The 57671-nt window shown below is 58.4% G+C and carries 49 protein-coding genes, 2 tRNA genes and 3 pseudogenes (2 of these 54 running past the window's edge); 25 read left to right on the forward strand and 29 right to left on the reverse strand.

Annotated elements, in window-relative coordinates; genetic code table 11:
- From SH664x_RS08045 to SH664x_RS08095, 11 genes are all read right to left on the reverse strand, one after another.
- A protein-coding gene (locus SH664x_RS08045) for a DUF1559 domain-containing protein (protein ID WP_437206544.1) crosses the window boundary here: on the reverse strand, window positions 1-144 show its beginning. Its footprint begins 993 nt before the window's first position; only the first 144 of its 1137 coding nucleotides appear in the window; its start codon is at window positions 142-144; its stop codon lies beyond the left edge, outside the window.
- Window positions 145-281: 137 nt separating this feature from the next.
- Window positions 282-1982, reverse strand: coding sequence for a LamG-like jellyroll fold domain-containing protein (locus tag SH664x_RS08050; protein ID WP_437206545.1), 1701 nt, complete (start codon window positions 1980-1982; stop codon window positions 282-284).
- 244 nt (window positions 1983-2226) lie between these two features.
- The gene (locus SH664x_RS08055; RefSeq protein WP_437206546.1) at window positions 2227-2790 is read right to left on the reverse strand and encodes a sigma-70 family RNA polymerase sigma factor; all 564 of its coding nucleotides are present in this window, start codon (window positions 2788-2790) and stop codon (window positions 2227-2229) included.
- Window positions 2791-3023: 233 nt separating this feature from the next.
- Entirely contained in the window at window positions 3024-4142 is a 1119-nt protein-coding gene (locus SH664x_RS08060) for a hypothetical protein (RefSeq protein WP_437206548.1), read from the reverse strand.
- Window positions 4139-5521, reverse strand: coding sequence for a DUF1552 domain-containing protein (locus tag SH664x_RS08065; RefSeq protein WP_437206550.1), 1383 nt, complete (start codon window positions 5519-5521; stop codon window positions 4139-4141). The genes SH664x_RS08060 and SH664x_RS08065 overlap by 4 nt, the downstream gene beginning before the upstream one ends.
- 101 nt (window positions 5522-5622) lie before the next feature.
- Window positions 5623-8181 carry a DUF1592 domain-containing protein gene (locus tag SH664x_RS08070; RefSeq protein ID WP_437206551.1) on the reverse strand — a complete coding sequence of 853 codons (2559 nt, stop codon included), beginning with the start codon at window positions 8179-8181 and terminating at the stop codon, window positions 5623-5625.
- Window positions 8182-8532: 351 nt separating this feature from the next.
- Window positions 8533-9654 (reverse strand): slipin family protein, encoded by a 1122-nt coding sequence (locus tag SH664x_RS08075; RefSeq protein ID WP_437206553.1) that lies wholly within the window; start codon window positions 9652-9654, stop codon window positions 8533-8535.
- 478 nt (window positions 9655-10132) lie between these two features.
- A tRNA-Met gene (locus SH664x_RS08080) sits at window positions 10133-10207 on the reverse strand.
- A 108-nt stretch (window positions 10208-10315) separates the two neighbouring features.
- Window positions 10316-10386: transfer RNA gene (locus SH664x_RS08085), tRNA-Cys, on the reverse strand.
- A 430-nt stretch (window positions 10387-10816) separates the two neighbouring features.
- Entirely contained in the window at window positions 10817-13759 is a 2943-nt protein-coding gene (locus SH664x_RS08090; RefSeq protein ID WP_437206555.1) for a hypothetical protein, read from the reverse strand.
- A gap of 43 nt (window positions 13760-13802) precedes the next feature.
- Window positions 13803-14822, reverse strand: coding sequence for a KpsF/GutQ family sugar-phosphate isomerase (locus SH664x_RS08095; protein ID WP_437206556.1), 1020 nt, complete (start codon window positions 14820-14822; stop codon window positions 13803-13805).
- A 272-nt stretch (window positions 14823-15094) separates the two neighbouring features.
- Here SH664x_RS08095 and SH664x_RS08100 point away from each other — a divergent pair, with 272 nt between their 5' ends.
- Window positions 15095-15370, forward strand: coding sequence for a hypothetical protein (locus SH664x_RS08100; protein WP_437206558.1), 276 nt, complete (start codon window positions 15095-15097; stop codon window positions 15368-15370).
- A 69-nt stretch (window positions 15371-15439) separates the two neighbouring features.
- On the opposite strand, the gene SH664x_RS08105 is transcribed toward SH664x_RS08100, so the two are convergent.
- From SH664x_RS08105 to folB, 4 genes are all read right to left on the reverse strand, one after another.
- Window positions 15440-16378: an alpha/beta hydrolase gene (locus SH664x_RS08105; RefSeq protein WP_437206559.1), complete on the reverse strand. Its 939-nt coding sequence runs from the start codon at window positions 16376-16378 to the stop codon at window positions 15440-15442.
- A 128-nt stretch (window positions 16379-16506) separates the two neighbouring features.
- Complete coding sequence (locus SH664x_RS08110; protein WP_437206561.1) at window positions 16507-17073, reverse strand: hypothetical protein; 567 nt, start codon at window positions 17071-17073, stop codon at window positions 16507-16509.
- Between the two features lie 77 nt (window positions 17074-17150).
- On the reverse strand, window positions 17151-17687 hold the full coding sequence (folK, locus tag SH664x_RS08115) for a 2-amino-4-hydroxy-6-hydroxymethyldihydropteridine diphosphokinase (RefSeq protein WP_437206563.1): 537 nt from the start codon (window positions 17685-17687) through the stop codon (window positions 17151-17153).
- Entirely contained in the window at window positions 17680-18039 is a 360-nt protein-coding gene (gene folB / locus SH664x_RS08120; protein ID WP_437206564.1) for a dihydroneopterin aldolase, read from the reverse strand. Before folB ends, folK begins: the two co-directional genes overlap by 8 nt.
- 210 nt (window positions 18040-18249) lie before the next feature.
- On the opposite strand from folB, the gene SH664x_RS08125 reads away from it, so the two are divergent.
- From SH664x_RS08125 to arfB, 5 genes are all read left to right on the forward strand, one after another.
- The gene (locus SH664x_RS08125; RefSeq protein WP_437206566.1) at window positions 18250-18696 is read left to right on the forward strand and encodes a YkgJ family cysteine cluster protein; all 447 of its coding nucleotides are present in this window, start codon (window positions 18250-18252) and stop codon (window positions 18694-18696) included.
- A gap of 99 nt (window positions 18697-18795) precedes the next feature.
- Window positions 18796-20112 carry a histidine--tRNA ligase gene (gene hisS, locus SH664x_RS08130; protein ID WP_437207196.1) on the forward strand — a complete coding sequence of 439 codons (1317 nt, stop codon included), beginning with the start codon at window positions 18796-18798 and terminating at the stop codon, window positions 20110-20112.
- 63 nt (window positions 20113-20175) lie between these two features.
- Entirely contained in the window at window positions 20176-20571 is a 396-nt protein-coding gene (locus SH664x_RS08135; protein ID WP_437206567.1) for a hypothetical protein, read from the forward strand.
- A gap of 312 nt (window positions 20572-20883) precedes the next feature.
- Entirely contained in the window at window positions 20884-21189 is a 306-nt protein-coding gene (locus tag SH664x_RS08140; RefSeq protein WP_437206568.1) for a hypothetical protein, read from the forward strand.
- A gap of 104 nt (window positions 21190-21293) precedes the next feature.
- The gene (gene arfB, locus SH664x_RS08145) at window positions 21294-21749 is read left to right on the forward strand and encodes an alternative ribosome rescue aminoacyl-tRNA hydrolase ArfB (RefSeq protein WP_437206569.1); all 456 of its coding nucleotides are present in this window, start codon (window positions 21294-21296) and stop codon (window positions 21747-21749) included.
- A 139-nt stretch (window positions 21750-21888) separates the two neighbouring features.
- Here arfB and SH664x_RS08150 read toward each other — a convergent pair whose 3' ends face one another.
- Window positions 21889-22803 (reverse strand): sugar phosphate isomerase/epimerase family protein, encoded by a 915-nt coding sequence (locus SH664x_RS08150; RefSeq protein ID WP_437206571.1) that lies wholly within the window; start codon window positions 22801-22803, stop codon window positions 21889-21891.
- 73 nt (window positions 22804-22876) lie between these two features.
- Window positions 22877-24079, reverse strand: coding sequence for a substrate-binding domain-containing protein (locus SH664x_RS08155; protein ID WP_437206572.1), 1203 nt, complete (start codon window positions 24077-24079; stop codon window positions 22877-22879).
- A gap of 588 nt (window positions 24080-24667) precedes the next feature.
- Between SH664x_RS08155 and SH664x_RS08160 the strand changes: the two genes are divergently transcribed.
- The 3 genes from SH664x_RS08160 to SH664x_RS08170 all read left to right on the forward strand — a co-directional run bounded on the left by SH664x_RS08160 (window position 24668) and on the right by SH664x_RS08170 (window position 27526).
- Window positions 24668-25093 carry a hypothetical protein gene (locus SH664x_RS08160; RefSeq protein ID WP_437206573.1) on the forward strand — a complete coding sequence of 142 codons (426 nt, stop codon included), beginning with the start codon at window positions 24668-24670 and terminating at the stop codon, window positions 25091-25093.
- 48 nt (window positions 25094-25141) lie between these two features.
- Window positions 25142-25729 (forward strand): DJ-1/PfpI family protein, encoded by a 588-nt coding sequence (locus SH664x_RS08165; RefSeq protein WP_437206575.1) that lies wholly within the window; start codon window positions 25142-25144, stop codon window positions 25727-25729.
- Between the two features lie 471 nt (window positions 25730-26200).
- Window positions 26201-27526 (forward strand): Gfo/Idh/MocA family protein, encoded by a 1326-nt coding sequence (locus SH664x_RS08170; protein ID WP_437206576.1) that lies wholly within the window; start codon window positions 26201-26203, stop codon window positions 27524-27526.
- 166 nt (window positions 27527-27692) lie between these two features.
- Here SH664x_RS08170 and SH664x_RS08175 read toward each other — a convergent pair whose 3' ends face one another.
- Window positions 27693-30785 (reverse strand): discoidin domain-containing protein, encoded by a 3093-nt coding sequence (locus tag SH664x_RS08175; RefSeq protein WP_437206578.1) that lies wholly within the window; start codon window positions 30783-30785, stop codon window positions 27693-27695.
- Window positions 30786-30970: 185 nt separating this feature from the next.
- Here SH664x_RS08175 and SH664x_RS08180 point away from each other — a divergent pair, with 185 nt between their 5' ends.
- From SH664x_RS08180 to SH664x_RS08190, 3 genes are all read left to right on the forward strand, one after another.
- On the forward strand, window positions 30971-31768 hold the full coding sequence (locus SH664x_RS08180; RefSeq protein WP_437206580.1) for a TatD family hydrolase: 798 nt from the start codon (window positions 30971-30973) through the stop codon (window positions 31766-31768).
- A 156-nt stretch (window positions 31769-31924) separates the two neighbouring features.
- Complete coding sequence (locus tag SH664x_RS08185) at window positions 31925-32119, forward strand: transposase (RefSeq protein ID WP_437206582.1); 195 nt, start codon at window positions 31925-31927, stop codon at window positions 32117-32119.
- Window positions 32120-33594: 1475 nt separating this feature from the next.
- Window positions 33595-33987: a transposase gene (locus SH664x_RS08190; RefSeq protein ID WP_437206584.1), complete on the forward strand. Its 393-nt coding sequence runs from the start codon at window positions 33595-33597 to the stop codon at window positions 33985-33987.
- Between the two features lie 142 nt (window positions 33988-34129).
- Here SH664x_RS08190 and SH664x_RS08195 read toward each other — a convergent pair whose 3' ends face one another.
- The 3 genes from SH664x_RS08195 to SH664x_RS08205 form a co-directional block, all read right to left on the reverse strand.
- The gene (locus tag SH664x_RS08195; RefSeq protein WP_437206585.1) at window positions 34130-34939 is read right to left on the reverse strand and encodes a TatD family hydrolase; all 810 of its coding nucleotides are present in this window, start codon (window positions 34937-34939) and stop codon (window positions 34130-34132) included.
- A gap of 420 nt (window positions 34940-35359) precedes the next feature.
- Window positions 35360-35599, reverse strand: a complete 240-nt coding sequence (locus tag SH664x_RS08200; RefSeq protein ID WP_437206587.1) for a hypothetical protein — start codon at window positions 35597-35599, stop codon at window positions 35360-35362.
- A gap of 582 nt (window positions 35600-36181) precedes the next feature.
- Window positions 36182-36727, reverse strand: a complete 546-nt coding sequence (locus tag SH664x_RS08205; RefSeq protein ID WP_437206589.1) for a DUF2617 family protein — start codon at window positions 36725-36727, stop codon at window positions 36182-36184.
- A 363-nt stretch (window positions 36728-37090) separates the two neighbouring features.
- On the opposite strand from SH664x_RS08205, the gene SH664x_RS08210 reads away from it, so the two are divergent.
- Complete coding sequence (locus SH664x_RS08210; RefSeq protein ID WP_437206590.1) at window positions 37091-37921, forward strand: hypothetical protein; 831 nt, start codon at window positions 37091-37093, stop codon at window positions 37919-37921.
- Window positions 37922-38251: 330 nt separating this feature from the next.
- On the forward strand, window positions 38252-39499 hold the full coding sequence (locus SH664x_RS08215) for a glycosyltransferase (RefSeq protein WP_437206592.1): 1248 nt from the start codon (window positions 38252-38254) through the stop codon (window positions 39497-39499).
- Between the two features lie 157 nt (window positions 39500-39656).
- Here SH664x_RS08215 and SH664x_RS08220 read toward each other — a convergent pair.
- Window positions 39657-40498: pseudogene (locus SH664x_RS08220) on the reverse strand (IS5 family transposase).
- 16 nt (window positions 40499-40514) lie between these two features.
- Here SH664x_RS08220 and SH664x_RS08225 point away from each other — a divergent pair.
- Entirely contained in the window at window positions 40515-40871 is a 357-nt protein-coding gene (locus tag SH664x_RS08225; protein WP_437206594.1) for a hypothetical protein, read from the forward strand.
- Window positions 40872-41448: 577 nt separating this feature from the next.
- Here SH664x_RS08225 and SH664x_RS08230 read toward each other — a convergent pair.
- The gene (locus SH664x_RS08230) at window positions 41449-42261 is read right to left on the reverse strand and encodes an ExeA family protein (RefSeq protein ID WP_437206596.1); all 813 of its coding nucleotides are present in this window, start codon (window positions 42259-42261) and stop codon (window positions 41449-41451) included.
- Window positions 42262-42322: 61 nt separating this feature from the next.
- The gene (locus tag SH664x_RS08235) at window positions 42323-42727 is read right to left on the reverse strand and encodes a hypothetical protein (RefSeq protein WP_437206598.1); all 405 of its coding nucleotides are present in this window, start codon (window positions 42725-42727) and stop codon (window positions 42323-42325) included.
- A gap of 300 nt (window positions 42728-43027) precedes the next feature.
- On the opposite strand from SH664x_RS08235, the gene SH664x_RS08240 reads away from it, so the two are divergent.
- From SH664x_RS08240 to SH664x_RS08270, 7 genes and pseudogenes are all read left to right on the forward strand, one after another.
- The gene (locus tag SH664x_RS08240; protein ID WP_437206600.1) at window positions 43028-44542 is read left to right on the forward strand and encodes a family 16 glycoside hydrolase; all 1515 of its coding nucleotides are present in this window, start codon (window positions 43028-43030) and stop codon (window positions 44540-44542) included.
- Between the two features lie 183 nt (window positions 44543-44725).
- Window positions 44726-45529, forward strand: a complete 804-nt coding sequence (locus tag SH664x_RS08245) for a uracil-DNA glycosylase (protein WP_437206601.1) — start codon at window positions 44726-44728, stop codon at window positions 45527-45529.
- Window positions 45530-45592: 63 nt separating this feature from the next.
- On the forward strand, window positions 45593-46234 hold the full coding sequence (locus SH664x_RS08250; protein ID WP_437206603.1) for a phosphopantothenoylcysteine decarboxylase domain-containing protein: 642 nt from the start codon (window positions 45593-45595) through the stop codon (window positions 46232-46234).
- 202 nt (window positions 46235-46436) lie between these two features.
- Window positions 46437-46727 carry a 2TM domain-containing protein gene (locus SH664x_RS08255; RefSeq protein ID WP_437206604.1) on the forward strand — a complete coding sequence of 97 codons (291 nt, stop codon included), beginning with the start codon at window positions 46437-46439 and terminating at the stop codon, window positions 46725-46727.
- Window positions 46728-47112: 385 nt separating this feature from the next.
- A pseudogene (locus SH664x_RS08260) lies at window positions 47113-47382 on the forward strand (RtcB family protein); the annotation flags it as partial.
- A gap of 209 nt (window positions 47383-47591) precedes the next feature.
- Entirely contained in the window at window positions 47592-47912 is a 321-nt protein-coding gene (locus tag SH664x_RS08265; RefSeq protein ID WP_437203707.1) for a transposase, read from the forward strand.
- Complete coding sequence (locus SH664x_RS08270; RefSeq protein WP_437202032.1) at window positions 47867-48301, forward strand: IS5 family transposase; 435 nt, start codon at window positions 47867-47869, stop codon at window positions 48299-48301. Before SH664x_RS08265 ends, SH664x_RS08270 begins: the two co-directional genes overlap by 46 nt.
- Here the strand turns inward: SH664x_RS08270 and SH664x_RS08275 are convergent.
- A complete protein-coding gene (locus SH664x_RS08275) occupies window positions 48266-52417 on the reverse strand; it encodes an FG-GAP-like repeat-containing protein (RefSeq protein ID WP_437207197.1) in 4152 nt (1383 codons plus the stop codon). The two genes, SH664x_RS08270 and SH664x_RS08275, sit on opposite strands and share 36 nt — an antisense overlap.
- Before the next feature lie 111 nt (window positions 52418-52528).
- Window positions 52529-52819: pseudogene (locus SH664x_RS08280) on the reverse strand (FG-GAP repeat domain-containing protein); the annotation flags it as partial.
- 355 nt (window positions 52820-53174) lie between these two features.
- On the opposite strand from SH664x_RS08280, the gene SH664x_RS08285 reads away from it, so the two are divergent.
- Together SH664x_RS08285 and SH664x_RS08290 are read left to right on the forward strand one after the other, a co-directional pair.
- Window positions 53175-53399, forward strand: a complete 225-nt coding sequence (locus SH664x_RS08285) for a hypothetical protein (protein WP_437206605.1) — start codon at window positions 53175-53177, stop codon at window positions 53397-53399.
- Window positions 53400-53470: 71 nt separating this feature from the next.
- Window positions 53471-54034: a transposase gene (locus SH664x_RS08290; protein WP_437206606.1), complete on the forward strand. Its 564-nt coding sequence runs from the start codon at window positions 53471-53473 to the stop codon at window positions 54032-54034.
- Between the two features lie 44 nt (window positions 54035-54078).
- Here the strand turns inward: SH664x_RS08290 and SH664x_RS08295 are convergent, their stop codons facing one another.
- Together SH664x_RS08295 and SH664x_RS08300 are read right to left on the reverse strand one after the other, a co-directional pair.
- A complete protein-coding gene (locus tag SH664x_RS08295; RefSeq protein ID WP_437206608.1) occupies window positions 54079-54387 on the reverse strand; it encodes a transposase in 309 nt (102 codons plus the stop codon).
- A 131-nt stretch (window positions 54388-54518) separates the two neighbouring features.
- Window positions 54519-54872 (reverse strand): transposase, encoded by a 354-nt coding sequence (locus SH664x_RS08300; protein WP_437206610.1) that lies wholly within the window; start codon window positions 54870-54872, stop codon window positions 54519-54521.
- Window positions 54873-55044: 172 nt separating this feature from the next.
- Between SH664x_RS08300 and SH664x_RS08305 the strand changes: the two genes are divergently transcribed.
- Entirely contained in the window at window positions 55045-55857 is an 813-nt protein-coding gene (locus SH664x_RS08305) for an IS5 family transposase (protein WP_437206612.1), read from the forward strand.
- A gap of 691 nt (window positions 55858-56548) precedes the next feature.
- Here SH664x_RS08305 and SH664x_RS08310 read toward each other — a convergent pair.
- Window positions 56549-57671, reverse strand: the final stretch of a protein-coding gene (locus tag SH664x_RS08310; protein ID WP_437206614.1) for a hypothetical protein. Its footprint extends 1730 nt past the window's final position; 1123 of the gene's 2853 nt are visible here — the last part of the coding sequence; its start codon lies off the right edge, out of view; the stop codon is at window positions 56549-56551.

Consider the following 57671-nt stretch of genomic DNA (forward strand, 5'->3'; position numbering starts at 1 on the left):
GCGGGCCGCCTCGCGCGCCTGCTGGACTGCGGGGAGCAGCAGAGCCACCAGCACGGCAATAATCGCGATCACCACCAGCAGCTCAATGAGGGTAAATGCCGGCCTGACATGTCTTCGTCGATCGTTCCGACCATTGACAATCATAATCCCTCTCCTGCAACCGGAATTGATAATGAAGTGAGAAAGAAGCTTCTCGTTGAGTCGATGAAGCCGAGTGAAATGGTCCGCTGTCTGCTCTGCATGCTCCTCGAAGCCGGCTGAGGCGCCATCACCCGGCCGCCTCAACGATAGGGTGTCGTCATCTGAAAATACGTTTCGATTTCAGCCCCACTGAGGGCACGACCGAGCATGACAAATTCATCCATTCTGCCGCTGAATCGGCGAGGGGAATACTTGGGATAGCCTTTCCAGTTTCCGATCTGGGCCGGGCCCAGCAGCACGGGAATCGGCTCTGGAATGTGAGTTTCGTTGTCGCAACGGCCATTGATATAGAGCCGCGCCAGCTGACTGTCGGCATCGTAAACGACTGCCAGATGAATCCAGCGTCCCAGGTCGCCCGACAGTGAGGAGCGTGCAGAAGCCAGTCGTGCCTCGCTGCGCCGTGTCTCGTCCTCGACCGGTGCCCCGTTGATGGCGAAGCGCATCAGGTCGTGAAGGTGTTCGTTGTTATAGATCAGCCAGTGGATCTGCCCGCGCGCATCCCATCCGTCCGCGGAATAGATCGAGTTCCCCCGTTCCAGGACGTGGTTGAGACGAACCCACGTCATCAACGTCAATTGCTGCACCCGCTTTTCAACGTTCAGTTTGACATGGTCGTTGAACTCGATGAACTCGACCGCTGTTCTGCCGGGGAAGCGTCCCTGGACGAGTCGTGCGCCCACGATCTCCCCGCCGCTCTCGGCGAAGTGAGCATCGTTCCCCGGCTCAAAATCGGCAAACACCAGCAGCTTCGGGTCCTGTTTCAGTGTCGCCACCGCGTGGAGGGAACGGTTTACCTGACCTGCCCGCAGAGCTGCGGAGAGAGATGTGACCTCTTCAGGCTGAACAAAAGTGGCATTGCGCGGGCTGCAGGTCTCTGTCGTCCCGGCGCGCCCAAATCGCAATGATTCGGTGGCGAACAGTTTCCGTCGTTCTCCTGATTTAATGGCCCCGGCCGCGACCTTCCCTTCCAGAACATGCACTTCCGACCGCAGTTCCTTTGTCACGTCGATGGCGAAGCGGGTCCCCAGATCGAGGACGTCCATGTCCGGTGTGATCACCCGCAGCCCCTGAACTCCATCGCGAACGTGGGCCGTAATCCGTCCATAGACCACACATAATGTTTTGGAATCCCGAATCTCAAATCGCGCGGGAGCTTCCACCACCACATTGGCCGAGGCCCTGTGAAAGCGGAGTTCCACGAGCCCGCGCGTCAACTCATATCGGTGTCCGATCAGGTTCTGACGGGAGAACAACTCGACAGACGCTTCCTCCTCACTCGAGGCGGGAAACAATGGTTTTTCAGATTCCGAGGCTTCCTGTGACGTGAGATCGGAGAGTTCCGCAAGCTGCTGACCAACACCCCGCACAAACTCGACCTGGGGACGGCTCATCCACCAGAGCCCGGCGATCAGGAGTGCGAGTGTAATTGCCGCACAACCTCCCAGCACTGTCCGTCGACTCGGACGGTTGCTCCGACCCTCCACTGGCCCCGAGGGATTTCGCGCTCGCAGAAGGGCCCTGTCCGCAGGGATCGCCGCGTCAGCTGGGGTGTGGTCGATGGCATCGGGGATTGCAGCGGATGAGGCACGTTCCACTGCGGCCGGTTCACAGTCTGCCAGGCCGAGTTCCGCATGGATCTCTGCAAATCTCAGAAAACGTCGACGGCTGGAGGAGTTGACCAACAGCTCCTGCTCGAGCCGCTCGACTTCTTCGCGAGTCGCTTCGCCGTCGAAAAGCCGTTCGGCAATTTCGAGGATCCAGTTGGAGTCTTCGCGATGCATGTTTCGGAACTTTCGATACGCGGACAGTCCGAACGGTCTTATCGATCAGGTCATGCTCGAGGAAGTTGCTCTTTTCAGTCCCCACGCAGCCAGCGTTTCATATCGTGAAATGTGGACTTCCGCGTGGCCATGACTGGGTATTCAAAATCACAAGGCTCCAACAGGTCACTCCCAGGCGGTCTTACATGGCAGGGGATACTTCACTCCGTATAACAGCAAGGGATCGATCAAAGGTCACAGTGTTCTAGCACTCCTCGGGTAATTTCGATTCCACACATTGCAGCAGTGCTCGACGCATCACTTTCAGCGCCTTATGCACGGCATGGATCGACCGGTTCCAGCGTGCTGCAATGGAGGCATACGAGCAGCCTTCACCATAAAACAGGCGAATCAATTCGTGCTGTCGCACCGTCAACCGCCTCAGGCACTCTTCGAACGCGGTCTGCTGGCTTGTCGATTCACTGACAAGTTCGCCGGCATCGTTGGCCAGACTCTCCAGCAGCGACTCACTGAACGTCAGCCGTTCTTTTTTTCTGGTTCGCCAATACTTCAACAGCTGGCGGCGGGCGATACCGATCGCCCAGTTCGAAAAGTCTCCTCCCTGGCGAAATGACGGGAACCGCCGCCACAGCACCAGACTCGTCTCCTGGAACAGGTCTCCGGCGTCAGCCCGGTCATAGACCATGATGCGGATGTATTTCAGGAGCTTCAGCTGCACAGGCACGTAGAGCTTGAGGAACGCTTCGTACTTCGCGTCGGTCTGCAAGGTGAGCGTGGCCTGTGTTGGCGACCGGGAGAAGGCTGGCATAAGGGACGCTCCGCGGATCGAAAGCCAGACGAACCCAAAGCATTCATATTATCTTGTACTGATATATTGCTCCGTCCAGCCAAAACCGGTACCAATCCCGACGGTGAACCTGACGAAATTCGTCAAATTCCTGCTGCGACGACATTTCCACCCGCCTCTCGTCGCAGATTTCATGCGGATCCGCTGAGGAGAGACTGAAGTCTCCTCCTCAAACTCGCGGTGCGCCTCCCCGCTTAATTTCGAAAGAGAGCTTCCTCCCGCGGGAGATTGCCCACATTCCAGGTATTCTTGAAACCGGGGTCCCGCGGCCAGAGCCGGACGATTTTCCCGGGACGAAATCCTTCCAGCAGCAGTGAAGGCTGGAAAGTGACGCGGACACCACTCGCTCCGGGATGCTCCGCTGCCACGCGCACGGCGGTCCCGGGACCTTCTTTGCTGTCGTTAACCTGGTCATAAGTGCGCAGAGAATCGTCCGCGACGGCTGCTCGAAACAAACTGGCGGCCAGGAAATCTTCGTACAAGACGGGGTCCATGCCTCCGAACAGCATGACCGAAACCTTGCCGGCTTGATTGTCGACTCCATCGACCAGTCCCACCAGTCCGTGCTGCCGCATTTGGTACCGGTGCCTGGCGAACTGCTGCCGAGTCGCCACGGCCCGGCTCTCGTCATCAATCCAGATATCGGTACATCGGCCGGGCCCCGTCAGCGTGCAGGCAGTCAGATTCAAGACGACAGTCTGCCCGGGCTGCAGGGCGTCGAGTGTGCAAACAGAGCGCCCCTTCCAGATGTGGGCGTCTTCGCCCAGTTCAAACTTCGTCGGCCTGGCATCGATTGTCCCATCGGCACCGACCGCGACGACCATCAATGTTTCGCTATCAGGCTGAACAGCTTCGATGCGCCACAGTCGTCCTGTGCGGGATGCGTAGCTGAAATCATCTTCCAGTCGGCTGACACGAGTGAATGCCAGGTAGGGGCTGGTTTTGCGCGGGCCGAGATGATGCGAGTACATCGGCTCGTAGCGCGAAACCGGTTCTCCTTCGAAAAATTCGGCGCGCAGGTGAGTCCCCAGCGGAATGTCGCGCAGGTCAGCGGGAGCACCGTGGGAACTCACCGTGCCGAAGGGGAACAATGCAAAGGGGAGCGGCCGGTCCCACTGTCCTCGCGTCTGGTCGTCGCCACGGTCTACGCGCAGCACTCCCTGTCGATTGACGTGATCGACTTCGATCAGTTCCCCCCAGATCACCCGTTCGGCGCCTGCTGGGAGAGCGCCGTCCGGAGTCTGTTCTCCCGCCTGGTTCGGGACCGGATGGGTCAGCAGTGCGAGCAAAAGGCAAACGCGGAGAGCGGTCATCCTCCCACCTCCGAGACCGGGCCCAGACTGTCAACGAATTTTTCGACAGGAACTTCCATCTTCTGCACCATCGTCAGCAGCAGATTGCTGAGACGGGCCTTGTCGTCCAGCGGCCGTGAGCAGATCCGGTAATGACTGGTGGCGTCTGCCAACTGGTACTGCTTGACGACAGGCAGGTTGTAATCGATGTGCTGCCCGTGCCTGAGCCCCAGACCGCTGCCGCCAGCCAGGATTGTCGGGAGGTTGGCGTTGCCATGGCTGTGGCCATAGCTCATGCCGCTGCCGAGCAGGACCATCGTCCTGTCGAGCAGCATTCCGTCACCATCCGCAACCCCCTGCAAGCGGTCAAGAAAGTAAGCGAACTGGTCCACAATGAAGGCATCTGCCTGGCTCAGCCGCCGCATTTGCTCGGGATCACCGTTGTGATGCGAGAGGCCGTGGCGGTCCTGCGGGATGCCGATCTCAGGCAGCGCCAATCCATTGGCTTCGTTCCCGCTCTGGAAAGTGACCACGCGTGTCATGTCCGTCTGCAGGGCCAGAACGATCAGATCGTACATGGTCCGGTAATAGTCCCCGGCGTCCGTCTTCGGGACGTTTCGCTGGAGTCGGGCTTTCGTGGCGGCATCGACTTTCGGTTTGGGAACATTCAGCCAGGCCTCCAGTCGTTCGGTGCGGACTTCGACTTCACGGACCGATTCCAGGTATTCGTTAAGCTTCGTCCGATCGTCGCGGCCGATCCGGCGTCGCAGGCCATCGGCGTTTTCGCGGACGAGATCGAGCACACTCAATCGTCGTTCCAGTTGGTTCCGTCTCGCGGCAACTCCCCCGTGCTCCACTTCGAACAGCCGGTCGAAGATCTGCCGGGGGTTGTCTTCGGCAGGGAGCGCGATCCCATCGCGGGACCAGGCGAGCGTCCGTTGATTTCCGCTGACGTTCGCCAGCTCGAGCGAAGGAATTCGCGTATGCCGAGATGTACTCTCCGAGATGAGCTGATCACAGGAAATAGTGTTGCGGAAGCCTCCGACTTTCTGGTTGATGCGGGCCGCGGTGAGCCAGACTTTTTCACACTCGTGAGCACTTCCGATCGCGTTCGGGTGATGCAGTCCACTGATCGGAGTAATCTTGGAGCGGTGCCGCTCCAGCGATTTGAGTGGTTCGCTCAACTCATAGTCGCGGCCGGCCTTGGTAATCTGCCACGTCAGGACGTTGACCCCATTGGGAATATAAACGAACACGCTGCGGCGAGGCTTTTCCGAAGTCGGCGTGGCCCCCAACAGGGGCCGCATGCAGTCGAGCAGCGGGAGCGCAACGGCCGCCCCCAGCCCGCGGAGAAGATGTCGGCGATTGAGAAGCCATTTGTGAGTAATGATGTTGCTCATATGGTTCCGGGATCGGGGTTGTGGATCGGGGCTTTCGGAACGATGACGAATCGTCGGCCTTCCCGGCCTTCTTCTCACGGGCTGGAACGTTCAGTCCGACATCAACGCTTTTGGAACAGGTCCGATAAAACGAGGGCCTCGATCAGTGCCGGGAGGCGATAGTCCGCTTCTGCGCCTTGCCGGGCGATTTCTTCGAGGGTGGCGCGGTCGTCGTAAGTCATTGGCCGCCGGAGTGCATACACGGCCAGTTTTTCAGTCAAGGTTGCGGTAAACTGTTCGAGATCATCCCGCAGCAAATGCTTGAACTCGGTGGCGTCGGCAAACGTCCGCCCGTCCGGTAGTTCGCCACTGGGGTCGACGGGGGGATTGTCTCCCAGTCCATCGCCGACGATTTCATGCGTGCGCCAACGACCGATGGCATCGTAATTTTCGAAGGCCAGACCGAGGGGATCGATTTGACGATGACACGCCGCACAACTGGCGTTCTGCGTATGGGCCCTCAGTTTTTCTCGCAGCGTCGCCTTGGGGCGATCGGACGGGGTGGGCTCGATGGCATCAACACTCGCCGGTGGAGGAGGAGGAGATTTGCCGAAGATCGACTCGAGCACCCATTTGCCGCGATGAACGGGCCGGTGCCTGACTCCGTCCGACGTCAGCGTGAGGACGGAGGCCTGAGTCAGCACTCCCCCGCGGCGATCATTCGGACCCAGAGGAACACGGACAAACCGGTCCGGGTTCGCGCCAGGAGTCAATTCAAAGTCAGCGATGTCATAGTGCGTCGCCAGTCGCAGATTGAGCATGGTCCAGTCGGAATCCAGAAATTCCTGCAGACTCAGATTCTCACGCAAGACCTCCCCAAAGAAGCTGGTGGTCTCGCCGATCATGCTCTTTTCCAGATAAGCGTCGTAGTCCGGATAGAGTTTCCTGTCGGGGGGAAACATTCCGAGCAACTGCAATTGCAACCATTGCCGGGGGAAGCTTTCAACAAACCGCTGTGATTTCGGATCGGCCAGCATCCTCGCCACCTGCGAGCGGAGCACCTCCGGCCTGTGCAGAATTCCCTGTTCTGCCGCCTCAAACAGCACGCCATCCGGCATGCTGCTCCACAGGAAATACGACAGACGAGAAGCCAACTCCCAATCGTTGATCTGCAGTGAGTCGCTGCGGGCCTCCCCTTCGACGAGATAGCAGAAGTCACTGGAACAGAGGATCGCCATCCGCGCCGAGTTCAGGGCGTCTGCGAATGGCTCTCCGCGGGCCAGCCCGGTGTGGACGAGTTGAACCAGCGGATCAATTTCAACGGACCGGGCGGGGCGTCGGTATGCGAGGCTCGCAAAGCGGGTCAGGTAGCGCTGCAGCTGGGAGAGTTCGTTCGCATCTACGGGAGAGTCAATCGCCAGATCTGTCGGGACGCGGGGGGCCAGCGGCCCTTCCCATTCGATCCAGTCGAGAATCAGAAACGGGTACAGCGGCTTCCCTTCTTCGTCGGTCAGCTTGATCTGCCACGGATCGCGACCTTCCTTGACGGTCAGGAACGGCAGGCTCGTCCGGGATGTTGCCGGAGAAACCGAAGGGCCGGGGACGGCATTGCTCACCAGGATGTCATGGCTTCCCGCTGGAAGGTGTGTCTCAAACTCGAGGATGACCGGCTGGTCTTCTGCAGTGACCACATCCTGCTCGAAGAGCACCCGATCCAGTTCAATCGCATAGAAGCGAAGATGCGGGGCGAGGCCGCGTGTCGGCTTGAGACCGCTCAACTGCACTCGCACGCGATAAACACCGGCCGCTGGCAGTGACTGCCCGGGGCCTCCGCGACCGAGAATTTGGGCACCCGGCCACAGCTCGACCCGCACTCTGTCAGCGACGCCCCGGCGGGTGGACTCCGTGCGTTCCGCATCCGTCCCCCGCAAGGTGAAGGCATCACGATGGCGTTGAAGAGTCGTGGGGCGCTGGGAGGGAAATGCCTCTGCCAGAATTCGATCGGCAACTGCGTAGTACTTCTCAACATGCGCCGGCGACAGGGAGAGCACGGAGCCGATCCGCTCAACTCCATGCCATGTGTCGTCGGGCAGCAGCCCGTTGGGATCGGCCACATCGACGTGCACACCCAGCAGATCATAGATCGTGTGGGCATATTCCTCGCGAGTCAGGCGATGCAGACTCACCGGGTCTCGCCGAGCATGCCTGGCACCTTCGGCCTGGGTGAACTTTGTCGCAATCCAGTCGATCACAGCCAGCAACTCGACCGGATCTGGTTGTGGTTCGTCCGCCGGAGGCATCGCCCCCGAGTTGAGGCGGTTGCGAATATCTTCCCAATGCGTCACGTTCATCGGTTCGACGAAATCGTGCGGCAGCGTGTCCAGCCGCAGTTCTCCCTCCTGCAGCTTGTCGCTGTGACACTTGTGGCAGTGCTTTTTGAAAAAACGCTCCACGTGATGATCAGACGGAGCTTCCGCCGCTGAGAGTCCAGCGATGGAGCGAATCCCGGTGAACGAGACTGCCAGCAGGAGGGCGAGATACAACGGGCGACGGAGACCGGCGGTCAGTCTCTTGCTCCCGTCACGAAGGAACGGCCTGGCTGAGAGTGATGAGCGGGGGGGCTCGCAGAGAGCGTTCGTCGACCGGGAGCGATGATCATCCAGTTGAAGTAAACTGTTCATCGGTCACTTCTTGGGAGGGATCTCGGCGTCCGCGGAAGGCCGGTGGCAGGCAGACGAACGTCCCTATGTATTGCGCACGCGGTAGCAATCGGGTACCGCGAATCGGTTCCTGCGCACGATTTTCGACCGGTTGGTCTGTCTGAGCCTACCGTCGCGAAGAAGTCACACCGCATCCGTGCGACATCCCGACGGCTCGTCGCGTATGTCTTTGAAGAGACCAGAGAGCACGGGCCAGCAATGGGCTTCGTCGGTGAGGCGCCGTTGAGACCGCTGAAGAGAGAATGGTCAGCGCGAATGCCGCTCATAAACAAAAAAATCCCCGGCCTGAGGGTTCAGACCGGGGACGCCGATTTACAGGAGATTGACCACCTTATCGGCCAGCCCCTTCTCGCCGAGTGATTTCTCACCCAGAACGATGCTGAGCTTACCGTTTGAGGCGATCTTCTCCAGGACTTCCAGTTCACGCAGACGCATGAGGACCGGATTGTCCGCCAGCAGCTTGGCCGTGTTGGCCTGGGACCGCATGGCGGCAGTTTCCTCGCGTCGCGAGATCAGGTTGGCTTCGGACGCCTTTCGGGCTTCCGTGACCTTGTTCATCAGGTCTTTCATTTCGCCTGGCAGAATCACATCCCGGATTCCGACCGAAGCGATTTCCAGACCCAGTTCGCCCGCCCGACGACGGACGTTCTCCTCGATCTCCTTCGCGACCCGATCCTTGTCGGTCAGGAAGTTATCGAGTTCGCAGGCCCCGACCACTCCTCGCAGGACGAGCTGCGTTTCGCGGTAAAGTGCCTGTCGTACATCGTCAGTCTGGCTGACCGCCTTGCGGGGATCGACCACCTTGTAGGTTGCAACGGCATTCAGCCGCAGCGTGACCTTGTCGGCGGTCATGATCTCCTGACCTCCGATGTCGACCATCGATTCCCGCAGGTCGACTTCGACCACTTTGGCTTCTGATTGTCCCTTCCAGAAGGCGTACAGGCCCGGGCCCAACGTCTCCACGTACCGACCGTCGATGAACAACACTCCGGCCTTGTCCCGTTCCACCGTGCAGACGTCCAGCACCCGCGCAGACAACGGCGAACGGGTCACGACCTTCAGTTCCTCATGCAGAAACCGCACAGTCCGCGCATCGACCACCTCGACTCGGACAGCCTTCTGTCCCGTCCAGTAGGCATACAGGCCGGCAGGCAGGACATGGCTGAATCGGCCTTCGATCCAGACCAGTGCCCGCTCATGATCTTTCAGATCCAGAACGATAGCCCGGTCCTTCAAGACACCCGACTTGACAATCAGATCGAGTTTTTCGTGAGTCAGCCACGGATCCCGCTGCGAGACAGTGTCCATCCGGATCTTGCCGAATGGGTCGAAGAACCAGTGGACACCGGATGTCCGCAATCCCTGGAAGTCGTCTTCCCGGAACAGGAGTCCCATCTCGTAGCTGCGGATTTTGTAACGCTTGAGCAGAAACATGGTTGACCTCCCCGGCGGAGCCGGATTGTGCCGAGAGTTGTTTTGCCGGGCACAGACGGCAGTGGTGCGGCATCAATGCCACGTTGAATTCAGAATTGACACCATCCGAAGGCAGAGCGTTCGCCGATCACACGGACGAATCGCGGAGTGCGTTTGCGTGAACGTCTTCAAGTCCTTCGGAGTGTTTCGGCTTTGAATCGCCCGCCGCAGTCTCCCGTGGGATTCTGCTTCGGAAGCAATCCATCGCGTGGACACCCTTCGGATGCTGAGGAACAAACACGACCTTCACGCACTACAGGGCGTCGTGACGTGTTGCCGGGGACTGAACCGATCGCAGCGCCGAAGCGTCGCGAAGCGGTGCGCAGGCACCCGGTCCAGAATCGTCCGCCGGCTGATCCAACAAACGTCTGCCTCCTTCAGGCTTCATGGTCGGAAAGATTTGTCACCTTTCCGTGGAGTCGGTTACCAGCCGACAGGTTGGTGATCGGTACAGGAGTCGAACCTGTGACTTCCAGATGATGAGTCTGGTGCTCTGACCGTCTGAGCTAACCGTTTCTGACGTCGCCGTTTCAGAACCCATTACGGAACAGGCAGTCCCGAACTCTTCCGAGTGGGCTGCATGCCGCTGGACGAACGACATCAAGGAACCTTGCTTACAAAGAGACACTGGTGGGAGTCGAACCCACTTGAACCGGTTTGCAGCCGGTCGCCTCGCCGTCTGGCTCCGGCGTCGAAAACGAAATATGCCCTTGCGAGGAGTCGAACCTCGTCTACGACCTTCGCAAAGTCGCGTGCGCTTCCCTCACACTCCAAGGACTGATCAATGAACTGCCCCGTCGAGAAATCGAATCCCGTCTCGCAATTCCGAAGACCGCGGTTGAATTCCATAGAATTCGTGCCTGCGTCCTCAAGAGATCGAACTGGAGAGCCCTGCCTGTCAGACCGATGTTGAGAGACCACGACACCCCGTGACACCGTCTCCAGACGGAAGGTTCTCACCTTTCCGCGAAATTTCGGCCGGAACTCTTGGCCAGCCGTCGTCAACACCGGGGCACAAAGCAGAAGAAGACGTTAAGTGCCAGCAATTCGAGCCCGCAGGTTGATCATCTTGCTCAGCGAACGATGGCGTGAGCCTTCGCTCAGACTCTCGCTGCAACCTGCTCTAAAAACCGCCCCCCACACCGGATGAGCGATTGAAGTCGACGTAGTTCTTCGACGGGATGAAGGTAATCATCCGCGCATCGGTCTGGCTGGCCGGTTCACCCGGTTGCCGCTGGAACCAGAGGTGGGCATCTTTTCCCAGCCCCCGCATCACCAGTTTGTCGTTCATCTGATCGTATTCCGTAATGTCTGCCACGGCGCGGAAGAATCGCCCTTCGATTTCGGTCCCTTCTGAGGCGATCATTTTGAACATCGGAGTCGGGTCCTGACGAACCTGCTCGATGGTCAGCTTAGGGCATTTCAGTAGAACTCCGTTTTCCGCTTCGGTTGTCTTCTCCGACAACTGATCCGCCTTGAATGTGCTGAAGGCTTCCGCCACGGGCCCGGACAGAACCTCCACTCGATCGAACAGTTCGATCAGATTCTGTTTTTGGTTCCCCGACATCCGGTCGAAGCGGACGCGGGTGTGCCGCCAACGGGGAGTATTTCGAACAGCGGGCTGATTGGCTTCAGCCCCCTGTGTACGAGCGAAGCGGGCGGTGTCAGCGCTCCAGATGTTGAACTCTCCCGGGCCTGCTCCTCCCATGTCTCCCGTGGCGTAGTCGAACTGAAACTGCGACAGACTTCCCTGACTGACGGTACTCAGACGGGTTCCCTCATATTGCAGCGTCTGGAACCGGACCTGGTGTTTGGCGAGGAGGCGTTCGAGAGTGGGAGGGGGAGCGTCTCGCTGGGGATCAATGAACGAGATTTTCTGATTGAGACGGGCGGAGAGACTTTCGCATTCGACCACCGCGGTGTTTCCGGCGGTGCCGTTCATGGTGCATTTCACCTGACCAAAGCAGCTGGCGGTCTGGCCATCGAAATCCATTCGCTCCCACCAGTAGACAGTGACTTCGGACGGCGTGCTGAGCAGCCGACCTTCGAGGTCGGTCGACAGGGGCATCCTGCAACTGCCGGGACCGAGAATCTCCACGCAGTTGTCGGCCCGTTTGAGGATCATCTGCCGATCCGCACTGATCCGGGCGGCTCCGAGTTGAACGGTGGCAGGCGTGATGGTTTCGCCACGCTCGTTGATGGAACCGAACAGCGTCACCGTCTGCTGGACGTTCCCCTCATTCACCAGATCAACGGCAGCCCCTTTGAAATCGAGGGGGCCATCGACCTTCATTTCGCCAATGGAAGAGGCCGTTTTCTGCTGCTGGGAGAGGTTGATATTTCCTTCGCCAATCCCACGACGCAGGTCAATGCGTCCTTCCAGCGGATCATGAATCACGACCAGCTTGACCTGATCCCCCTCCATGACCCAAGGAGGATCTTTCTCGGAAGAATCGCTCCGATTGCCACGTCGATTCCGCTCCCGTTCCGTCTCCGGAGCGAGCGTCCCCGGTTGAATCAGGATATCGATCAGATTCGCCCGGTGAACTTCGAGCTGCGAGGAAATCAGCCCGATGTCTCCGCGAGCAAGCACACGGTGGAGGGGAAGCGGGCGGTTGAGAAAATTCGTGTTGGCCTGTTTCTCAAAAAGGCGTTTGAGGTCGATCCACGCCTGCAGATCTCCCGCTTCCACTCCGCAGACTTCGGGGACGAGCACACGAATCTTGGAAGGAATCCAGAGTCGATGCAGTCCAGTGGCGGGATCGGGTTCCAGCTTGAGCCCGCCGGCCCAGATCCCTTGTGTGGGAGCGGTCTCCGGGCTGGTGGGATCCTGGAAGTCGAACTGGCCATTGCCGCGGCACTCCAGGCGTGCGAGCTGCTGGTCCTCCGTGTGGGTGATTTCGATATACGGAGAATAGACGTTGGCGCTCTCCCGTTTGACGTGCACCAGTTCATCATCCTGAAGGGTGATGGTGCGACGGGGAAGATCGTAGATCAAATCCTGTGACTCGATCTGCAGCTGGTTCTCTTCGCTGAAGACCTTCACACGGGAGTTCCGCGAACGGTTTTGACTGGGGGTCGCCCGCAGCTTGCGGAACGTCAGCCCTTCGAACAGCGATTTCATCTGCTGCTGAGGTTGACGATCCATGTTTTCGGATGTTGCCTGATCGAACTCCAGCCCCAGCCAGCCGCAGTTGAGACGATCGGTGAGTGTCGACTTCTCTTTGGGGTAGGTGCGGGTAATCTCCACCTGTGAGGCGAACTCCGCGACATGTCGCGCGGTGTCGTAGGAGAGCGATCCACTGACGACATGGACGTGAAACGGTGTCTGATTCTGTTTGTACTGCAGGTCGAGCACGACATCACGCCGCAGCAACATACCGGCGACTCCCGACACCCGCGGAAGCGTATCACCCAGTGATCCGGTCGGGTCCGGGATCAGAGAGACATCCAGGCCGACGGCTGTCCCCGCCAGCTGGAGCTCGCTTTTCTCACTCGGGCCATATCGGAATTTCACGGGACCGTCGCTGTAGAGGTGCGCCGGGTCCTCGGTAAAGATGAAGTTCTCTCCGGCAATCGCCAGATTGTCAGGTCCGTCGATCGTCACCGCGCCGTCGAGCTTGATTCCCAGAATGCGGCCCGCTTTGTCGCCGGCGAGGCTAATCGCCTGACCGAAGAACGGGTTTTCAAAAGTGATTCGACCCGTCTGGGCAATCATCCGGTAGGGAGCAGCATCGGGGCGTTTGGGGTCGTGCCAGAGGAGAGCGATGGGGGTCAGCTGGACGCTACGGCGGTCTGCCTGATGGCGGTCATACTTCTGTGTGAAGAAGAACAGAGACTCCTTCTGCATCACCTGCACGTCCTGAGACTGTGTCCAGGGTGCATCGGCAAAGTGCCGCGAAGCGACTTCGGTAATGATCGCCGGACGAGAGGTCGACTCGGGCAGCACAGCAGGAGGAGCCTGAGTGACCGCTTCGCCAATCTGGGCCACCACCGTCACTTTGTAGAGCTGATACGCGCCGATCAGCCCCAGCAGTGCGACTGTGGTGATGACCCAACGGCTCATGACAAGCTCCTTCTGACTCGCAGCGCTGACGTGGGTGGGCGGATTAATCGCCGGAGTCGGTCGGGAGCCAACCGATCACGTCGGTGATGTCGATCAGGCCAACGATTCTGCGCTGATCATCCACCACCGGCAGTTCGCTGATCTTTCGCTCTGCCAGCAGGTCGATCACATCCGAGAAGATGGCGTTGTCGCGGACGGCGAGGGGGTTTTTGGTCATCACGGTGGCAATCGGCTGGTCGAGGACGCTGTCCTGCCGGGTTTCCAGCAGTCGGGCCAGATCGCTGTCGGTGAAAATGCCGGTGAGAGACTGATCGACGGCCATTAACAGCACCGCGCCGCTCCGCCGACCGGGACGGGCTGCCTGGGTAATGACTTCCCGCACCGTGGCGGAATCAGTGGCGATTCGCAATTGGTCGCGCGGCCGCATGATCTGCGTGACCGGCTTCAGTTTTTGCCCCAGACTCCCGCCGGGATGAAACTTCGCAAAGTTCTGCGGGGAGAATCCGCGTGCTTCGCTGGCAACGAGTGCCAGTGCATCCCCGACAGCCAGCATCGACGTTGTACTCGTGGTCGGGGCCAATCCCCACGGACACGCTTCACGGACCGGGCCGATTTCAATCACCACATCGGAATGCGAGGCCAGCGAGTTCTGATCGGTCGCGGTGATGGCGATGATGCGGACTCCCATTGACCGGATGGTGGGAAGAATCGCGAGGATTTCTTCGGTTTCACCGCTGTTCGAGAGGGCGAGCAGAATGTCGTTGGCGTGCAGCGATCCGAGGTCGCCATGAACCGCTTCCGCGGGATGCAGGAAATGAGCTCGCGTGCCGGTCGAGGAGAGGGTGGCAGAAATTTTCTGACCGATGAGTCCTGCTTTTCCCATCCCGCAGACGATGACACTGCCCGTGCAACCGAGCAGCATGTCGACGGCCACGCAGAAACTGGCGTCCAGTTGACGCGACAGTGTCTGCAGAGCTTCGGCTTCCTGCCGGATAATTCCCCGACCGGAGCGCAGCTGCTCCATCTGATTAAACGGGATGACTGATTTTTCCGCAGCGCTCACCGGGGCATCCTGCACGAGGTCTGAAGCGGAGCGATGCTTCCTGCATCGCAGCAAGGGGTAGTGTACCCCCGGTTGGAAAAAATGGTCAACGGGGATTCCGCAGTGGCTGGAGTCGGAGGAGGGCTGTCTGCCTGCAGCGTAAACTGCATGCGGGTAGCGGCTTGTGTCGAATCTGCGGGCGGGGTGGCCGGGGTCACGGCTGGCAAACCGGTGCGCCCCCTGTCGCGGGAAGAAAGCCTGCGGTTGGCGGAGGCGACGTTGATCCCGGAGAAGTGACTTGCAAGAATAGCCGACTTCCCGATGAATTTCTGACGTATCTCCGTTTTGGAAAGTCGATTCCGATGCCACTGAAGGAACATGTGTTACAACGGCAACTGGCCCGCGCTCAGGCACATCTGAGCACGGTCGAAAAGCGAATGGAAAAGGTCGAGCAGCGCAAGCATGCCAAATGGCGCCGGGCTCAGGCCCGGATCGATCAGATTCAGGCTCGGCTCGCTAGCCGGGCTGGTTCCGCCGGCAGCGGAGAAGCCGCTGCGGAAGAGGCTTGATGACGCAGTCGGCTGCGGGGAGTCGTCCGCTTTGACGACTCCCGCAAGACCTCACTCGAGGTTCACATCTCAGTGTCCTGGCTCGCCGGTCGGCTGAGGCAGAATCCCGAGGTCATCTCTCATCCACTCAATGCAGCGCAGGGGCCACTTCCCGAAGGGAATCCCATTGCGGGAACTCATCCCCCCTCCGTGGACACCCTTTCCGTAAATGTGCATCTCCACCGGAATTTTCGCTTCGAACAGGGCGTTGTAGAACTCGACCGTCTGTCGCGCATGTGAGGCATCGCCGATTCCCGGGCAGACAAGAAACGTCGGCGGAGCATCAGACGGAATCTTGCTGAAGTCCCACGGTTTCCATCCCGGATAGATCAATATCGAGAAATCGGGTCGGGAACTCACCCGGTCAAGCGGGTCAACAGCGTCGGGGTTACCGGGCCGGTAATTGACTGTAGCACGTGCCCCCTGTGCTCCTCCGGCGGAAAATCCCAGGATTCCGATCTTGTCGGGGTCGACACCCCAGGCTTTGGCATGGGCGCGGACCATCTGCATCGCCCGGAGCGTGTCCGCCTGCCCTTCGACACCCGCCTCGTAGGGCTGGATCCGGTAACGCAGAACAAATGCCGTGATTCCCTGTGAGTTCAGCCAGCGGGCGGGCTCATGCCCTTCTGATGAGATCACGATCCGGCGATTGCCCCCGCCCCCCGCCACGATCACGCCGATGCCAGTCCGCTTGTCATCGGGTGCCGGCCACACTTCAATCGACGGGTTGTGAATGTTCTCCACAGCCTGGACTTCATCCGGGACGTTCTTCCTCATCGTCAGTTTTTCAGCGAGGTCCGTTCCCCGCACGACCAGCTTCTCGGGGGGCCACAGAAGGACAACCTGTTTCCCGGGAGCGAGGGGGCGCGGCACTTCGACTGCAACGGCCTGCCCAAACGCCATTCGGCTGACAAGTGTGACGAGAGTCAAGACGCTGAACTCGATTCGCGAACAACGAGCGCGGAGCATCGTTCATCCTCGGGAATAGGGTGGAACTATGAGGCAGGACGCAACGGGCACTGCCTGAACAGGCAACTCTGCAAATTCAGGCAGTGATCAGGAGGTCGTGATCACGAGGCAGTTGTTTTCCGCGTCAGTCAGTTTGCTTCGTAGGGAGTTTCTTTTTCCGCGGAGGCACCGATCGACTGACGCAACGCCTCGGCCGCAGCAGCGACCGTCTTTTCAGGTCCGGTCAGCTTGAGGAAGAAATTGCCGTGATCGGGAGTCTGCAGCATGACGCCGATCATCTTGTAACCGGGAGCCGGCTTGGTCTTCATCGCCATCGGAGGGCCATCCGGTTTTTTGTAGGTCCCAGTGAGGTCCGCTAGAATGTAGGTGCCCTGTTCGCACTTTCCCTGCGTCATCTTGGCGGCGCGTCCGGTCGCTTCGAATTGCTCGACCCAGCGCCCGATATTGGCAGCCACGGTCCCGCCGAACGGACCGGAGACCACCAGTTCTGCCGGTTCACTGTCCCCCTCCACCGGATCGATCGCAAATTGAGCCAGCCGGAAGTTGGAACTCAGTTGTTGCTGCTTCCAGCTCTTGGGGACGTTGAGAGAGATATCCTTGGCTTTCACGTTGACGGTCTCTTCGGCCTGAAGGGCCAGCGGGAGAGCCAGAACTGCAATCAACGCGACAGCACGAACGCGGTCTAGAGCCAGCATGAGGCAACCTGTCAGTTAGAAAGGGCCGGGAGGAATTTGGTCTCGCCTGTTGATTGTTGAGTGCGGAGACCTGCATTTCAATCGTGGAGACCGGCACCGCCCAGATTCAGGTCGGGGCGCGGCACAAGTTGATCCCGCCCGGGACTCAAGAGGGCCAGTTCCCCAAGTGTGTGTCCGGTGAGTGGGACCCAAAAGTTCGCATCCAGTTCAGCCAATGGAACCGCCAGGAATGGCCGGTCCCTGATTGCCGGATCGGGAATTGTCAGGAGGGGCGTGGACACGACAACGTCTTCATAGATTGCGATGTCGAGATCGATCGTCCGGGGAGCATTCTTATTGTCGGGATCACGCACCCGACCGAGGTCCGACTCAATGCGACGCAGCAGGCTGTGCATTCGTTCGGGGGGGAGATCCGTGGTCAGCAGCACCGCCGCATTACAGAAACGGGCTTGCTGCAGATAACCGACAGGCTCCGACTCCCAGACCGAAGAGACTTTCAGAACCCTGGCGATCGACCGGAGTTTGCGGACAGCGGCGGGGAGGTGTCTCTCCGGATCGATATTGGATCCGAGAGCGACAAACACCCGGGATTCGCCGAGGATCGACTCAGTCATGGCGGCTGCGCTCAATCTGAACCCCCACCGTCCGGGCGAAACGGAGGGCTCCCGGCTTCTCGACGGTCACCCAGACCCGCTGGACCCGATCATTCTTCAGGCACGTGGCGGCGATCGCTTCCGCGAGACGTTCCACCAGCAGAAAACTGGATCCTTCCACAAGTTCGATGATCTGCTTGCACAATGTTCGGTAGTTCAATGTCTGTGCGATGTCATCGCTTTCACCGGCGGCGCGCAGATCGGTTTGCAGGCGGAGGGAAATGACGACATCCTGGCGGTTCTCCCGTTCTTCGGGATTGATCCCGATGATGGTGCGCAGCAGCAGGTCTTTGATCTCAATGGAATCGGGCATGTCGGGTTCCAGTTGTCGAGCGATTCAGGCCTTTATACCCGTTGCGGGAGTGAACCTCAAATTTCGTCCGCCGTGGTGACAACAATCGAACCAAAATTCGCCAATTGACCCCGATCGCAGACGAAGTTGCCCCGCCGGCAGGGCGGGGGAAGTTGACCTGACCGGGTGTGCGGGTACACTCGCTGCTTCGTCACCCACCGAGGAAGAGAGATGTCGGCAATCAGGATGCGCAAAGAAGACCTGCCGGAAGGGGAGGTGCTCTGCAGTTACTGCACGGCCAAATGCTGCCGGTATTTCGCCCTGCCGATCGACACTCCCGAAACCTATGAGGATTTCAGCCACCTGCGGTGGTACATGCTGCATGGTCGAGTGGCCCTGTTTGTGGAGAACGAAACCTGGTTTCTGATGGTCTACGCCGACTGCAAGCACCTGCGTTCGGACCACCTGTGCGGAATCTACGAAGACCGCCCGCAGATCTGCCGGAGTTACTCGACCGACAATTGCGAGTATGATGACGATGCGGTCTACGACAAATATTTTGAAACCCCGGAACAGCTGTGGGAATACGCGCTCGCCATTCTGCCCATGCAGACCGAACGGCGATTCTCGACCAGGCCTGTCCCGGTGAAAGACGTCCGGTTGCCGGTCATTGCCTGAGACCGCACGCAGCGTCAGTGCGTGCCTGCCTCGGGTCCTCAATCCCATGAATCACTCTGGAGCTGACGCCCCGGTCGGCGGTGAAATCTCGTGTCTGAACTGATCAAAGCACAAACCCTTAAGGGCTTTCGTGACTATCTCCCCGAGGCGATGCTCGCGCGTGAGCATCTGATGGAGACGGCGCGGCGGGTCTATCGCAGCTATGGATTCAGCCCTATCGATACGCCCGCGCTGGAATATGCGGAAATCCTGCTGGGCAAGGGGAGCGATGAAACAGACAAGCAGCTGTTTCGCTTCATTGATCAGGGGGATCGTGATGTCGCCATGCGGTTCGACCTGACGATTCCGTTTGCCCGCTTTGCCGCCCAGAACATCGGCGTCTTGGGGACTCCTTTTAAGCGCTATCACATCGGAACCGTGTGGCGCGCGGAGAAACCTCAGAAAGGACGCTACCGCGAATTCATGCAGTGCGATTTCGACAGCATCGGCACCGAGGCCAATGCGTCCGACATCGAAACGCTCATGGTGATTCACGACCTGATGGAGGCGCTCGGCTTTTCATCCTTCACGATTCGCGTCAATCACCGTCAACTGCTCAACGGCCTGCTGGAGAAACTCGGATTGGCGGAGAAGTCTGTCGGTGTCCTGCGGGCGCTCGACAAGCTGCCCAAGATCGGCCGCGCCAAGGTGACTGAAGAGCTGGTGACGCAGGTCGGAATCTCCTCCGAGAATGCCGAACAGGTCCTCAGTTTTGCCGGACTGAAAGGGACACCGCAGGATATCCTCGATCAGGTGGCTCCGCTGGTCGCGGGGAATGAACGGGGGGAGGATGGCATCGCCAAGTTGCGGGAGCTGTTCGACGTCTGCCGGACGGCGGGCCTTCCCGAAGAACGCATTGCGCTGGATGTCTCGATCGCCCGCGGACTCGATTATTACACCGGGACCATTTACGAAACGTTCCTCGGTGACCTGCCCGGAATCGGCAGCGTCTGTTCCGGGGGGCGTTACGACAATCTGGCGGGACTCTTCACCAAAGAAAAACTCCCGGGCGTCGGCGCCAGCCTCGGCCTCGATCGACTGTTGGCGGCGATGGAAGAACTTGGGCTCGTTCAGCAACTCTCGACGTCCGCGCAGGTGCTGGTGACAATGTTCGACGAGTCAAGGCTGGCGGATTACATGCGTCTGGGGCGGACGTTGCGCCGCTCCGGTATCTCCACCGAGGTTTATCCGCTGGCTCGCAAACTGCAAAAACAACTGCAGTACGCCAATCGCAAGCGGTTTCGTGCAGCGGTGATTGCCGGGTCGAACGAGTTCGATCGCGGAGTTTGGACGGTGAAAGATCTGGAAACCGGAGAACAGCATGAAGTCTCTGATTCCGGTCTCGTGACGCTCCTGCATACGATCCTCAGTCATTGATCCACTCAGAATTTGAGTCACAAGCAGCCCGCCGCTGGTCTGTGGAGAAATCGGAAACGGACGATGTGGGCGATTCATCGAATTCGACTGCAGGGACCGTGGGAGGTGACTCCTCCCGGGGCAGCTTCCGACCATTGGGAAACGCTGCAGATTCCCGCCACGTGGGAAGAGGCGTTCGGGGAGCGGCGCGGACCCGTGACATTTCGCCGTCGCTTCAATGCACCCACCGGACTGGAAGACGGTGATCGGCTTTTTATCCGTCTGCCGGAAGATTGTGGCTCCGTGCAGCGGCTGTCGCTGAATGAGGAGGAGCGATCTGCCGGAGCAGAGGAACTCTGGCAGTTCGACGTGACCGAGGCAATTCGTCCGTTCAACCTGTTGCAGTTCACTCTGGCAGGAGAAAGCGATGCCCGGGGTCTCTGGGCTCCGGTCCAGCTGGAGATTCATACAAGGAAATGAGACGGCCGCGATGGCCTCGTCTCTCCGTTCATCTGGACGTGTCGTCTGTGAGGAAGTTAAGGTGCATCCTGCGGCAGCGCATTGCTCCAAAGTATAACCGGAGGACCGGAGGATCTTCCGCCCCTCTGAATTCCAGAGCGACAAAATCGGATCGAGATTTAAGATGACCAACCGCGGCGCGGACCTCAACTTTCCCGGAAAGCGGGGCCCCTGCTCCGCGGGCACTGGAAAGAGCAACCTGCTCTCATAGAGATTATGTCCGAGCTCCCTCCCATCACTCACAAGCGCAGGTCCAAATGGACCCCTTGGCTCATGCTGTTTGCAGGGCCGGTGCTGTTGGCAGTCCAGATCGTTTCCACTGAAGTGATCAGCCCTTGGGCTTGCACCGAGGGGCAGTTCTGGGTGATCGATGCGATTACAAGTGGATGTTTGCTGATCACCGGATTTCTGACCTGCCTTGGGTTCTGGCCCGGGGGAGCCGGGGAAGAAACAACCGATCGTCCCGTGCCCAAGCCGGACCGCTTCTGGCTGGCGGCAGGGGTTGTGAACTTCCTCTCCTCCGTGTTGATCATTATCAAGTGGATGGCAATGATTCTCGACAATCCCTGCTGGCGGTGAACCTGCGGGGAACGTGCGCTGTCGTCTTTCTTGCACACCGATTCGCCCGACTGACGGGTTCGCGGCTTTTCTCTCGACACAGAATCGGGAATGGAACGGCTGAGTTGAAAACTCCCGGGGAATGCACACTGACGACGCATCTGGAAATCAATGAGCAGCTTTCGGTTCCGCTGGAGGAACTGAGCTTCGCGTACGTCCGCAGTTCCGGTCCCGGGGGGCAAAACGTCAACAAAGTGAATTCCCAGGTGCAGCTGAGCTGGAATGTCTCGACGACAACAGCCCTCCCGGCAGATGTTCATGAGCGGCTGAAGTCGGCTGAGAAGGGCCGGATCTCCAAGGCTGGGATCCTCAGAATCGATTGCCAGACGTCTCGCGATCGGGAGAAGAATCGTGCGGAATGTCTCGACCGGTTGAAGACGATGATCATGGCGGTCGCGAAACCTCCGAAGAAGCGCCGAAAAACCCGTGCGACCAAGGCGTCGCGAGAACGGCGGCTGCAATCCAAACAGCAGCGGGGTGACCTCAAACGTTCACGACGCAGCCCTCGTCAGGACGATTAAAGCAGGTTGCTTCTTCCTGAGCCCGCGCCGCAAGCGCTTCGTGTGATCAGCTACTCATCTCCCCCTCGCGAGAGCGGGGCCATCAACAGCGAATCTGTTCTCACACCTCGCTGCAGCCGGACGAGTGGCCCCCACTGCTTCACACGAGCAGGCTTTCCAGATACGTGCGCGAGCTCAGGATCAGGTCCGTCGACTGCTGCGTGTTTTCCATGATGGGAATTCCGCGGGGCACGGGATGCATGAAGATCTGGGTCCACCCGTTGAACTCAATGCTCTGCAGCGCCGAGAGCAACGGCCGGAAATCGAGCGTGCCCCGTCCGGGAAGCTGCTTCAGCTCCTGCTCTTTCGGTAACTTCTGGCTGCAACCATCTCCATGCTCCCAGGCGTAGAAGTGGACCAGCTTCGGTCCCAGATCACGGATTAAAGTGGCGATCAACTCGGGGTCCTGCGGCAGATGATAGGGGGCGAAAGCGATTCCCAGTCCGGGTGACTTGGAGAACTCTGCCAGATAGCGGAGTGAATCAGGACTCTCGATCAATGCGTTTCCATGATTCTCAATGGCGATGGTGACGCCGTGGTCTTCCGCGAATTTCACATGCTCATCAAGTTTCTTGACAAAGTTCTGCACCTGTTCCCGCAGCGTGGCCCCTTCTGCCGGCTTTGAACCGCAAACGATCATTTTGCCGCCGAACCGGTTCAGAAACAGCACTTCCTCCTGAAGTTTGAATGGCCCCAGATCATACCGGGTGGTCATGCCGAGCCGGGTGCCATACTGATCCAGCAATTCCCGCAGCTTTTCCTCACCCATCTGCGCCGCTTGTTCGCGTTGATTGCCGTGACGCTTCGGCCAGAGATCGATTGAATCGGCCCCGATTTTGACTACCTCGGGGAGCACCTCGGCCAGCGGGGCCATACCGTAGATGCTGGAAGCCAGACTGTAGTTGAGCGTGAAGCCGGAACGACTCTTTCCGTCCGCATGAGTCAGTGGGCCGCCGAACGTGGCAGCAGCAGCCCCGGTAACCAGTGTTTGACAGGCTTGTCGACGGGTGAGCATGCGATGGGACCGCCATGAGCAAGGAGGGAATCGATCGATGAACAGGCAGAATAGGGTGGGCCAGTTCAAGTCGTCATTCCGCAATTCCTTCTTTCCCTTCCGGATTCTTGTCTCCACGCGCACTGCCGCGATACGAGCCGGGGGTCAGTCCGACCGAAGACTTGAAGCGTTCGCAAAGGAGTTGGGCCGAACCGAATCCGGTCCGACGAGCGATGCTGTCGAGATTCCAGTCGGTCTCACGCAACAGGATTTTCGCCCGCTCGATCTTGATATGGTTGATTTCCGCCTGTGGGGACCGCCCGAGCAGTCCGCGGACTTTTCGCTCAAGTGAACTCCGGGACATCGGCACTTGCTGCAGCACATCCTGGACGGAGATCCCCGCGCAGGCCTGCTGGCGGATAAAGTACAGCGCTTTGGCCAGTTCCCGATCCTCGATGGCCAGAATATCGGAACTCGGACGGACCGTGATCCCCAACGGTGGGACCAGTAGGTGTTCGCTGGGAGGGACGCCACCTGACATCATCGATTCCAGCAGTTCCGCCGCCTGAAATCCGATCCGTTCCGCATTAAACCGGACGCTCGACATGGGAGGAATCGAAACCTCACAGAGAGTTTCATCGTCTTCGACGCCGACGACCGCAACTTCCTCCGGCACTGAGATCCCCGCGCGACGACAGGCATCGAGCAGCCAGAATCCAAGCTGATCTGTGCAGGCCATCACGCCTACCGGCTTGGGCAGCGAGTGCAACCAGTCGACGAGATCTTCCTGATGCCGTTCCCAGTCGGTCGGACATTCCCGATGCCCGGGAGCCTGATGTCGGCTGACCGTAAAACCGGCGACTTCGATCGCTTGGTGAAAGCTGGCCCGTCGCTGTTCGAAGTAGATCTCGGTATTGATGTCGTAGAAAGCAAAATTCCGGAATCCCCGTTCCAGCAGGTGCTCTGCCACCATCCGGCCGACAGCCGCATTGTCGACGCCGATGAATGGGAAATCATGTTTCAGACGCGTTGCCCGCAACTCCACTGTTGGAACGCCGACTTCGCCCAGTAAGTCGGCGGTTTTCTGGCTTCCCGTCCGTGTCAGAATTCCTTCACCTCGCCACGTCTGCAGCCACGCGGGGACATCAGACTCCAAGGCACGGAGTTCGAGAAACACCGACCAGGGACCATGCAGCGTGAGATAGCGCCGTACCCCCAGCAGCAGTCCCCGGCCGTAAGAACGCGAGGTCTCGATCAGAATTGCCACGTGAGGAATATGACGGCGCCCTGGAACCACGTCCGCACCCTGATCAGAGAAATAACAAGAATCGATCGGCCAGTGGCAGCAGCCTCGTCGGTGAAACTCCGGCAGATTGAGTCGCCGTCGTGCTGGTGCGGGAACGAGACCAAACGACCTCTGTGGTTTGCTCCGCGCACGAACAACCATCAAGGATCAACACATATCAGTCTGTCGATGGAACTGCAATTCTCTGCGAAGTGATCGGACTCAATATTTGACAGGCGTCCCTTCCCGAAAATGTCTTCGGCGACGACGTCCTTTGAGTCCTCGGATTTGAAGTCGCTCGTGTGCCCGAGGCCGCAAACGCAAACAAAGCGAGAGTGCCGACGGAGGCTCAGGCTGCGTGACCATGCAGAACCAGCAAGGATCGGCGAGCCTGACAACAACGCTGAATCGATTTACGCAGAATCGGAATGCACCTGTTCATTGAACGGGTAAAACATATCAAGGTGAAAGCACACTTTGAACCGATCTCCTGTCTCAGAGGAACATTCTGCACGGGAGGAGTTCTGCGGGATTCTCGCAGATTCCTCCGGCTGTGGACCGTTCGTTTGCGTTATTGCACTCACACCGGCGGAGTAACCGATGCAGGCACGATGTTGGAGTTTCGGACTGCTGGGCCTGCTGGTCGGTCTGGTGGGGTGTGGCAATCAGGGACCACCTTTGGCAGACGTGACCGGAGTTGTCACTTATCAGGAGCAGCCACTGGTCGGAGCCGCGGTCGTCTTCAGTCCGAAGTCAGACCAGATCGATGCCGGGAATTCCTGGGGCATCACCGACGCCAATGGCCGGTACACTCTCAAGTTCGGAAGATCACGAGATGGCGCCTGGATCGGGGACCACGTCGTGGTGATTGAGCATCCGACTCGGTCCAACTATGACCTCGCTGCGGTCGTCCGCGAGTCCGGGAACGAAATCAACTTCGTGCTCGAACCTCCCAAACGAGGCGAGGTTCGCGGTTCGAAAGAAATGCGAGACTCGGCCGCAGACGTTCCCATTACTGCTCCTTGAACCCCTTACAGCGACTCAGTTCCAGCGAACTCCGGAGACACCGCTCTCATGAATCAGGTTCTTATTATCATTGGTGATGCATCGGAGACGTTGGACACCCTGTACCCCTATTACCGGTTGCAGGAAGAGGGCTTCGAGCCTGTCGTCGCCGCACCGGAGCGTCGCCCTTATCAGATGGTGATGCATGAGGTTCGTCCGGGGTGGACCATTACCAAGGAATGGGAAGGGTATACACTCGAGGCGAAGATCGCTTTCAGGGAGATCAATCCCGATAACTACGACGGCATTTTCTTCAGCGGAGGACGGGCACCTGAATATATTCGTGATGACCCGGATCTGATTCGAATTACCAGACACTTCTTTGACTTCAACAAGCCGATTGCCTCGGTCTGTCACGGTGTGGAAATTCCCGCCCGGGCCGGTTGCGTCAAAGGGCGGCGGATGACAACGGTCAAGAAGTGCCGCTTCGACCTGGAAGTCTGCGGCGGGATTTACGTGGACGAACCGTGTGTGGTCGACGGTAACCTCGTCTCCGGAAGAACCTATCACGACAACGGCGTTTATCTTCGGCCCTGGATCAATCTGCTGCTGGCCGCGCGGGCACTTCGGCTGGAAGGTCGTCGAACCGCGAGTTAGTGCATTTTGACGATTAAACAAGCGGTATTCGCCACGCAGGCATGTGCCTTTGACCAGCGGGGATGCGCGCTGCGTGGTCAGGACAAGCAGCAAACTCCACTGACGTCTGTTCAGGGGAAACGCGACGGCGTTTGAGGGATCAGCCTTGATTGCATTGCAGGTTTTCCGCCGCCACACCGTCGGAAGTCTTTGAGATTCAATCGGGATCCGGCTGTCCGGCTCCTGTTTCCAGCCAGTTCGACTTCATAGCAACGTCAACCTGAACCGGCCCGGCGGGATTCCATTTCGCAGGCTGGCAGCAGCGACCGTCAGCGGGACGGGATCTCACCTGTTCCGCTCAGATGGACCTGTTCGATGAACTGCGACGAACGCCGCTCGATGGCGGCTCGACGCGTTTCCCTCCTCACTGAACCGACTCGCTTCATCACGACTGCAGCAATTGTCTGCAACCAGAAACCGGGAGAACACGTTATGAGTTCCATTCAGGCCAACCGTCGGCAATTTCTGGCTGCCTCCGCGACTGCGGCTGCCGCGATGCTTCCGATCCCCTACACCTTCACCGCAAATGCCGCGGAGAAGACCCTGCCTCGATCTGCGAATGACCGGTTTCGCATTGGCGCGATCGGCATGAAATATCAGGGATCGGTCATCACCGAGAAAGCGCAGGCCCACGGCGATATCGTCGCGATTTGCGATGTGGACAGTCAGATTGCGGAGAAAGCCAAAGCCCAGTTTGGGGGAAAGGCTGACCTTTACGAGAACTATCATGATCTGCTGGCCCGACCCGATATCGATGTCGTCATGATCGGGACCCCCGACCATTGGCATACTCCGATGGTGATCGACGCCTGCCGGGCCGGCAAAGACGTCTACTGCGAAAAGCCTCTCACGCTGACGATCGATGAGGGGAAGCGGATGAAGCACGCCATTCAGGAAACGGGCCGGGTGCTCCAGGTCGGTTCCTGGCAGCGGAGTGATCATCGTTTCCGGATGGCCTGCGAGCTCGTTCGCGCCGGCCGGATTGGTCAGGTCCGCCGGGTCAGTGTCGTTCTGGGGAAGAACAAGACCGGTGGTCCGTTTCAGCCGCAGCAGCCTCCCGCACATCTGAACTGGAATCTCTGGCAGGGGCAGACACCGGATACTCCTTACATTCCGGAACGCAGCCACTACACCTTCCGCTGGTGGTATGAGTATTCCGGGGGGCAGATGACCGACTGGGGAGCCCATCACGTCGACATCGCACTGTGGGGGATCGGCATGGATCGCTCCGGGCCGGTCCAGATTCAGGGGACCGCCGAGTTTCCGGATGTCACGAACGGCTACAACGTCGCGACCCGCTTCTCCGTCCGTTATCTGTTCGAGAATGGGATCGAAATGACCGTCCTCGACTCCGGTCGCAATGGAGTTCTCTTTGAAGGGGATGGGGGGCGGATCTTCGTGAACCGCGAGAACCTGTCAGGCAGGCCGGTCGAAGACCTCGTCAAACAGCCTTTCGGCAACGAGGACTTTGCACTCTACCCGAATGACAATCATGACCGGCCGGACCGGGTGGGGAAGCTCGATGCCATTATCAACCACATGGGGAATTTCTTTGACTGCGTGCAGTCGCGGAAGACACCGATTTCCGATGTGGAGAGCCAGCACCGCAGCGTCTCGGCCTGTCATCTCGCAAACATCTCGATGCGGCTGAAACGGCCTCTGAAATGGGCTCCTGACACGGAGACGTTCGTGCAGGACGATGAAGCCAATACCTGGTTGTCCCGTGAACAGCGGAAGGGATTCGAGATTCCCAGTTAGAGCCATGAGAGCTGATGGATGCGCGGGAACGGGGAGTCGCAACCTGCTCGGACCGACCGCGCATAAAAAAACTCCTCCTCCACAGGGGAAGAGGAGTTTCTGGCGATCCGCACCATGCGCACTCGGTGCTTTCCGCTCCCCGATTCGATCGACATCAACAGTGTCTTCAGCGGACGGATCTGCGGCATCGAATGTCCAGCCGGATCGGAATCGCACGGGCCACCACCTCGTCGTGCTGAAACGTGATCGCCGTGCTGAGAGAATCGTTCGCCTTGATGATCGGTCCCGTCAGGGGAGGACGAATCCGGATTCCTCCCGGCGGGACGTGATCGAGACCGGACACCTCGACTTCGATCTGCCTAGGTGACGGTGAACGGAGTTTGAGATTCAACGGTCCCCAGCGTGTCGGCAGCTGCTGCACCGAGACCCCCTCCGAAGACTGCAACCAGTCACCCGGAATTCCCGCGCCGACGATCAGGGCCTCGCTGACCGGACATTCATACGCCAACAGGGACGTGAACGATAGCATGAATTCCGCTCCAATCCACGTATGCGGCAGGTCACCGAGGTGACCGGGAGTCCGTCTTTTGCGCCACGAGATCTCGGGCCATTGGTTCCACTGTCGGGGACGACGGTCATTGAGATAAAACTGCAGGAGTTCCACCGCTTCGTTACGCATCCCCAGCCGCACCAGGGCGCCGATGATCCTTATTTCATATGCGGAGTAATTCTTCCACGGAAACTCTCCATCGCGTCGACGCCGAAGATCGCTCACAAACAGTTCAAACATCGCCCGCAAGGGAGCTGGGGGCAGGAGTGCGGTTCCGGCAATTTCGATGGCGTTGGCGGTCGCTGTCGGATCGTAATCGGCCCACTCCACTGATCCGGGAACGTAGTCGAGTCCTTTGTCCGCGATGACCAGTTCGAGAGATTCCGTCAACGACCTTTCCAGATCGGCCGCCTGTTCTCTCCAGCGCTGCGAGTCGGTGTGACTGTCGAGTTCAATTGCAATGAGCACCGCATCACGCAATCCCCGGAGCGCCCAGAAGTCGTCCCAGTAAGAATGGACAGGCTGCGCCAGATAGCCTTCATGACTCGCCGATTCCGGTAACAGTCCCCTGCAGGCGCGATGTTGCGGCTGCTGATATTCACTGGTCAGTCGCTGCTTCCTGAGTTTCGTGATGAAATCGGCCGCTTTGCGGACAAACGGCCAGAGCTCCCGCAGAAAGGCTCTGTCTCGCAAAAATCGGAAGACTTCTGCCACTCCGTAGATCAACTGGCCATGACTGTCATGTTCCACCAGCCAGTCTGCCCCGTTGCGATCCACACAGCAGGGAACGAATCCATCCTCGCGCTGAAAGGGGGCATACCATCGCAAAAAGTTGGCGAAAGCATCCTGGTCACCGCTGCGCAGGAGTGCGGTCCCCATGATGACACCGTCCCGAATCCACGAACGTGTGTAGCGGCGGGGCCCCGGTTGAATCGCGTTGCCATCCCGGTTGATGAGCATCTGCCCGGCGGCTGTCTGGAATGTTTCCGCTGCTGCCACGCCCAGAGCGGTCGGGAGTCGAAACTCGACGGAGCCTGTACGCTGCTGGAGAACCCGCACCGCTGACGCATAAGCCTCTCCGCCATTCGTCGCTGCGAGCTCTTTCAATTCGTCACGGGTCAGGCGACCTGCATTGCCGAAGGGGATAGAGAGAAAAAACTCCTGTTCAGCATTTCCCGCGAGTGAAACGTCATAGCGCAGGGCTCCCATCCCCAATCCCGATTGATCGCGGATTGAGGTTGCTGCAGGAAGCTCCCCTTCTGCCAGACGGGCGGTGATGACCTCCTGCTCCAGAGTGCAGGCACCAAAACCGTCAGGTGGTGAGTGAGGCACAACAACCTTCTGCTGGTTGATTCGGACGACTCCTCGCCTCCAATCAAGTTCATGAATCGGACCGATTCCGCCGATCGACTGCCAATGTTGCCACGGGGGGCTGACCTGATGCGGCCGCAACGCCAGAAACAACTTCGCATTGATGGTTCGCGACGTTCTGTTGCGGAGGCGGTAAAGCAGGTGAGCAATCGAGTTGTCCCCTTCACCGGTGGCAAACAGCGTGATGCCCAGCTCCCATTGTTCCGAACGCCAGAGAACGGTCGGAATGGGAAGTCGCTTTTCAGCCAGTCGAACTGATCTGCGGACCTGTGCCCAACTGATGAGTTGCTTGCCCATATACAGGAATGGCTCAATCGAGAATGATCCCCGGTCCGGTTCGGCGAGGCCATCTTCATTGAGCAGCGCACAGGTGTTGCCATCGGGGACCCCGGTGCAGGTCCAGTAACTCTGTTCGCGTAGCAGCGGTCGGGGAAACCAGCCGCGCGGAGAGCGTTTTGCAATCGCGAACAGAAAGTCATCCGGGGTTCGCGAAAAGTCAAATGGCTGGATCTCGAGACGACGTATGGATGAAGGCTGCTGAAAACGGAGCCGCAGGTATCGCGATTCCCCACCGGTGAGCGGAAGATACGTCGTTTTTCCCAGTGCCTGATTGGTCTTTGTCAGTTTCCGCCATTGCTCGCCATCGTCCGAGGCATCGATGGAGACCGATCGTTTTTCGCTCCGCTGGCGCCAGTCGATCACAACCCCGCCATATTCCCGGACTCGATGGAAATCGAACTGCAGCCAGGGCTGCTGATCGGTGCTGGCGGGAGTCCAGCCACTCACTCCCTTGGCCGTGATGCGGACGCTGCGACGCAAGCCTGACGAGGCGGTCACGGTCGGGGGTTGCCGACTACTCCGGTTTTCATAACGGAGATCCTCGAGCCAGATGCTCCCCCGTCCGCCGGCAGTCGAACCGGCATTGAGCACAAACTCCAGACTTCCGAGCCAGCGCGGTGTCCCCCCGCCGTCAGGGCCCCAGGCGAATTCCAGCTGACGACTGCTCAGGTCAAGCGAGGTCCCTTCGGGGACAAATGGAAAGCTCTCCTGTTCCCAGCGCCACACATTTTCCCGGCTTCGGTCGGTGACTTTGAATTCCAGCTTGTAAGGGGCCGAATCTCCTCCAATCCGGAAGTGGAACGAGTAAGCGGGGGGAAGCGGCCGATCGAAGGCCCGCTGAAATCCGACAAACCCCGCCTCGCCGCGAAAGTCGAAATCCAGTCGCAGCCGACTTCCCGCCGACCCGGGTTCGCGATGCAACTCAACCTGAGCCTGTCCGGAAGCAAATGGGCTCCAGCCCGCGAGGGAAGAGAAGTCGTCGAGAATCCGGATGCTCATGTCGCCTCTTCCTGTCGCCAGCCGCGCAAGATCTCACTCCGGCAGCTTAGGACGGAGATGCGGAAAGTCGAGTCCGAATGACTGCGGAGGAGACGGTGCCCGGTTTTCGAGAATTGAGGATTTCCCCAAAACAGAACCGCCGGCAGTGGAGGAATCGGTCAGCGGGGGAGTATGCTGTCGGGCTCATGACCCGTCCCGATTCCAGTACCGCTCCCATGTTGATTGATACCCACGCCCATCTCGATGAGCAGTCTTTTGAAGCCGATCTGACCGAAGTGCTCGAGCGGGCTCGCGCTCAGGGAGTGGAATCGATCTTCACGATCGGAGTGACAAGGGAAAGCAGTCAGGCAGCCTTGCTCCTGGCGAAACAGCACCCGCAGCTGCGGGCAGTCGTGGGAATTCAGCCGAACTATGTGGCCCAGGCCCGGGAAGACGATTTCGAGATCATCGCGGCACTCGCGAGCGATCCGCATGTTGTCGCTGTGGGAGAAACCGGCCTCGACCGCTACTGGGATTCGTCCCCGATCGAGCTGCAGCGTGACTACTTCCACCGACACGTCGAGTTATCGCGGCAGGTGAACAAGCCGTTTATCGTGCATTGCCGCGACGCGGATGAGGATGTCGTCGCGCTCCTGCAGGAAGAAGCGGGAAACGGACCGCTCGTCGGTGTGATGCACTCCTTTTGCGGAAGTCTCGAAACCGCCGAAGCCTGCCTGCAGCTGGGGCTGATGATCTCCTTTGCAGGAATGTTGACTTTTAAAAGCAATCAGCAGCTGCGCGACGTCGCCAAAGCGATTCCACTGGACCGGCTGCTGGTCGAAACCGACTCTCCCTATCTGGCCCCCGTTCCGATGCGCGGGAAACGCAATGAGCCGGCCCATGTGGTGCACACCGCCCGGTGCCTCGCGGAAGTGCATGGAATGGCATTGGAAGATCTGGCACGTCAGACCACCGCGAACACGCGCCGACTTTTTGGTCTGTAGAACCTGGGGTCGTTCTCTTTGAACGAGAGAGCGTGGACATTCAGTCTGGTGCAAAATTCACTTTTCCTTGAGACTGGGTTGATCTCAAGGAGTAGAATCATGAGTCGTCGCCGCCACGAACTGACGGATGCTCAGTGGGAGTAGGTCAAGGACCTGTTGCCCGGAAAAGAGAGCGACCCCGGTCGGACTGCGGCCGACAATCGGCTGTTTCTGGATGCGGTGATTGATGTCTTGAAGACAGGCATTCCCTGGTCGGACCTACCGGCCCGCTACGGCAAGCCCAACACCGTCTGGAAACGATTTGATCGCTGGTGTGCTAACGGAATCTGGGAGAAGCTGTCCAAGGCCTGATCCGATCCCGATCTGGAGGAGTTTCATCTGGATTCCAGCAGTGTCAAAGCCCATCTGGCTCGCAGCCATGATCACAGGGGCGTTTTGAATGTCCGTACCACCTAGACGTCATCGCGTCGCTGACGCGTTATTTGGGCACGAGAGAGCATTCCCCCCCAAGGCCCCCGTCAGTTGGCACCGACGTCACCTAGTCCCGATGTCACGGGTCCGAATGTTCCAACGAATCCCAAGAGTCCAGAAGCAGCTGGCTGGGCCATTTGTGTGTCATTGGATAGGGTCTGCGCTCAAGGTCCCATGAGAGACCACAAAGAATTCCGACAACGTCAGCGCTTGCGACGTGGATGAGTTTCTCGCCCGAATACGGCGGACGCCTTCTTCCCTGTGCGTCCACGGACTCACTCATACGCGAATATTCCCGAAAAGCATCTCGTATCCGAATGCGATCATCAGGGTTCAGCAAACCTTGCGATCTCCAAGTGAAACCCTGGTGCCAGGCCCAACGGTTCCCGCCATGGATCTCAGCGATCAGCTTCTCAATGCGATCTTGTCTCACTGTTTGGCGAAAACAGACAAAGCACAGAACCGATAAGACGATTGCAATGGACGCGACGGCCCATGGCTGTCGCTGAAGCATGCGACAAGCGTCGCCCCAGTGAATCCCTGTCATAGAAGCACACTCGCAAAGCGAATTCTTTCAATGACACATTGTCGACTGAATTCGCTTGCGCTGTCAAGAACTCACGCGGTTCAGGAGAGTGCTGAGCCTCTAAAACTGCAGCAATCGGGGCTCGCTTCTCCGACCGCCGCAACCGTGCGTGGTGACGAACTTGGAACCGTGCCCAGAACAGGCGTGAGAGAAAAGCAGACGACGGCGTTCCGTCACGGATGAGTGGTGGGCACCGGCAAACACCCGCTGCGCCAACCAGACACCGTTCAGGACATGGTCCGCACGTCACGGAACGCAGTTCCTGGCTGAACGTGATTGAACAGTGGCTATAGGACATCACCCAGAACCGGATTCGTCACGGCGTGTTCAACAGCGTTGAGCAACTGCAAGCAGCCATCAAGCAGTACATCGACCACCACAATGCGAATCCAAAGTCGTTCGTTTGGACGAAGAAGGCCGAGGAGATCCTCGAAAAAGTCGCCCGAGCCAGGAAAGCCCTGAATAACATCCCATCTGTGTGAGACACGACACTCGCGCCCTGTGCGTTGGTGAGGTAACCTGCGTCATCTCAACTTTCAGGAAGGTGATGATGCAGCCCTATTCGAAGGAGTTCAGAGGTGACGTCCTGGCTGTCCGCGATGCCGGGGGCGGGATGTGAGAGGTCTCGCTGAAGTTCAAGGTCTGCGAGTCGTGGGACCGCCGCATCGAGCAGGAACGATGGGAGCAGAACAAGACAGCCCCTTGCCTGACCCGCAAACGAACCCCACGTTGGCCTGATGCCGATCGACAGCGGGCCCTCTGGAAATTGATGCAGTCAGGACTGGACCCCGACAAGCTCGTTTTGCTCGATGAAACCTGTGGGAAAACCAACATGCCCCGTCCTCGTGGTCGGACGCCCAGGGGGGAGCGACTGCTTTGTCATACTCCTCACGGACACTGGAAAACCACGACGACCCTTGCAGGCTTAAGGCTGAGCGGCCTGACTGCTCCGCTGGTGATTGAAGGAGCGGTGAATGGTGCGGTCTTTGTGAACTGCGTCCGCCAGCACCGGTCTCCAACGCGGGGGGCATGTGGCATCCTGATCATGGACAACCTCTTCTGCCACAAGGTTGCAGGTGTGCGGGAAGCGGTCGAGGCTCGGGCGCACACGTGGTGTCTCTACCTCCCGACAGCCCGGATTTCAATCCGATCGAGCTGGTGATTTCCAGGTTCAAATGGTTGGTGCGGAGTGCGTGGAGTCGTTGTGGGAGACCTGCGGCCAGTTGCTCGACAAGTTCACTGCCACAGAATGTGCAAATGACATCCGACACTGTGGGTACCGCGACGCGTAAATGAGATGTGCGCTAGCGCGGAGTAAACTGGAAGCGTGTTGACTGCGAAAAGAATTCCAGGGGATTGCGGTAGACGATCTTCTGAATTTTTTCGTCGCTGTGACCCCGGCGACGCATCTCCTGAATGAAATCAGGGACCGCCAGCGGATTGGAAGGCCCCCAGTCTCCTGCGGAGTTGACCATGATCCGGTCATCTCCATATTGCTCGATGATGTCGGCTGCCCGTGCCGGCGTGCATTTGGTGGTGGGATAAAGAGTCATCCCGCACCAGAATCCCGCCTCTTTCGCCAGGCGAACGGTGTGCTCCTCCACGTGATCGATGCAGACCCGTTCCGGCTGCAGGTCTCCGCGCTCCTGCAGCATATCGATGATCATCCGGGTCCCTTTGTATTTGTCCTGCAGATGCGGCGTGTGTATCAGAACGAGTTCATTCGTCTTCGCAGCCAGATCCAGATGCTCGCGAAAGATGGTCGACTCATTCGGGGTATTTTTGTTGAGCCCGATCTCGCCGATTCCCAGTACGCCAGGTCGATCCAGGAACTCGGGAATCATCGCGATCACTTCCCGCGCCAGCGGAATGTTCTCCGCTTCTTTGGCGTTGATACACAGCCAGGTGTAGTGCTGAATACCGCTCCATCCGGCCCGTTTCGGTTCGAACTCTGTCAGTTGCCGAAAGTAATCCCGAAAGCCATCGACCGTTCCCCGATCGAATCCGGCCCAGAACGCCGGCTCGCTGACGGCAACGCATCCCATGCGCACCATGCGTTCGTAGTCGTCGGTCGTACGGGAAACCATATGGACATGCGGATCGATGTAATTCATGGTGTCGAACGTGTCTCGGATTCATTCACGGACAAAGATGGCAGCCTGCCGAGGTGTCGAATACGGCATTCAGACGCGTAATTCAAGAGATCCTCACGCGACGTCGGCGGCCTCTTTGCAGTGTATCGCTTCAGACGAATCAATTCAGCTGCATGAGCACGAGACTCTCGCTCGACGAGAGCATTTTCAGGGTTCGATTCCCGCCATACCGAGTTGTGCTGCTCATCAGAGGGAACTCGCGATGCGCAGGGCTATTAAGACAGCCTGCCACGCCGGTCACGTACCCGGTTGACGGTAAGCAAACAGACTGCTGCCAGCGCAGGGAGCGCGAATCTGTTCCGGACTTCGAATTGAGTTCGGCCGGGAGATCGTCCATCCCTTGAAGCGGCGGAGACGAGGAGCAGATTGCCCCGGACGTCTCTACGTCCGGCAGACCCGTTTTTCGCCGAGAACCTTGCCCACAGGAGATCCGGCCCACAGAGAAGCGAGACGTTCAATTGCGGTGGTCTTGTCGATCGTGGAGCCGACACAGGCGGCGTGCTGGCGCTGTTCGACGAGCTCGGCCAGCCTGCGGTCGACATCTGTACGCTGACTTCTCACGGCTCGTCGCAAAACAACCCGCATCGCCACTTCAGCTGATTTAACACTCAGTTCTCTCATGAGAACTATTCCTTGTGAGACCAGCTCCAGCACCCACACAATGTGACCAGACTCCGTCACACGGTTTTCAGGAAGGAGGAGACGGTTGACCTTGTGAACGCGGGAAATTCGTGAAAGGAATTCCCACCTCAGGTGCTCCATCATTCAGCTTACGGTGTGCGATCAGACTTGACCGACGAAGCAAGCCAGGATTCACAGCAGATCGGCCACCCTTACTGGATTGCACGGATTGCAATGACCCCAACGACCGGCCCAAGATTCAAAATTGAACATTGACTGGCCGCGAATTTGATTCCGGCCTTTCACAGAGGGTTGCCCATCCGGAAAGGGTTACAGGAATCAAAATTTCAGTCTTTCTACAGCATCAGAACCTCCAGAACGCCCCCGGCATCCCCCCCGCGGCGCACGGAATGATCATCTGAGCAGCAGCGGACATCTGCCAGTCGTCCCGACCGCTGCAAATCGGCCAAGATTTTAAAAGAATTTTGCGCGTTGCAAAGTGCTGCGACAATGAACTTTAACGTACCTCGTCAGCGAACGATTTTGCAGCAATCTCCAAGTTCACGGGTGAAAGAATGCGCATCAATTGAGCTCAAAGAGTGACTGGGTTCTGAGAACCGCCAAGTCGTCCGGGAAAGTGTGGAAAGTGTGTACAACAAGCATCTTCTCACTCCCTTCCACCTGCACCAGACTCAGGGGCCCGGCCAATAGCCGATGCGGCGAGGGAAACTGATACGAGACAAAAGCCCGTGCCGCCTCCCGCTCCAGTTCCATCTGAACGCGGGTAAACACGCCGAACTCGACCGTATCGACCTGCCCTGCAAAGTGATACGGGACCGGTGTCTTCGACTCGAACAGCAGCTCCTCATTGTCACGAAAAAAGTAGGTCTGCTGCAATCCGTAAGTCGACAGAACCTGCGAATCCGGTGCAGTCACTTCAACCACGCTCTTCCCGTCCACAGTCATCTGCAGATAATGGCCCCCTTGACACAATCCCAGACTGGCCTGGTACCGGTCTGTCCGAATCCGTCCCACGACCGCGGGGCTGAAGAGTTCCGGGTGCAGCGGACGCTCGAAGAAGCGGTAAGATGTTTCCGCGATACTTGGTCGCAATGATTTCGTGGGCATGGGGAGGGACACCTTCTCTGGAGGTCGATCAAAGTTCGTCACGTCCCGTCAGTTGCTCTCAAGTATAGGCCTCCTCCAGACAGCTTCGAAGTGGCAACCCGTCGACTTTCGGTAACTCGGACCGATTTCGCAAATCGGTGTTCGGCCGGCTTGCAAATGGTCGAGCTCCGGCTCCCTGGCAACTCCGCCGCAACGGCTGCCACGGCATGGTCGAGCGGAGAACTCGACCCGAACCAGCCTTTTTCGGCAACGCCTGCCGAAGATCCCCCTGTTGGGACACTCCCCGTCCGACCCGGATTGACCCTCACTCTCCCGCCTCCTAGAAGACGATGATTCTGCCTTCCTCTGGATCGTCGACCGACCATGTTTTCCGGACCGCGACTGACAATGCGATGCCTGCTCGTCTGTCTCGTCCTCGGGGGGGCCGGATGCCCGCTCTGGACAGCGGATGTCGGCACGCAGATTGTCCGCAAGTCGCCACTCCCCCCGATTCTGGCCCCTCGGGAAGCGATCGAACTGGAAGTCTACTTTGTCGACCGCCCCATCGGTGATCCCCTCATCGGGGAAGGACTGTGGTCGTCGCTGATTGCGATCTCATCGGTCACACCAGCGGTCCGGGAGAGTCTGACGGCGGATGGCTTTCGATTTGCGCTCAGCCCATCCCGCCCGCCCCGGCCCTTGCAATCCCTGATGGAAATGTCACGTCGCGGTGGAACGTACGCTCGGGCTTCGGTCCGCCGGTACACGGTGCAGACAGGGCAGGAAACTCTTCTCGTCGCCAGTGAGGTTCCGAATGGTACCCCGCTCGTCCGCCGGGGCAGCGAGGGGGTGCAGACCGTGGAACTGAATTCCGGCAAATGCATTTTGCGAATCCAGGCAGATCGGATTGAGGATGGCTGGTCCAAGCTGGTGATGATCCCGGAGATTCACCACGGAGAGGACATGCTTCGGCCACAAGCGAACGATCTGGACTGGACGTACCAGCAGGGGCAGCGAAAGCTCACGTTTCACGAAGATCGACTCTCCGCCGAAGTAAACACCGGGGAGATGCTGGTGATCGGCCTGAATCCCGATTCGCCCGATGCCTTGGCTTCTCACTTCTTTCGAAGCGATGTTTCACAGGGAATGGAGCGGTTGGTTCTCATTCGTGTGGCCGACATGCGTAAAATCGAAGGAGTACGCACCGGGGAATAATTCAGGTCTTTCCCGCCGTGCCAAGGCTCGATCGCTGTCCCCGCCACCCGGTTGTCCCCTTCGACGATCTGGCTTGCTTTCACACTGTCGGCACGATCACTGAAACCTGCCACCGTTGCCTCCAGGAACTTCCCAAGTTTGGCATCGGCTTGCCGATCTTCGGAAACGTCAGGAAAGCCTCGTACGGCATCCCCCGACATCACGATAATCGTCAGGGACGCCCGGCAACCATCAGCGACGAGCGATCCGGGATGGCGTTCCCCGGTCGAAGTTCGACCCGCCGTTTACCAGGGACCGGCAGTGTTCGACCGCTTCTGTGAGGAAGAACGGATGACGAAGTTTGTACTCACCACGATCGGCAGCTCAGGGGACGTCTTTCCGATGGTGGGGCTGGCACTCCAGCTTCGCCAGCGGGGACATGATGTCCTCCTTGTGACGAACGGTCACTTTGCGCCCCTGGCGGAAAAGTACAACCTTCCCTTTGAGCCACTCGGGATGCCGGAGGAGTATTCGCAGTGCATCAGCAGCCCTGACCTGTGGCATCCGCAAAAGGCTTTCAGGCACGTTTACTCTTATTTCCGCCCTCAGCTGAAACGACAGCACGAGATTCTGGTGGAGCAGAATCAGAATCGCCGCGTGGTGGCGATTGCCAGCTGCCTGTGTTTCGGGGCGCGGGTCGCGCAGGAATCGCATGGCATCCCGCTTCTCACAGTCCACTTGCAACCCTCCGTCATCTGGAGCGATCTCGTCCCACCGACCATCGCCGGACTGGCCGGGCCCCGCTGGTTCAAAAGCCTTCTGTTTCGCTTTGGTGAGAAATTCGCCGTCGATGCCGTGGTCTGTCCGTTCCTCAATGAATGGAGACGGGAGCTGCGTCTCTCTCCGATCCGGCAGATCACCCGGTGGTGGAACTCCCCTGAAGGGGTTCTCTGCCTCTTTCCCGACTGGTTCGCACCCCCACAGGCTGACTGGCCGCACCGTCTGATTCAGACAGACTTTCCTCTCTGGAACGATCAGTCCGAGCAGCCACTCGACAGGGAGATCGAGCACTTTCTGCACACCGGTGAACCACCAATCGTGTTTACTCCGGGGTCTGCCAACCTGCACGGGCGTGCCTTCTTTGAAACGGCCCTGCAAACGGTTCAATCCACGGGCCACCGAGCCCTGTTTTTAACGCAGCATCCGGAGCAGGTTCCGAATGTCCTGCCACCGACCGTCCGGCATTTCGCGTATGCACCGTTGGATCGTCTGCTTCCGCAGGCTGCCGCATTTGTGCACCACGGGGGAATTGGCTCGACCTCGCAGGCACTCCTCGCGGGCATCCCGCAAGTGGCGATGCCGTTGGCTCACGACCAGTTCGATAACGCAGCGCGGATTGAGTCGCTGCAAGTCGGACGGGGACTGCCGGCAAGAGCATTCAAGGCTCCCGCCCTGACCAGCATAGTGAGCGAACTTCTGGGATCAACTGCGGTCGCGAACGCTTGCCAGACAATGCGAGAACGCCTTGCTTCCCGTTCAGGGCTCGCCGATTCCGTGGCGGCCATTGAAGCGCGATTCTGCGAACCGAGAGCGATCTGAATTGCCCCTTCGCGAATCGATGAATTCCGCGGGGCGTCGCACTTCATCCTGTGTGCCCCCGGGGACATTCTGCCGGACTGCGTTGCTGCGCCTCGAACCTGCTCCAGATCATCGTGCGGTAACTGTCGATCCAGTTGCCCAAAATCCCTAGAGCCTGTTATGAACTTGTCTGTATGAGAAAGTGAGCGTGCTTGAGCAGGAGGGCGACCATCGCGACCCAGTGCCAGCCGGCGAGGACTTCCGCCAGGCGTTCGTAGTCTCTCGCCAGTCGCCGGGAGCGTCCCAGCCAGGGGAACGTTCGTTCCACCACCCAGCGCCGGGGGAGCAGGACAAAGCCTCGTCTGGCCCTGGCATGTTTCACCACCCGCAGTTGAACCCCTTGTTCCGCCGCAGCGTCTTCTGCGGTTTCACCCGTGTCCCCTTGATCGACATACGCCACTTCCACGGTCTCTCCGGTCACCGCTTGCACTGCTTCGCGCAGCGACCTGCGCCCGCTCCTGCTCATTGGCAGGCGTGACTTTCACCGCCAGCAAATGGCCCAGCGTGTCGATGGCAATGTGAATCTTCGAGCCTTTCCGGCGCTTGTGGCCATCGTATCCTGCCCGCTTTCCGTTCACCGGCGTCGACTGCAGCACGCGACCGTCCAGAATGATTCCGCTGGGGTCTTCCTCGCGCCCTTCGACCACGCGGGCGATCGCTTGCAGGTCATGTGCGATGTCCTCGAAGACACCGGCCTGCAGCCAGCGACGCGCCTGCTGATCAACCACCGGCCAGGGAGGAAATTCATGCGGCATGAATCTCCACTGCGCTCCCGTACTCACCAGCCAGCGCATGGCGTTGAAGACCAACCGCAGCGAGTGGACTCGTTGCGGAGAGTCTTCACGTAACCAATGCCAGATACGGGGCGAGAAACGCCCATTCTTCGTCCGTGACATCACTCGGGTAGGCTGTGGCTTGCTCATTCACGCACACTTCCGCAACGTCAACACTTGAGTCCATAACCGACTCTGATGTAATGGAGGGTCTGAAGAAATCTGCCGAGATCCTGTTTCTGCTGACGACTAATCGTCCGGAGGCACTCGAGCAGGCGCTGTCCGCTCGTCCGGAACGAGTTGATCAGGCGATTGAGTTCCCTCTCCCGGATGGAGAGGGGAGGAAGAAACTCGTCCGTCTGTACTCATCGGGAATGGAACGGCCGACAGAGATTCTGGAGCACATCGTCCCTCGAACCGAAAATGTCGGTGCGGCATTCATCAAGGAACTGATGCGCCGGGCGGTTCAGTTTCAACTGGAGCACGATGCAGCGAGTCGCATCCAGCTTGTCGACGTCGAGTCGGCACTCGACGAAATGCGGTTCAGGGCGGCTCCCTGAATCTGAAGCTGCTCGGTGCCGAAGGTTCCTTGACGACTGCCTCTTCGGCGCCGGTGTGAAGACTGAGAATCTGTCCCCAGGTCACGATTGCGGCGACGCAGGAGAATCTGCTGCGAAGCGCATAAAAACGGCAGGCGGCTTGGGGAGAGGGGGAATCCCAAGCCGCCGCCGTCGTTCAGTGCGCCGCACATGCGCACCAAGGGGAGCAGACTCAAAAGGTGACCAGGTCCGGGACAAGAGCGAAGCTGCAATTCGTCGTCTGTCTGGATGGGAAGTCAGAGTTCCTCGCCACGCCTTTGATGTACTCGCTAAAAAGCAAAGGCCGCGCCAAAGTGTTGCCGAGTCCAGCCACCGGCCCCCTGTAAGTGCTGGCCGCGGCTGAAACTTCAGGCTTTTTGCTGAAATTTCGGCAAGACATTTTTTTACAGGCGAGCCCGGAACCGCCCGCGAGAGGAGCGACTGGCGTCACGCTGCCAAGAGAAGCAGCAACGGACGCTCAGGAAATAAGCGATGTATGACGACGCTTGCAGACCGCCAGGACGAGTCATTCGGGAAGGAGACGAATTTGCCGCGATCTTCACGCCGCTGTCGACATCAGTTCTTCCGCAGCCGCTTCAATTTCAACGGCACTAATTGTTTCCCGGTTGTCGACAAAGCCGACGAGCAGCGACAAATCACACAGCTGATTGATGCGGCGCGGAATTCCCTGCGACAGCTCCCACAAGGTCTGTGCAGAACGGAGATTGAACAGATTGGTGTCCCGTCCGGCGACGCTCAGTCGCTGTTGCACATACGGAAGTACTTCTTCCCGGGCGAGCGGTTCCAGTGCGGCGCGAACAACAATCCGCTGATCCAGTGCCCCCAGTCGCTGCAGCTTAGAAAGGAGTTCGGTTCGCCCCGACAGGACGAGGGAGAAATCGGCTCGGCCGGCCTCGCGGAGATTGAGCAACAGCCGCAGCGTCTGCAGGTGCGCAAGATCCAGCAGATGGGCATCGTCAATGACAAACGTGACATGCTGTCCGGAAGAACGGAGTTCGACGAGCCGATCTTCCAGGTGTCGGAGGACCTGTTCTTCAGGCTGTTCCGATGAAGCGAGAACACCCAGTCGGCTGGCAAAATACGCCATTGTCCCGGCTGGAGATAACTGCGGGAAAACCAGCCGGATCACGACGCCCAGTCCGTTCTCCGTCAGTTCGCTTTCGAGAACGTGGGTCAGAAATGACTTCCCGAGACCATGTTCCCCGACAAGCAGTCCAATCCCCTTGCGCTGCTCGATCAGATAGCGCAACTTCAGCAATCCGGCCTGATGGGTCCGGCTGGGATAAAAAAATTCGGGAGCGGCCTCTTCCTCGAACGGACGGCGGCTGATCTTCCAATGCGCTTCATACATGCGGGGAACCACACTTTTCAGGAATGTCGAGCTCCGTGTTCACGGAGCCAGTTTGTAATCGTCAGCGGGATTCCAGCATTTCAATTCGTCCCGACAGCCAGACAGCCTCGGGGACATTCGAGTCAGATGACGCTGCGAAGGCGGCAGGAACAAGAGCTTCACGGTTCGTGCCCACCCGCTCGCGCATCAGAGGGGAGACAGTGAGCACGGCCGCCCGCAGGGGCTGCTCACTGTCAACAAGTGTCTGCGGTGGAATCTGAAGGGGTTCGGCGATGGAGGTCGACGAAAGTTCCTCACGAGAGCGTGTGAGTTCTGGCGGGGCGACTGTCCCGGCCTGCGGCTCCAGCAAAGGGACGCGATCTTCCGAAGTGACGACAACTACGTCATCGGACCAGAATGTGGTCAGACCTGCCACGAAGCAAACGGCAGCCAGCCAGAAACAATGCTGTGGGCGAAGCTTGGCCATGGACAGTTCCCTGAGAGCAGATCGCACCCGTTGAGGTTGCGCATCGTCTGGTTCCTGAACCGGCTGTGGTGAACCCACAACCAGACGCGCTCGGGATCTCGAGGTGAATCGCTCCAATGAGCCGACACGACGCAGCGCCGACTCCGAAGATTCCTTCTTCCCAATCGACAACCGGATGCGCAGACTTGACGAAAATCCGGACAATAGCGGTTGTAACGGAGGCGGTTGCTTGAAACTCGGATTCAAGACCGGCGATACTCCCCCAATTGTTGGCCCCTAGCCTTCACCGGAAAACGACACATGCTGATTCCACACTGCGACACCCATCCGATGGTGCGACACCTCCGAAGCCTCGTCCCTCTGCTGATTCTCTGCTTCGCACCGTTGCCTGTTCAGGCTGCAGAACCCGCATCAGCCGATCCTTATGGGGAATTCAAGGTGGGACTGCAGTCTTATACGCTGCGGAATTTCGATCTTCCCGAGGCGCTGAAACAGTGTGAGAAGCTAGGGATCAAGTATCTCGAAGGCTACCCGCGGCATCTGCCTGTCACGACAGTCCCCGCGCAGATGAGCGGCTACCGGCAACAACTGGAACAGGCGGGCATCACCCTGATGAGCTACGGCGTGGTTCCCCTCGACGCCAATGAAGCGAAAACCCGGTCGTATTTCGATTTCGCGAAGGGAGTGGGGCTGACCTGCATTGTGGCCAATCCGCAGAAGAACAAAGAAACTTTCGATCTGCTGGAGAAGCTGGTGGAGGAGTATCAGATTCCGATTGCGATTCACAATCACGGTCCGGGAAGCACCTATTCTACTGTGGAAGATGTGCTGAAATGGGTGGAGGGACGGCATCCGCTGATCGGCGCCTGCGTCGACACCGGGCATTACCTGCGGAGCGATCAGGACCCGGTCGAGGTGATCCGCAAGCTCGGAAATCGTGTGTACGATGTTCACCTGAAGGACGTCCGCTCGATTCAAACCGAAGAAGAAAAGGCGCGGCTTGAGAAGGAACTCCCCAGGAATCGGGCCGAACAGTTGCGCAAGGAAGGGAAGATCTTCACGATTCTGGGAGAAGGGGAACTCAACATTGTGGGTGTTCTCCGAGCCCTTCGTGGTCTGCAGTACAAAAATCTGCTGGCACTCGAATATGAAGAAAACCCGCAAAATCCCCTTTCTGATGTGGAACTGAGTCTTTCCAATCTGCGCGAGGCGGTGGCCTATCTCGACAGTTCGGAAACCGGTTTCGTTCCGCTGTGGGACGGCAAATCCTTCGCCAACTGGACTGCGAACGAGCACCCTGAAAGCTGGAAGATTGTCGATGGTGAACTGGTCGCTCATGGGGAGCGGAGCCATCTCCTTTACACCGGTCCGTTGGCACCATTCACAAATTTTGAACTCAAAGTGGACGTGATGGCAGAGCCGGGAAGCAATGGCGGAATTCATTTCCACACTGCGTCACAGCCAACCGGCTGGCTGGCACAGGGACACGAGGCCCAGGTGAACAACACCTACGAAAAGGATGTTCAGAAAACGGGCAGCCTGTATGGCATTCAGCCGAACACACGCCAATTACTGCCGGACAATACGTGGTGGACCCAGCACATCATCGTGGACGGCAAGCACGTGATCATCAAAGTCGATGGAAAAACGATTGTCGATTACATTGAGCCGGAGAACCTCGATCCCTCTCGCAAGTATCCTGACCGCAAGCTCGGGAGTGGCACCATCGCACTGCAGGGGCACGATCCCAAGAGCACCGTTCACTATCGCAATATTCGCATCAAGACATTGCCCGAGAGTGGACAGCAGCCCTGATCGCCGGATCATACTGACTTGACCGGGATCCCGCCGCGAAATTTCCCGGCGTGATTTGCCGGTCGGAGTTCCTCGCGTCACCTCAGGATCACAAGCGGCAACCGGAGAATTCGGCGATTTTTGAAGCTCTTTCCGGAGACGAAGGCTGGAGAGACTTGGCTGCCTGCCGAAAGAGACTCAGATATGTCCAATCCACAACGCGCCGCTCGACAGATGCTCAACGACCTGCGTGCTGCGGGTCTGACCCACCTGCCACGCGCTCCCCGTCGACCTGCCCCTCCCGTTGCGGGAACCGCTTCCTTATTGTCTGAAGCTCCTCCTGAAGATATGCCCAAGAAAAAAACGGAACCTCTTCCGCCTGCAGCCAAGTCCCCCCAGCCCGTCAATCTCGTGCGCAACACAGCCTCTCCGGCAGTCCGCACGAAGAAGCTCAAGGAACTGGCGGGATGCGTCGCCGACTGCGTTCGCTGTCCTGAGCTGGCACGCACCCGGACTCAGACGGTCTTCGGAGTCGGTAACCCGACAGCCCGGGTGATGTTTATCGGGGAAGCTCCCGGAGCCGATGAAGACCGGACCGGGGAGCCGTTCGTCGGTCGGGCCGGACAGCTGCTCACCAAGATCATCGAGGCGTGTGGCTGGCAGCGATCCGATCTGTACATCTGCAATATTCTGCGTTGCCGCCCTCCTGAAAATCGCACTCCTTCCGAGACGGAAGCGGCCAACTGCCGCGAATATCTCGACGGGCAGATTTCGATTGTCGATCCCGATTACATCGTCTGCTGGGGAACCTGCGCTGCGCAGAACCTGCTTGCCAGTGTGGAGCCCATCGGCAAAATGCGGGGGCGATTCTTTCAGCACGGACGCGCGAAGGTCCTGTGTACCTATCACCCTTCATACCTGCTGCGGAACCCCGCTGCGAAAAAGCCGGTGTGGGAAGACATGAAGCTGCTGCTGAATGAAATGGGGCTGAAACCCCCGGTGAGTTGAGAACCTCCACACATTTTTCCGGTGCGGGCCTCCCTTCATCACACCGATTGAATTGAAGTTTCCATGCGATTGCTCGTTACCGCCGGGCCGACTCGTGAATACCTGGACGATGTCCGCTATCTCTCCAACGCCAGCAGTGGTCGGATGGGCTACGCCATCGCGCAGGCAGCGATTGATCGCGGCTGGGAAGTGGTCCTCATCAGCGGACCGGTGGAACTCCCTCCGCTCTCGGGCTGCGAGTTCGTGCCGGTCGTCACCACTTCCGAGATGCGAGACGCAGCCGTGCGACTCTTTCCCGAATGTCAGGCTGTGATTGCGGCAGCCGCCGTGTGCGATTACAAGCCACGCGAACGGATTGCCGGCAAGCTCTCCAAGACGGGAGGTCCGATCACCCTTGAGATGATTGAAACCGACGACGTGCTGGCCGAGCTGGGACGGGCAAAAGAGCATCGCTGGGTCGTCGGTTTCGCTCTGGAAGCCCAGAATCCTCGCGAGAATGCCCTGCAGAAACTGCGTCGCAAAAACTGTGACTGGATTGTCCTGAATCATCCCAGCGCGATCGGTTCCAGTGAAAACACCGTCGAGTTCCTGAACCAACAGGGGGAAACGGTGGCTCACTGGTCGGGCTCCAAAGAGCGCGTCGCCAGTGAATTGATCGGTTGGCTGGCTGGGCGACCAGCGCCCCCAATCCGCGGGGATCGTTGAGTTCTTCAGCAAGCGGGCCGAAGACAATCGATTGGAACGGGAATTCTCCTGTAACAGAGCGAAACCCCGCCCCCGTTTGTCAGGCGTTCGCTGACAAGGGGACACGATTGGCCCGTCATTTGCGTGTCAACTCACCGTCAGAGCGATCGCCCATCGGATCGCGATCTGCGGGGCCAATAAAGACATGCAGGAGGCCATTCTCATGAACACGACACATCACACCAGTCACGACCCGATTGCAAGCCAGGCTCAACGTGGGTTCTTCATTCATGCTGGAATCTACGTGGGAGTCATGTGCGGACTTGCATTTCTGAATTTCCGCAATAATCCCGACAATCTCTGGTTCCTCTGGCCGCTGGCAGGCTGGGGATTGGGGGTCATCGCACACGGAATTCAGGCCTATCGGCTCCCTGAACCGATGCGGCAGCGGATTGCCCACCGGATGGAGCGACGGGAAGCCCGCAAAGAGCACCGCGAAGCACGGCGCGGATAAGCGTTGCCATCTTAGATCACTCTGCATCGATGATCACCCCTGATATGGAGGGTTGATCATCGATTTCTTCATGACGCCAATTCTCCCGCCGCAGAGGGTGAATTCTGCGAACTTCGGGCCAGTGATGGGCTCCAGAGTGATGACTTTTTCGGCTTCGGCGTCTGGGTGAAGACGCCTTGCATGTTCGTTTGACCGGCGCTAAAAGGGATTTGAGTGCGGTCACTCTTTCCCATGCTCGGGCAGCAAGTGTTTCCTCTGATGAAACGCTGAACTCCGAGCGGCGAGGACGGGTAATCTCAACTCAAAAATGCTCCAGACCCAGGCAATCTGGACGAACATCCTGCTGGATCTCTTTCCCATTCATCGCTCTGAGGGCTGCGAGTTCATGCCTTACAATCTGATCCCAACATCCGACGCCACCGCGATCCTACCGACCGGCGAAAAGACACCTCCGATCACCGTCATCGGTACGGCACCGATCCGTGACACCTTCGACGAGCTGTGCCTGCAGCAGGCGATCAATTCGCGTCTCGCGCCGGGAGTGACCGATCTCGTCCTCAACCCGGATGCCCATTGCGGATACGGAGCGCCGGTCGGTTGCGTTCTGGTCTCACCGACCCACGTTTACCCGGGACCGGTCGGTGTCGATATTAAATGAGCCAGTTTCACAACCTTTAGATTACTGAACAGGATTGGCAAGGGATGTGCTTATGAGCAGGGTGAAAGGAGTCTTTCATGCTCATTACTCTGTCGAAATGGCCCGCGAGACGGCGGCCGAACAGGACAGGGTCCAGGACGGCCCCGAAGCCCTTTCTCTCTGATGCACAATGGTTTCTGATCGCGGATCTGTTTCCTGATCTTCCGGTGGGACCGCGTGGAGGACGCCCTTGGCGATCTTCTCGTGAGTGCTTGGAAGGCGTTCTGTGGGTACTGATTACAGGGGCCCGTTGGAAAGATTTACCAGAACGATACCCCTCACCAGTCACCTGTTGGCGACGCCATCGTGACTGGACTCGAAACGGGGTCTTTCGTGCAGCCTGGGATCGATTGCTCAGCAAGCTGCTACAGCGACGTGGCATCGACTGGGAAGAAGCGATCGGTGATGGCTCGTTTTCACGGGCAAAAAAAGGGGTGACGACGTGGGACGTTGTCATCGTGGCAACGGAACCCGCATCCTCCTCCTGACTGATGGACGAGGCATTCCACTCTCGGCATATACCACCTCTGCCAATTACAGCGAGGTGACCACGATCCAAACATTGATTGATCAATGCCCTCCACACGGCAAGCCGCGTCGCCTGCTGTACGATAAAGCTGCCGATGCCGACTGGTTGAGGGAACATCTTCTGTCCCGTGGCATCGAACTGATCTGCCCGCACCGAGACAAACGAACCAAGCCTCGACTGCAGGACGGTCGAGCATTGCGGCGATACGAACGCCGATACCGAATTGAGCGCACTTTCAGTTGGCTGCAGAACTGCCGCCGATTGATCACTCGCTGGGAATACTACGCCGAACTGTTCGAAGGCTTCGTTCACTTAGCCTGCCTGTACACCATCATCAAAGGGTTGTGAAACTACCTCATATTCATACGATGTCGTCAGTCCGTCGGGACTCGTCTGTGACATCAGTGTGCCTGTGTTGACATTGTAGCTTGAACGCGTGATGCGTCCTCTGCTGTCTGTGACTTTTGTCTGCTGCCGGATCTGCAAGTCCCATTCATAGGCCACGCTGGTGCCATCAGGCAGAATTTGTCGTCGCATCAGACCGCTGGGAGAGAACTCCGTCACGGTCGATGAGCCGACTTGGTCTACGACAGTTGTTGTGTGATTGTAGATGTCGTAGGAGTAACCCAGCACTCCCCCGTCCGGTCTGGTCTCGCTGAGCAGACGTCCGTTGCGGTAATAATTATAAGCTGTCTGGCCGAGTCCCGGAATGGAACTACTCCCACCAGGAGCTGTCACACTGCTGAGAAGCCCCTGCAGCTCGTTCCCTGAAGGGAAATAGGCGTAGGTCGTGATCGCTTGGGCAGTGCCGGCTCCCGGGCCTGCGACTCCGATCAGACGCTTATTACCGGACCCGGCATCCTGATAGGTGTAGGTCCAGGTTCGGGACGCGTTGTCGGTAACCGATGTGATCTGGTTGCCGGTGTAGGTGTAAGTGAGTAACGTGAGGGGACTGCCGACGTTTGTGGTGTCTTGAACAGTCTGGATTTTGCCGCTGCTGCGGTTGATGGATAAGACATTGCCGTTGCGGTCCTGCAGCTTCGTGAGATAGGCACGGCTCGATCCGGATGTTGTGAACGTGCGGGTGAGCCCGTGCTGATCAGTCAAGGTGTAAACACTGCCGCTGAGCGTCAGTGTTGTACCGAGCAATACATCCGGGACAGCAAACGTCGTGGATGTCAGCTTGAGGAACTGATACCGGGCTCCTTGGTTTGTCATCCAAGTCAGGTTATTGCCGCTGATTTCCAATGTGTCACTGTAAGAGTGTGCAACGTTGATCCCGAAACCGTAGTCGTCTGTCGGGGCGGTACTCTTTCGGGAAATGTAGGTGCGCTCGACAGCCACACGCGGACCGATAGACGGCAAGACCACATCAGTGTCAGTACGACGCAAAATGCCACTGAACAGGTCCGCTGCGAAATCAACTGCCTTGGTGGGAATGTCGGCGGTCGGAGTATCCTGAGCCACTCCGCCACGGTAGAGCTGATTGTCCGCTTCGGAATAAACTAGCGATTCGAACACGGGATAACTGAAGTTGTGGTCCTGCACAAAGAAGACCGAACCCATTCCGACTTCCATGCGAACCCGCCGCAGGGGAACAGTCACTACACGGCTGATCGGCCCCGCAACGGAATCCAACTCCGCAAGAATGACGTCTTCCGCCGCAGTCGAGTGGTCCAGTGTCGCCCGCAAGGCCGTCGCGTTGGCATAAACGGTGGATGTGCCGAGATCGACGTACGTTCCGGTGGAAGTCCGCTGCAGACGCAAAATTGTGTCGCCAGTGGAGACAGCGTTGCGAAAGCCGTCCGCGGCGGTCAGCGTGTGAGTGCCAGTAATAGCCCCCAGGGTGAGTCCTTCCAGCTGAGACAACAGGAACATGGCCGCTTGGCTGCGCTCCTGTTGAGCACTCTGCGTCGCGTCAGCCGAAGATCCGTCAATGGGGACTGGAATATAGCTCTGCTGAGGTTGATCCATTCGCAGCTTGGTGGGAGCGTAGTAGAACTGGCGGTCAGTTGAGGTGCTGACGTTCCGCTCGGAAGTCACCAGCCCAATGGTGGCAAATTTCTCAACCCAAATTGCTCCAGTCGACAATGCGAGCAATCGTAAATCGCGTGCTGACCGGTGAGCGTAGTCGGCAGCTGCTAGTTGCTGGGCCGCAATGACAATGGCTTCTTTTTCGCTCGTATTCGGGCTCGAGACAAATTGAACATTATTAAGAAGTGTCCGATAGTTCTGCACGTCTTGTGCGGAATATTGAGACCCTGCGATCGCAACCGTCGCGATGCCGTTTGCGGGGACATATAGCTCATCTGTTTGAATGGTGCTTCCACCGAGCAGTGTCTCAGCTGTCAAGGTTGCCGCTTGCCCATTGGTCGCAAAATTGGTGGTGTTCGAGCCGACATACAGGACTACCTTTGAAGATGCGCTGGGATTGCTGAGGAAATAGATATTCTGGCGGTTGACTTCTGGAAGCCGGAGAATGACGGGAGTGAATGTGGTGCCCCCGTTCTTTAGCGTCAGGCGGACTCGGTGAACTTCAGCATCAGCCCAGCTTGTGCTATACACGGCGCTGACCACTGCGTAGGGCAAAGCAGGAAAGGCAGCAGAGGTTGTTCCGAGGATCGACCGCTGCGGACGCATGTGGTTGCCGAGATTGGGTGACGTGGACGTGTTCCCGATGGCATCGAAAATCCGGGTGTCGATCTGGTCGAGATCAATGTCAAGATGGTAAAGGCTGATGTATGTGCTGCCGTAGGTCCTAATCCCGAAGTACCCGCGGTTCTGCTCGATAATCTTGATTCCTGTCGTCGGATGGGCTGGCGTCGCATCTCGAAGTGACAGAGTCAGCTCTTTGGGGGCCTCCCCCTGGGGAGTGATTTTCCAATACAGCGTGTCTCCAGAAATTCGAGCTTCCAGCAGCACCCGACTGGCGGCAGGATTTGGATTGGACTGAAGTGTAGTATTCGTGGTCGAATTGGATGAAGCGATCAACTCCTGTCCACTTGAGCCCGTATCGACGCCATGGCGGAACCATCTCAGCTTGGTGTCTTGAACTCGCAGTTCGTAACTGGTTGAACCGTTGAGGCGAAAAAGCATGCTGAAGTCGATGTTACCTGGTACACCAATATCTGCTACAACGTGTCCGTTTACTCCTTGAGCTTCATTGAAGAGCAACGAAGAGTTTCTCCAGACTTTGGCGTACGCGGGAGACCCCGTAATCGGTTCCGTGCTGCCGCTGGTGACCGTTAATGATCCAGGAAGCGTTTTCGTTCCGGCATAGCTGGCAAAGTCGGCTGAGAAGGAGAGGTTCTGTTGAAATGTGCCAAAAAAATCTTCGTCAAAAGTTGTGACGACATCGTCATCGGTGTTGGGAGCAATGTCTTCCAGCGATGTCGTGTAGGATTTGAAGGAGGGATCCAGAGGCTGCCAGATCTGGCCAGTAGGCCCGGGCATGTAGGCGACGAGCCATGCATGTGCAAATTTTACCCCGGTGGTGACGTCTCCGACCTTCTCCTCCTGAGGGTTCAGCCCCGCCCGAGAAAGAACAGCAATGCTGGCGCTGAGCGATTCTGTCCCCAGCCAATTATTCAGCTGGGCAATTTGGGTTGAATTGTAGAATCTGACAGTGCTACTCACGAAGCGTGTCTCCACCACGCTGGTGATCAAGGAGTTGAAATAATTCTGCTGATCCCACGCGTTTCCCACCTTCGTGCTCGCCACAGCATCGATCCCGCGCATCCAACCGTAAGATGGTGTAAAACCGATCGTATTCCGCACTAAATCGTATGCCGACATCACCTCCCGCCAGCGATGGTCGTAATCGATCAACTTGACCGACGGGGTCAATGCCGACGTCAGCGGGGTAAGCCACCCAATACTGGAAACACTCGAGGAGCGCAAGGTCGACGTTGTCCATGTGCTGCCTGTGGTCCAAAAGGCGACCTTGTCTCCACCAGTCACCTGCTGAACGAGATCGGCTTTGCCATCGTGGTTGATGTCGAAAGCCACAGCGGAACTGCCAACATTGGTCCCTGCAACCGTACTGGTACTAGTGCTGAAAGATTCGCCAGACGAGAAGCTGATGTGCCATTGTGTGGAAACATAGGCTGCCAGATCATCCCGCCCGTCGCCATTGAAGTCGCCGGTGAGCAAGTTCGAAGCGGCCGATCCTCCCAGCCAGTTGCCATAGTTGCGCGTCTCGAATCGGTTCCCTGTCGATATCGCCACGCGCCAATCCCCAGTCCCCGTGCGCGCCGCGACGTCATCTCTGCCATCGCCGTTGAAGTCTCCCACGGCGATGTTTTGGGCACCAAGGTCGAATGTCCATGTCGCCCACGCACTTGCCTGGAATGAAGTTCCAGTGGAAATGAAGACGTGCCACTTCTTTGTGGAGGACTCCCAGGCAACCACATCGCTACGGCCATCGCCATTGAAATCGCCGACTCGTGCCTGCAGCCAGCCCAATGTCTGAAGGGATCCTGTTGACGAAACCGGGTAAGAAACCGTTGCGAATGAAGTTCCGGTCGACCGTGAAACGGTCCAGATATTTGCCGCGAGGTCCGGGACGACTAGGTCATCGCGTCCATCGCCATTAAAGTCCCCTGAGAGGACGAATCCGGAATTATTGGTGGTACTCGTGCTGCCCCAGTTCTGGAACGATGAGAGTGCTGCGCCTTGGGACAATTCGACTTTCCAAGTTTCAGGAGTTCCCGATCTCGTGGCGACGTCCTGGCGACCATCACCATTGAAGTCACCTAACGCGTAAGTGTCCGTGAGTAGCACTCGCGATTCGAGACACTCCAGCTGGTTCGCAGCCTGTAACTTCCTTCGCCTGCGTCGGTTCGTCGAGTAACACCATCCTTGCATGCGCCTCGCCACGAACTCCCCCCCATGACGGAATCAGCATTAAATCGCCCTCCTGAACGAACCACGTGAGTAATGTGTGGCAAAGCCAGCCCTAGGGAAACCTGGCAAATGACTGACGCACCTGGAGCCCGGTGTGTACCAGTCACGGTAGGCGAGTCATTTTTGCGAGGATCCAAGTTGTATCAGGTTTAACACGGAAATTCTACAAAGAGGTTTTATAGCCGCTCAATTGCGTCGAACAGCCCGCCTTCGGGGGCCATGCGACCAAACGGTCTTATCAATTTTTCGATGAGGTAGCTTTGCCCTGTTGAAAACATCTCTTGAGTCGGCGATTCGCTGCGCTACAACGCATGGCATGAGCCCGACATCACGGACGCACATTCTGCTGGAAGTCGCGCCCCTGTCGATGAGGATCGGACGCCAGTACGTGGCTTCGTATTCGCACCTCAAGAGTCCTCACAAGTTCACGCAGGAGCAACTCCTCACCTGCCTGATCCTGCGGGCGTACCTGAAGACGACCTACCGGGGTGTGATCGAGTTCCTGGAAGTCGCTGAACTTTTCAGCAGCGAATCGGGCTGAAGACGCTGCCGCATTATTCCACGCTCAAGAAGATTGCTGATCGCTCCAACGTACTCGACATCGTGGATGTGATGTTGCACGAACTGGTGCAGAAGTTTGCCCTGGACGCTGAGGAAGCCGCCATCGACTCGACCGGGAGGGAGACGACTGCGGCGAGTGCCCACTACCAGTCCCGCAGCGGAAGAAAGCGGTCCAAATACGTGAAACTCTCGGTTTGCGTGCTGGCCGGATCGCTGATCCCCAGTGGACTGGCAGTGAGCTGGGGACCGTGCCATGACAAAGCCGAGACCGCTAATGTCCTGGCCAAGGCAGCGACGAGTTCCCAGCCGCTAAGAGTGTTTGCCGATGCGGGCTATGATGCCGAATGGATCCATCGATTCTGCCGGGAGGACTGGCAAGTGGAGAGTGTCATCAAGGCGGGGGTGCATTGCGCGGATGGGAGCGTGCGTGGGAAGTATCGCTCGCGAATGACACCTCAGACGCTGAAGGAAAAAGGTTACGGCCGGCGTTGGTTGGTGGAATCGTTCCTGAGCGGTCTGAAACGGACAACGAGATCAACATTCACGGCAAGGCGGGAGCGCAGCCTGTTCGTCGAAGCGGGTCTGCGGGTGCTGGCCTACGCCCTTCGGCGTTAGGACAAATGCAGCAACCAAGGTCCTTTCAACAGGGCAAGCCAGTTTCAAAACTGCTTGAAGGGGATCATTAGGCAGGCCAGGTGGACGCAACCTTTGAACAAGTGGGTGTAGTACTCATGTCGGACCATCAGCCGACGGCAGTACTGCAGCCTGCTGATGGTGCGTTCCACGATCCAGCGGGGACGGTACCGCCGCAGCTTGCGGCCGTCCTGCGTCTTCCGTCTTCTGCGGCCTTTGCGGTGCGTGCAGATTAGCTCGATGCCACGCTGCCCGAGCGAACTCCGCAGCCAGTCAGCGTCGGCAGCATTGTCGTAGAGCAGCCGCTGGGGGCGCTTGTCGAGAACTCGCACCATCAAGCAGCGTCTCGATCGTGTTCACTTCCTCATGACTGGCAAACGTGACGAAGGTGGACAGGGGCAGGCCACGACCGTCCACGAACAGTTCAATCTTCGATCCCTTGCCCCGCTTGATGTTGCCGACGTCTTCACCTCTTTTTTGCAGGCGAAAACTTGGCATCGGCCATCGCCTGGTCCCATTTGATCAGCTGCCGCCGGTCAAGTTGCAGGAACAGTCGCTCCCAGGCCTGCAGCAGCACGCCGGACTCTGTCCAGTCCTTCAGTCGCCGCCAGCACGTTGCAGGACGGGGATACCAGTCTGGTAAGAGTTTCCATTGGGCGCCGGAGGTGCGGATCCACCGGACCCCTTCCAGGCAGGCCCGGGATCGGTTCTGGGGCGGCCGCCCGCTGGCGAAGGGTCGGGATTGGCGAACAGATCGTGGATCAGACCCCATTGGGAATCCGAAATAAACGGGGGCGGGGCCGTCCTGACCCCTGTCCATGTGGCCGACGTTTTGCCGGCCACATGGACAGGGTAATCAGCATGCGAGTGTCTCCTTTCACTCCCTCCGGAATGCAACTTGCCTGCCAATCCGTTTAACACTCACAAAGTTTTGCAACTGGGTCTAGAGCCTGTTATGTACTCAAGTGTTGCCGTTGCGGTAGTTTGCGTGAATGATCAAGCCACGGACGGCCTACCCGTTTGATGTCACGGACGAAGAATGGGCGTTTCTCGCCCCGTATCTGGCATTGGGACGTGCAGACTCCCCACAACGAGTCCATTCGCTGCGGTTGGTCTTCAACGCCATGCGCTGGCTGGTGAGAACGGGAGCGCAGTGGAGATTCATGCCGCATGAATTTCCTCCCTGGCCGGTGGTTGATCAGCAGCCGCGTCGCTGGCTGCAGGCCGGTGTCTTCGAGGACATCGCACATGACCTGCGAGCGATCGCCCGCGTGGTCGAAGGGCGCGAGGAAGACCCCAGCGGAATCATTCTGGACGGTCGCGTGCTGCAGTCGACGCCGGTGAACGGAAAGCGGGCAGGATACGATGGCCACAAGCGCCGGAAAGGCTCGAAGATTCACATTGCCATCGACACGCTGGGCCATTTGCTGGCGGTGAAAGTCACGCCTGCCAATGAGCAGGAGCGGGCGCAGGTCGCTGCGCTGTGCGAAGCAGTGCCAGCGGTGACCGGAGAGACCGTGGAAGTGGCGTATGTCGATCAAGGGGACACGGGTGAAACCGCAGAAGACGCTGCGGCGGAACAAGGGATTCAACTGCGGGTGGTGAAACATGCCAGGGCCAGACGAGGCTTTGTCCTGCTCCCCCGGCGCTGGGTGGTGGAACGAACGTTCCCCTGGCTGGGACGCTCCCGGCGACTGGCGAGAGACTACGAACGCCTGGCGGAAGTCCTCGCCGGCTGGCACTGGGTCGCGATGGTCGCCCTCCTGCTCAAGCACGCTCACTTCCTCATGCAGACAAGTTCATAACAGGCTCTAGACACATTGCCTTTCATGGTAATTACTTATAATTATCGTTGTGCCGGATGACTGGCCGGGGCCGGGTCAATGTCATCGGCGTTAATTATCCCTTCGCAAAGCAACCGGCGCAGTTCAGCGATGATTCTCGGCCGATTCGTCGACAGCAACTCCTGGAGTGTTACAGAGTCAAGCCGCACTCCTTGTGGCTCCTCTCTGCCAGCAGCCCTTAGCTCTGCGACCGCAGCAACATGCAAAAGCGTCTCAACAAAACTCAGTCTCACAGCCGGTGGCGTCCCAGGATGACTGGCTAAATCAGAAACGCTCGCCACAACGCCCAGCAGCCCCGCTGCGACGTTTTCTGCCCCATCGCCCTCGCCTCCCGCCTCCGGCTTTAGCGATCGCCTGACGGCCAGCAGAATGGCTTCGGACGTGTTTCCTGCGCGGATCGCCGTCGCGACCTTCGCAATTGCCCGGATTTGCTCTCGCCTCGCTGATTGGCGGGCGGCATGGCGGCGACGGCGCTGGCGCTCGGTGGGGGTGAGGGTCATCGCTATATGCCTTTACCGCATTTGGGACACGGTTGTTCGAAAGCTGGACTTATTCTGACGTTAAGTTGCCCGGAACAGATTTGGCACCACTCATTGCACGAGTGGTAACCTGATACAGATAAATCTGGATGGGCCAGCTTGGCAGAACTCCTTTACCTACCCTCCATCGCGAAGATCGCGAAGATCGCGAAGATATTGTCAAATGCAGGATGTGCATGGTATGCAGGGTCTGTTTCCCACTGGGTGCTTAGTTCATTTTTGTAGTGAATATCGTCTGACTCACGCGCTGGATGATGGAGAACAGACCCTGCAGATCCTGCAGATCCTGCAGACCCTGCAGACCCTGCAGAGGCGATCCGCCACCGGTTGACGTTTGTGCGGTCGCTGGATGATTCCAGGCACTTCCCTCCAATTACGCGGCCTTTGAATCGGCGCAACTGGTTCCCCACTCTCCGACTGTCCTTTGGAGTCAGGACTGCGAGTCCGCAAAGTTCAAGCAGTGCAGATCGGACGAGTTCGAATCTTTCCGTATTTGTGTCGAGGAGTTTGACCAATGCCGCTGAGGTGAGTCCTTCGTTATCCGGATCAACCTCGGACCATCCGGCAAACAGATCCCTGAGCGCCGCTGCGTCTCGATCGGATGATTTGGCGAGCTCTTGGCGTGTGCTCCCGGGGTCGGGGAGGCCAATCCAAACTAATGTGTTTCTGATCAGTTCAGACCATTCCTCAAATGAGCCCCACGGGGGGAGCTTGTAGTCAGGTTTGCCGGCGACCATAAAAGCTCTAAGGATGGTCAAGCTGGCGGCTAGCAAGTGGGAGCGATGCTCGCGAATATGTCTGAGTAGTTTGACGTGCTTGAAGCCACGTCGCTCTTCAGGATTCTCAAGTGACGAGTCAAGTCGAATATGGCAGATCCGTCGAGACGTATCGGCTAAAAGAACGACGTTGTTACCAGTTGCAAACCACACCGCACGGAGAGGGGCCTCGACGATCTCATTGGCACCCAGCCGCCTATCCTTCCAGCTGGTGGAGGTCAGGGCTGCGTCCAGCGAGGCGGACCCTAAAGTGGTTCCGATGTTGTCAATTAGAACAGTGGGATCTCCAGCAATGGCAATCGCCAGGATCCGCTTGCGTGCCTCATCATCTGAATCCGGATTACTGAAACGAGGCATCGGACGGCCAGTAACGATAACCGAGATCGCATCAGTAAGCAGGCTCTTTCCACTGCCTCGCACATTGGCGTCGACCAGAAACATAGGCGATGGTCCGTTGAAC

The sequence above is a fragment of the Planctomicrobium aquicomposti genome (genome assembly GCF_051466325.1).
Taxonomy (GTDB): Bacteria; Planctomycetota; Planctomycetia; order Planctomycetales; family Planctomycetaceae; genus Planctomicrobium.

What these genes read in the sequence shown, in the direction of transcription:
- SH664x_RS08175 (WP_437206578.1), bottom strand. Translation starts at nt 30,785, where the DNA reads ATGAGCATCCGGATTCTCGACGACTTCTCTTCCCTCGCGGGCTGGAGC.
- SH664x_RS08170 (WP_437206576.1), top strand. Translation starts at nt 26,201, where the DNA reads ATGAGTTCCATTCAGGCCAACCGTCGGCAATTTCTGGCTGCCTCCGCG.
- folB (WP_437206564.1), bottom strand. Translation starts at nt 18,039, where the DNA reads ATGCCCGATTCCATTGAGATCAAAGACCTGCTGCTGCGCACCATCATC.
- SH664x_RS08060 (WP_437206548.1), bottom strand. Translation starts at nt 4,142, where the DNA reads ATGACCGCTCTCCGCGTTTGCCTTTTGCTCGCACTGCTGACCCATCCG.
- SH664x_RS08110 (WP_437206561.1), bottom strand. Translation starts at nt 17,073, where the DNA reads ATGCTGGCTCTAGACCGCGTTCGTGCTGTCGCGTTGATTGCAGTTCTG.
- SH664x_RS08180 (WP_437206580.1), top strand. Translation starts at nt 30,971, where the DNA reads ATGACCCGTCCCGATTCCAGTACCGCTCCCATGTTGATTGATACCCAC.
- SH664x_RS08230 (WP_437206596.1), bottom strand. Translation starts at nt 42,261, where the DNA reads ATGTATGAAGCGCATTGGAAGATCAGCCGCCGTCCGTTCGAGGAAGAG.
- SH664x_RS08075 (WP_437206553.1), bottom strand. Translation starts at nt 9,654, where the DNA reads ATGTTTCTGCTCAAGCGTTACAAAATCCGCAGCTACGAGATGGGACTC.
- SH664x_RS08070 (WP_437206551.1), bottom strand. Translation starts at nt 8,181, where the DNA reads ATGAACAGTTTACTTCAACTGGATGATCATCGCTCCCGGTCGACGAAC.
- SH664x_RS08245 (WP_437206601.1), top strand. Translation starts at nt 44,726, where the DNA reads ATGTCCAATCCACAACGCGCCGCTCGACAGATGCTCAACGACCTGCGT.
- SH664x_RS08200 (WP_437206587.1), bottom strand. Translation starts at nt 35,599, where the DNA reads ATGAGAGAACTGAGTGTTAAATCAGCTGAAGTGGCGATGCGGGTTGTT.
- SH664x_RS08195 (WP_437206585.1), bottom strand. Translation starts at nt 34,939, where the DNA reads ATGAATTACATCGATCCGCATGTCCATATGGTTTCCCGTACGACCGAC.
- SH664x_RS08055 (WP_437206546.1), bottom strand. Translation starts at nt 2,790, where the DNA reads ATGCCAGCCTTCTCCCGGTCGCCAACACAGGCCACGCTCACCTTGCAG.
- SH664x_RS08125 (WP_437206566.1), top strand. Translation starts at nt 18,250, where the DNA reads ATGTCGGCAATCAGGATGCGCAAAGAAGACCTGCCGGAAGGGGAGGTG.
- SH664x_RS08160 (WP_437206573.1), top strand. Translation starts at nt 24,668, where the DNA reads ATGCAGGCACGATGTTGGAGTTTCGGACTGCTGGGCCTGCTGGTCGGT.
- SH664x_RS08305 (WP_437206612.1), top strand. Translation starts at nt 55,045, where the DNA reads ATGATCAAGCCACGGACGGCCTACCCGTTTGATGTCACGGACGAAGAA.
- SH664x_RS08065 (WP_437206550.1), bottom strand. Translation starts at nt 5,521, where the DNA reads ATGAGCAACATCATTACTCACAAATGGCTTCTCAATCGCCGACATCTT.
- SH664x_RS08050 (WP_437206545.1), bottom strand. Translation starts at nt 1,982, where the DNA reads ATGCATCGCGAAGACTCCAACTGGATCCTCGAAATTGCCGAACGGCTT.
- SH664x_RS08285 (WP_437206605.1), top strand. Translation starts at nt 53,175, where the DNA reads ATGAGCCCGACATCACGGACGCACATTCTGCTGGAAGTCGCGCCCCTG.
- SH664x_RS08090 (WP_437206555.1), bottom strand. Translation starts at nt 13,759, where the DNA reads ATGAGCCGTTGGGTCATCACCACAGTCGCACTGCTGGGGCTGATCGGC.
- SH664x_RS08250 (WP_437206603.1), top strand. Translation starts at nt 45,593, where the DNA reads ATGCGATTGCTCGTTACCGCCGGGCCGACTCGTGAATACCTGGACGAT.
- SH664x_RS08255 (WP_437206604.1), top strand. Translation starts at nt 46,437, where the DNA reads ATGAACACGACACATCACACCAGTCACGACCCGATTGCAAGCCAGGCT.
- SH664x_RS08300 (WP_437206610.1), bottom strand. Translation starts at nt 54,872, where the DNA reads ATGGACAGGGGTCAGGACGGCCCCGCCCCCGTTTATTTCGGATTCCCA.
- SH664x_RS08190 (WP_437206584.1), top strand. Translation starts at nt 33,595, where the DNA reads ATGCAGTCAGGACTGGACCCCGACAAGCTCGTTTTGCTCGATGAAACC.
- SH664x_RS08140 (WP_437206568.1), top strand. Translation starts at nt 20,884, where the DNA reads ATGCTGTTTGCAGGGCCGGTGCTGTTGGCAGTCCAGATCGTTTCCACT.
- folK (WP_437206563.1), bottom strand. Translation starts at nt 17,687, where the DNA reads ATGACTGAGTCGATCCTCGGCGAATCCCGGGTGTTTGTCGCTCTCGGA.
- SH664x_RS08290 (WP_437206606.1), top strand. Translation starts at nt 53,471, where the DNA reads ATGTTGCACGAACTGGTGCAGAAGTTTGCCCTGGACGCTGAGGAAGCC.
- SH664x_RS08225 (WP_437206594.1), top strand. Translation starts at nt 40,515, where the DNA reads ATGGAGGGTCTGAAGAAATCTGCCGAGATCCTGTTTCTGCTGACGACT.
- SH664x_RS08105 (WP_437206559.1), bottom strand. Translation starts at nt 16,378, where the DNA reads ATGCTCCGCGCTCGTTGTTCGCGAATCGAGTTCAGCGTCTTGACTCTC.
- SH664x_RS08150 (WP_437206571.1), bottom strand. Translation starts at nt 22,803, where the DNA reads ATGCTCACCCGTCGACAAGCCTGTCAAACACTGGTTACCGGGGCTGCT.
- SH664x_RS08135 (WP_437206567.1), top strand. Translation starts at nt 20,176, where the DNA reads ATGTGGGCGATTCATCGAATTCGACTGCAGGGACCGTGGGAGGTGACT.
- SH664x_RS08210 (WP_437206590.1), top strand. Translation starts at nt 37,091, where the DNA reads ATGTTTTCCGGACCGCGACTGACAATGCGATGCCTGCTCGTCTGTCTC.
- SH664x_RS08235 (WP_437206598.1), bottom strand. Translation starts at nt 42,727, where the DNA reads ATGGCCAAGCTTCGCCCACAGCATTGTTTCTGGCTGGCTGCCGTTTGC.
- SH664x_RS08205 (WP_437206589.1), bottom strand. Translation starts at nt 36,727, where the DNA reads ATGCCCACGAAATCATTGCGACCAAGTATCGCGGAAACATCTTACCGC.
- SH664x_RS08295 (WP_437206608.1), bottom strand. Translation starts at nt 54,387, where the DNA reads ATGGTGCGAGTTCTCGACAAGCGCCCCCAGCGGCTGCTCTACGACAAT.
- SH664x_RS08240 (WP_437206600.1), top strand. Translation starts at nt 43,028, where the DNA reads ATGCTGATTCCACACTGCGACACCCATCCGATGGTGCGACACCTCCGA.
- SH664x_RS08165 (WP_437206575.1), top strand. Translation starts at nt 25,142, where the DNA reads ATGAATCAGGTTCTTATTATCATTGGTGATGCATCGGAGACGTTGGAC.
- SH664x_RS08215 (WP_437206592.1), top strand. Translation starts at nt 38,252, where the DNA reads ATGACGAAGTTTGTACTCACCACGATCGGCAGCTCAGGGGACGTCTTT.